A 57,671-nucleotide genomic window follows, 5' to 3' on the forward strand; every position below is an offset into this window, starting at 1 on the left:
CCAACTGAGCTAACGACCCACTTTTGCGCTGCTTTCACGTTGTTTGATATCCCGTGGCAACGGCGGCATATATTACTGATTTAAGAATTCTGCGCAACAAAAATTTCGATGAAGATCACTTAACTGCTTAGGAATCATGCTGCACGACCAGAAATAACGCGATTTCTGGTCATGCGGTAATCAACCCATCGAACTTAAACGTTTTTGCGCTTGTTTGGCGCCGTCGGTGCCCGGGAATTTAGCAACCACCTGCTGATAAACCGCTTTGGCTTTAGCCGTGTCGCCTTTGTCCTGCATGATCACGCCAACTTTAAACATCGCATCCGGCGCTTTCGGTGATTTCGGGTAATTTTTCACCACAGAGGCAAAATAAAACGCCGCATCATCCTTTTTACCCTTGTTGTAATTCAACTGACCCAGCCAGTAGTTCGCATTGGGCTGGTAAGTGGAATCAGGGTACTTCTTCACGAAGTTCTGAAACGCAACGATAGCATCGTCCTGGCGCGATTTGTCCTGCACAAGGGCAATGGCCGCGTTATAGTCCGTATTCGCGTCACCGCTCTGTACAGGCGCTCCAGACGACGCTGAGGCATCTTCCGCAGGTGCAGGCGTCGCCGCACCGCTTTGATCGCCTGCTGCGGGCTGTGCAGCCGCACCGCCGCTGCTCAGGCTATCCATCTGCGACAAAATTTGCTTCTGGCGCTCCACAACCTGATTAAGCTGATACTGACTCTCCTGGATCTGACCGCGAAGGGAATCGATATCGTTCTGGTTGTCGGAAAGTTGCTGCTGGAGTTGAGTTAAAAGCTGACTGTGAGCGTTAGAAATACGCTCGAGCTGAGTGACCCGGTCTTCTACCGAGCCTGAGCCGACACTACTGATTGGTGCCTGAGCAAAAGCGGCCCAGGGGGCCGCTATTCCAACCAGTAACGACAGACTCATCAGATGATGTCCGAAGTTACTGCTCATGCAATTCTCTTAGTAAACGAGTACGGCACGACGGTTTTTGGAGTAAGCCGCTTCGTCGTGACCCAGTACTGCTGGTTTTTCTTTACCGTAAGAAACGATGGAGATCTGGTCAGCAGAAACGCCTTTACCCTGGAGGTACATTTTAACAGCGTTTGCACGACGTTCACCCAGGGAGATGTTGTACTCTGGGGTACCACGTTCGTCCGCATGACCTTCTACGGTGACTTTGTAAGACGGGTTGCTACGCAGGAAGTTTGCGTGCGCATCCAGCATTGCAGCGAAGTCAGAACGGATGTCGTATTTATCCAGATCGAAGTAAACGATGTTGTTCTGCTGTAACTGCTGCATCTGAAGACGCGCTTGCTCTTCAGAAGACATATTGCCATTGCCGTTAGCGTCCATACCGGTGCCGGCACCCATCATGCCTTCGCCGCTCTGGTCATTGCTTGCGTTCTTGTTAGAAGAACACGCTGCGATTGCCATTACAGGCAGAGCGATCATCAGCCCCTTCAGCACTTTGTTCAGTTGCATTTCTAAGATTCCTTTAGTAATCAATTAATTATTATTACAGATACGGCGACCAGGCAGGTGATTTTACCTGTCCATCAGTTGCCGGAAGACGCGCTTTGAAACGCCCATCTGTAGAAACCAGATTCAGCACGGATCCCATCCCCTGAGAAGAGCTGTAGATTACCATGGTGCCGTTAGGTGCCAGACTTGGCGTTTCATCCAGGAACGTTGACGACAGTATTTGTACGCCTCCCGTTACCAGATCTTGTTTGGCAATGTGCTGCTGACCACCCGCAGTGCTGACCATTACCATTGTTTTACCATCGGCACTGACGTCAGCATCCTGGTTCTGAGAACCTTCCCAGGTAATGCGCTGCGCTGCTCCGCCGTTGATATTCATTTTATAAACTTGTGGACGACCGGCCTGGTCAGACGTAAAGGCCAGATTCTGGCTGTCCGGGAACCAGGTTGGCTCCGTGTTGTTGCTACGACCATCGGTTACCTGGCGGATCTGGCCAGAGCCAATGTCCATGACGTACAGGTTCAGGCTACCGGTTTTAGACAGGGCAAACGCCAGTTTAGTCCCGTCCGGAGAGAACGCAGGCGCACCGTTGTGACGCGGGAATGACGCAACCTGACGCACAGCGCCGTTAGACAGCGTCTGGATAACCAGCGCGGAACGGCCGCTCTCGAAGGTCACGTACGCCAGCTTGGAGCCGTCAGGAGACCATGCCGGAGACATCAGCGGCTGCGGAGAACGGTGCACGGTGAACTGGTTGTAACCATCGTAGTCAGAGACGCGCAGCTCATAAGGGAACTGGCCGCCGTTGGTCTGCACAACGTACGCGATACGGGTACGGAACGCACCTTTAATCCCGGTCAGCTTCTCAAACACTTCGTCACTCGCCGTGTGGCCTGCATAACGCAGCCACTGCTTGTTCACTTTATAAGTGTTTTGAGCCAGAACGGTACCCGGCGCACCGCCGGTATCCACCAGCTGATACGCAACGTTATAGCCGCCGTCTGGTGCAGGCGTAACCTGGCCGACAACTACCGCATCAATCCCCAGCGCAGACCACGCAGCAGGCTGAACGTCCTGCGCAGTACCCGGCTGCTGCGGCAGACGAGAACGATCTAACGGGTTAAATTTACCGCTGTTACGCAGGTCAGCTGCAACAATGCCGCCAATATCTTCAGGCGCAGCGCCCGGGCCTGCCCACTGGAACGGAACGACACCGATTGGACGCGCTGAGTCCACCCCCTGGGTGATCTCAATGCGTACTTCTGCGTGCAGTACAGCTGCCCACAGCATTAAAAAACTAACTGCTACACGTAATGCCTGCTTCATCATATCTCCCTTATCTGGGTAACCTTACCCACGATAATTTAGCAGAATGTTAACAAACCCAAATAGACAAAACTACTTATCCTGTTTACGACCATAGACTGTTTTTCAGACTTCCGTTAGAAGAGTTGATTACAGCTTAAAGTCCAGTTTGGCATCTTTTATCTTTTCATAAACAGCCTCGCTAGGCGGTTTAGGAATGTTCGCCGATCTGGCTGCGGCCAGTGCAGCCTGACAGAGCGCAGGATCGCCCCCTTCAGACGTCACGCTTTTCAACCTGCCGTCTGGCGCAAGATTGATGTGCAGTACGCACTGCTTGCCCTGATACAGGCCTGCATCAAAGAGTCGGCTCTGAATCGCAACCTGGATCTGCTTGGCATAAGCGCTGATATCTGCACCTGTTGCCCCACCGTTGGCTCCGGAGGTACCGCTGTCTTTTGACGGCTGTCCATTTCCTTTGGCCCCACCGCCCGTTTTCGGTGCATTCTTACCGGAGCTCAGGTCACCCAGCAGGTCGTCTACACCGGCGGCAGCGGCAGCTTTCTCAGCGGCTGCGGCCTTTTTAGCCGCGGCTTTTTCGGCAGCCGCTTTTTTATCGGCAGCGGCTTTCTCAGCGGCTGCTTTTTTATCAGCGGCAGCTTTTTCCGCAGCGGCGGCTTTTTCTGCCGCAGCTTTCTCGGCGGCGGCCGCTTTTTTCGCAGCATCAGCAGCCGCTTTCTTCTCGGCTTCCTGGGCAGCTTTCTTCGCGGCTTCCGCTTCGGCTTTCTTCTGTGCGTCGGCAGCCGCTTTTTTCGCCGCTTCCGCTTCCGCTTTCTTCTTCGCGTCAGCAGCCGCTTTCTTCGCCGCTTCCGCTTCCGCTTTCTTCTGAGCATCAGCAGCCGCTTTCTTCGCGGCTTCTGCGGCTAACTTAGCCTGAGCATCTGCCTTCGCCTTCGCGTCTGCTGCGGCTTTGGCTGCCGCCTCTTCCGCCTGCTTCTGCTGTTCCTGGGCTTGCTTCGCTGCGGCTTCAGCCTGTTTCTGCTGCTCCGCCTGCTCTTTCGCCGCTTCCTGCGCCTGCAAACGTTCTTTCTCAAGCTGCTTCAGACGTTCCTGCTCGGCGGCCTGCTTTTCACGCAACTCTTCCGCCTGCTGTTGCGCCTGTTTTTCACGCTGTTCTTCCGCGCGCTTTGCGCTCGCCTGCTGCTGTTGCTGACGATTATAGTTCTGCACTACCGCACCGGGATCTACCATGACGGCGTCGATGGATGAGCCTCCACCACCGCCCGATGCATCAATGTGCTCATCGAACGAACTCCAGATCAGCGCTGCAAAAAGAATCACGTGCAGCACTGCGGAGACGATTATCGCTCGCTTAAGCTTGTCGTTCTGTTCGGTTGCCTTTGACACTATCGGTTCCCAAAAACTACGCAGATGATCAAATAGGCTGAGTCATTAAGCCAACTGACTTAACGCCCGCGCTATGTAGCAAGTTCAGCGCTTTGATAATTTCATCATATGGTACGTCTTTCGCACCACCGATTAAGAAGACCGTCTTCGGATTTGACTCCAGGCGTCGTTGCGCTTCAGCAATAACCTGCTCTGGCGGGAGCTGATCCATACGATCTTTCTCCACCACCACGCTGTACTGCCCTACGCCGGAAACCTCAATGATGACCGGAGGATCGTCATTGGTGCTTACCGCCTGTGATTCTGTCGCATCCGGCAGATCAACTTCCACGCTCTGGGTGATGATGGGCGCTGTCGCCATAAAGATCAGCAGCAGCACCAGCAGCACGTCCAGTAACGGAACGATATTGATTTCGGACTTGAGCTCGCGACGACCTCGTCCACGCGATCTGGCCATGGTTTACCCCTTGTTGCTCTCGGTGCTGGTAAACGCCTGACGATGCAGAATCGCGGTGAACTCTTCCATAAAGTTGTCGTAGTTCAGTTCCAGTTTGTTCACGCGCTGGTTCAGACGGTTGTACGCCATCACCGCCGGAATTGCGGCGAACAGACCGATTGCGGTCGCGATCAGTGCTTCTGCGATACCCGGTGCAACCATCTGCAACGTCGCCTGCTTCACCGCGCCCAGCGCGATAAAGGCGTGCATGATCCCCCACACCGTACCAAACAGGCCGATATACGGGCTGATGGAACCCACAGTGCCGAGGAACGGAATATGCGTTTCAAGATTTTCCAGTTCGCGGTTCATGGAGATGCGCATCGCACGCGACGCACCTTCTACTACGGCTTCCGGCGCATGGCTGTTAGCACGGTGTAAGCGAGCGAACTCTTTGAAACCACTATAGAAAATTTGTTCGGAGCCTGAAAGGCTATCACGGCGTCCCTGGCTTTCCTGATACAGACGAGAAAGCTCGATACCCGACCAGAACCTATCTTCAAACGCTTCGGCTTCGCGGCCAGCGGCATTGAGGATACGCGTTCTCTGGATGATGATGGCCCAGGATGCGATTGAAAAACCAATCAAAATCAACATGATAAGTTTAACCAGAAGGCTTGCCTTCAGGAACAAATCAAGGATATTCATGTCAGTCACTGCTTAAACTCCGCGACAATAGACTTAGGAAGCGCACGAGGCTTCATTATGGTTGGATCAACACAGACAATCAGGACTTCAGCTGAGTTCAGTACCGTGTTCTCTGCATTGACTATCCGCTGCGTGAAAACCAGTGAAGTTCCGCGCATTGATGTAATTTCTGTTTGGACTTCGAGCATATCGTCGAGTCTGGCAGGCGCAAAATACTCAAGCGTCATCTTGCGTACCACAAAGGCAACTCGCTCAGCCAACAGCACCTGTTGACTAAAGTGATGATGGCGCAGCATCTCTGTGCGTGCCCGTTCATAAAAAGCAACGTAGCTGGCGTGGTAGACCACACCACCGGCATCGGTATCTTCGTAGTAGACACGTACCGGCCATCGAAACAGCGTTGTATTCACTTTACATCCCGGTAATACAAGAAAAGTTGGAGCTTTCAAACTTCGCTACTATACGCGCGGGAATGATGGTTTGGAATGGGGGAAAGTAAACGGAGAGTAAATTTTTATGGGCTCGGGTAAGCCCATATCGTTAACGGACATTTCTTATTCAGAAGAAGAAGAAAATCAAACCGGCGAGGAGTACCAGATCGGCAATCAGCGGGCAGAAGATGCCCTGCCAGTGAAGCGCTTTCGGACGAAAGCCAACGCCGTGAATGACCCCTGCACACACCGCCCACATAATCAGGAAGCCGTGCCAGATCTCAAGCTCGCTGGTTTTTGCCGCGAAGCGCGACGGGTCCCAGAAAATACAGCCCGCCAGCAGTAATGCCATAATGAGGGAAAGCGCCCTCAGGGGGCGCTTATCCATTACCGCATATAACGTTGCGATAATGTTCATTAGTGCTTTTCTTCACCTGCTTTGGACGCTTCAACATGCTCAAGCGCCAGGGCTGTGATGACACCAAATGCACAGGCAAGAAGCGTCCCTAAAATCCATGCGAAATACCACATATTCAGCTCCTTACTTAGTACATAGAGTGGGTGTTGCTTTCGATATGTTCTTTGGTAATACGACCGAACATTTTCCAGTAACACCAGCTGGTGTAGAGCAGGATAATCGGTACGAATACGCAAGCAACATACGTCATCAGGTTCAGCGTCAGCTGGCTGGAGGTTGCATCCCACATGGTCAGGCTAGCATTCATCATGGTGCTGGACGGCATCACGAATGGGAACATCGCAATACCCGCGGTCAGGATGATGCACGCCAGCGTCAGGGAGGAGAACACGAACGCCAGAGCGCCTTTCTCCAGACGAGACGTCAGCACGGTCAGCAGCGGCAGCAGCACACCCAGAGCCGGGATAGCCCACAGCGCAGGGGTAGTGTTGAAGTTCACCAGCCATGCACCAGCCTGACGCGCCACTTCTTTGGTCAGCGGGTTAGACGGTGCAGTATGGTTGATCGCGGAGGTCACCACGTAACCATCAATACCGTACACCACCCACACGCCTGCCAGAGCGAAGCAGACCAGCGTCACCAGCGCTGCAACCTGCGCGGTTGCGCGGGAACGCAGGTGCAGTTCACCCACGGTACGCATCTGAAGGTAGGTTGCGCCCTGGGTGATGATCATCGCCACGCTCACCACGCCCGCCAGCAGACCAAACGGATTCAGCAGCTGGAAGAAGTTACCGGTGTAGAACAGACGCATATATTCGTCGACGTGGAACGGTACGCCCTGCAACAGGTTACCGAACGCCACACCAATGACCAGCGGTGGAACGAAGCTACCAATGAAGATGCCCCAGTCCCACATGTTACGCCAGCGGGTGTCTTCAATCTTGGAACGGTAGTCAAAACCTACCGGACGGAAGAATAAAGAGGCCAGCACCAGAATCATCGCCACATAGAAGCCGGAGAACGCAGCCGCGTAGACCATCGGCCAGGCAGCGAACAGCGCGCCGCCTGCGGTGATCAGCCACACCTGGTTACCGTCCCAGTGCGGGGCGATGGAGTTAATCATGATTCGACGCTCGGTGTCATTACGACCGAGGAAACGGGTGAGCATGCCCACGCCCATGTCGAAACCATCGGTGACCGCAAATCCAATCAGCAGAACGCCGATCAGCAGCCACCAGACAAAACGCAATACTTCATAATCGATCATTTGATGACTCCTGTCTTAGCGTGCCGGCTGAGTCGTCACAGCAGACTGCTCGTAGTGGTAGCGACCGGTTTTCAGGCTGCTTGGGCCAAGGCGCGCGAACTTGAACATCAGGAACAGTTCAGCCACCAGGAACAGGGTGTACAGACCGCAAATGAGCAGCATGGAGAAGATCAGGTCGCCTGCGGTCAGGGAGGAGTTCGCTACCGCGGTTGGCAGCACCTCACCAATTGCCCACGGCTGACGGCCATACTCCGCGACAAACCAGCCGGACTCGATTGCAATCCATGGCAGCGGAATGCCGTACAGCGCCGTGCGCAGCAGCCATTTTTTCTCGCCGATGCGGTTACGAATGACGGACCAGAACGAGGCCGCGATGATCAGCAGCATAATAATGCCGCAACCGACCATGATGCGGAACGCAAAGTACAGCGGCGCAACGCGTGGAATGGAGTCTTTGGTTGCCATCTGAATCTGCTCTTCCGTCGCGTCGGAGACGTTCGGGGTATAGCGTTTCAGCAGCAGGCCGTAGCCCAGGTCTTTCTTCACGTCGTTAAAGCGATCGCGAACGGCCTGGTCGGTAGAACCGGCGCGCAGCTGTTCCAGCAGCGAGTAGGCTTTCATCCCGTTACGGATACGCTCTTCATGCTGCACCATCAGATCTTTCAGGCCAGTGACCTGTTTGTCGACGGAGCGCGTTGCGATAATACCCAGAGCGTAAGGAATTTGAATGGCGAAGCGGTTTTCCTGCGCATCCTGGTCAGGCACGCCGAACAGGGTAAACGCGGCAGGCGCCGGCTGGGTTTCCCATTCCGCTTCAATCGCGGCCAGCTTGGTTTTCTGCACGTCGCCCATTTCGTAACCGGATTCATCACCCAGAACAATAACGGACAGAATCGCCGCCATGCCGAAGCTTGCAGCGATAGCAAAGGAGCGTTTCGCAAAGGCGAAGTCACGACCGCGCAGCATATAGTAGGAGCTGATGCCCAGCACGAACATCGCGCCACAGACGTAGCCAGACGCCACGGTGTGGACGAATTTCACCTGAGCAACCGGGTTCAGGACGAGTTCAGCGAAGCTGACCATCTCCATACGCATGGTTTCGAAGTTGAAATCAGACGCGATGGGGTTTTGCATCCAGCCGTTCGCCACCAGGATCCACAGCGCGGACAGGTTGGAGCCTAATGCCACCAGCCAGGTTACCGCCATATGCTGGACTTTACCCAGACGGTCCCAACCGAAGAAGAACAGACCTACAAAGGTGGATTCGAGGAAGAAGGCCATCAGACCTTCAATGGCCAGCGGCGCACCAAAAATATCCCCAACGTAGTGGGAATAGTAAGACCAGTTAGTCCCGAACTGGAACTCCATGGTCAGACCGGTTGCCACGCCCAGCGCAAAGTTGATGCCAAACAACTTGCCCCAGAACTTGGTCATATCTTTATAAATCTGTTTGCCGGAGAGGACGTAAACCGTTTCCATGATCGCCAGCAGGAACGCCATACCCAGCGTCAGCGGCACAAACAGGAAGTGGTACATCGCGGTCAAGGCAAACTGTAAGCGCGACAGTTCGACTACGTCTAACATTATGACTCCTTGCTCATCGCATGAAGACTCCGAGAGTGAACCCCGTTAGATAAGGATCCACACGCATGCCCCAATACAAAGTTATCTGCGTCCCTTCTTCGTTGCTTATTCTCCGGAGGGGGAAAAAGCAACGATGAAAGGTTACAAATACGTTAAGAAAAAACCAAATTGATCCCGTAAATATAATACGCTGCAAAACCCTTACAATAAACAGGTTTTTATTCGAACAGATTTACGTTTTTCGACGGCGATCAATTTATAGCAAAATTACCACTTTTCGGCCATTTTGATCGGGAACAATTTAACGCCTTTTGGAGCCTTTTTCCAAGCATTAAACATTGATTTAAATCAAAAATGCCGACATCTGTTAACGATGTTTCTTTGTGGTATGCATAGTAAAGACCTTGTTAATGACATGTATATTTTTAGGCGCGCGGCGTTATAAAAGGCAGAAGAGAATATAAACAGTTGTGATTTTTATTAACGCGACAGGAAAATCGTATTTTGTGGACGACGAAACATATTCTGTTATCCGCTTCACAGTATTTTTTTATTACTTTGCCATCAGAATAAATGATTACATTTTATTCACCTTTAGCAGCATTAAAATTAACACCCCTGTGTGACTTTTTAATGAAAAAAAAGGCCGCACCCCCTGCGACCTTTTGTTAAGCCAGGTATTACCTCTCTATCCTGACGCTAAAGGTTCGGGACTGGCACGGACGGAACGGACCAGAAATGCCCGCACTCTCCTCCCCTGCCGCGTCGGGCATCTCATTCATGTCCGTTTCGCAACAGGCCAGCACCACGCGGTTCACTGACAGGGCAACGTCGCAGGATTGCGTCTCGGACGGGTTGTAGAGACGCACTATCATCTCGTCACGATCTTCTGCTTTCTTCAGCGCGCTGAGCACGCATCCGTTTGGCGAAAGCGTTAACAGACTGTAGCTGCCGGGCGTGGTGAAGGCGGTGCGGTTAAGCTTCATCGCATCCCAGGGGATTTTGTTGTAACAGTGCACCGGCGTTAACCACGACTTCGCCTGCTGCGCAACGCCGGCACTCACGGGCGTGCCGGTAAACGTGAACAGGCTGAAGCGACAGCGTAGCTGGCCCCGCACCTGCGAATCCGGCACCGGCATTTTGATCCCGGACGGCCTGCCCGGGCGCAAAAGTAAATCCTCTTTTCCAAGCAGCCCCACGCCGCGAAGCAACGTCAGGGCAAATGTTTTTTGACGCTCGCCGGTCACCTCAAATTCGCGCAACCCTTCGGTGAACAGCGCCATCCCGTTACGCCGTTCCTGGAGCACCGCGTAGTTGAGCAGGTTCCACACCGGCAGCGGCGCTTCCTTCCATCCTTCCTCCTGCCAGTTCGCCATCGCTTCATCCCGTACGGGGCGCGTCAGCGAACCGAACTGTGTATCGGCCAGTACTGCCTCCGTGGTGAACGGCGTCGGGATCAGCACCCGCACGCGATGGTCATCCGCGTGATTGCCGAGACGCGCCTCAACGTCGATACGCCGGCTGTTATGGCCGAGCGTGACCGTCAGTTCTGCCTCAAGCATCCCCGTCAGCTGACGCGCAGAACGTTCGGCGAGATTCGCCGGCACCGCCATGCGATGGCGGATCACCGCCCTGCTCTGCCAGGCCTCGTGGATCACCTCAACGTCGTGCTCGCCCTGCGCGGAAGTGAGCCGCCACTCTTCCCGAGAGGGCGAGTAGTCGTACTCATCGCCATCATCCGAGCTCTCTTCTATTTCCAGCGCGCGGTCATAAATCAGCCCGGACTCTTTGTCGCGCAGGCGCAGCGACCCGTCTTCATTTAACGTAATTTCCCAGAACGCATTTTCCAGCAGCGCCGCCGACGCATTTTCTGGTGCCAGCAGCTTGCCGGCCACGTGCGGCTCGATAAACAGCGTGCGATAACCCATTGATGGCAGGATCTGGTTGAGCTGGATGTCGAACTCCATAAAGGGCTCATAGTTGCCGTAATGCACAATCTGCCGATCAATCAGCCCGGGGTCGATCTCGCGCGCGCTGCGGAGGTAATAAGGAATGTCATTCCCCTTATCGTCCAGCAGGCGGAACTGGCTGGCGCGCAGACGTATCGTGGTGTTAATCACTTCCTCGCGCGGCCAGGGCGTCAGGTTAAACATCACCAGTTTGTCTTCATCGCTTTGCGGCATGTTGTCGACAATCTTGCGCATATAGAAGCACGTCAGGTTATCGGCCATGTCTTCCGCCAGCTCGAAGCGGGACATCACCTCGCGATGCACTTTGTCACTACAGCAGCAGCCGATACTGTCGTGGGCGTGATTCTTGAGGATCTCTTTCCACATTTTTTCCAGCAGGCCGTGGTGATACTCAAAGCCCAGCGTCCAGGCAAGCGTGGCCAGCGGCTCAAGAACGTTGACGATTTTGTTTTCTATCCGGGCGTGGGCAATTTTGATGTCCATCCGCGTGGAGCCGATGGTCCGGTGCACTCGCATGTATTTACCGTCAATAAACTCCCCTTTCAGGGTTGCCAGTTCATCGCGGTGCGCGTCGATGTGGTCAAATACCTCCTCGAAGCGGCTCATCACAAACTGACGCTGCGGATAGATTTCGCGAAGCTTATCCATCACCGCAAAAATGTTCTGCTGGAGCGGCATCTGGTCGTGGCCGTTAGGCAGCAAAATTTCTTTCGTCACGGAGGCTTTTTCGAGCACCTCTAACCAGGCGTCGAGCCGTTTCCGCAGCCCGTCTTCATCCTCCGGTAAGTACTTACCAATCGCGTAGCCCAAGGGCAGCACCTGTGCCGTCACTTCGCTGCCGTCCTGGCTTTGCCAGAGAAATTCGGTTTTATCGGTACCGTGCCGCTCGGAGCACCCGCGCCAGAACATGGTGCGCGTGATGCCAAAACCGTTATAAATGTGCGGCAGCTGGGAAGACATGCCGAAGGAGTCCGGCAGATAGCCAATTTTCATCGGCTCGCCAAAGGCCATGCAGTCGCGCATGCCGTACATCAGATTGCGGACAATCGACTCGCCGGAGACAAGGGTGGTATCCGTCTGGGTATACCACGGACCCACGATCAGCTTCCCGGCCTCCACCAGCGCTTTCACGCGTGGCCTGCTTTCCGGCTTCACGGCAAAATAATCTTCCAGCACCGCCGTCTGGCCGTCGAGGACGTAGTATTTGTACTCTGCATCCTGTTCAAGACGGGTGAGGATCTCTTCCATATTATTGACCAGAAGAATACGTGACGCTTCGGTGGTGAAGTACCACTCACGGTCCCAGTGCATATGTGGCGTGATATGAACGCGAGATACAGCTTTCATCTTCGTTTCCTGTCGGTGCGTGTTTAGGATGTAATGTCTTCAGTCACGTAGGTGCCGCTCTTCACGGCGTGACGTCGCCAGAGCAGTAACATGAGCGTAGAGATGGCGGCGCCAACCAGCGCGGCGCCAAACCAGCCCGCAGCGGCCATCACGCCACCCAGCCCGGCATCATGCAGTAAGAAGAGAGAGAAAATGCCCGCTCCCGGGGTGGAAAGCCCAATCCCCATCGCCCCGACAATCGCGCCGGTCGCCATTGATCCCAGAACGAATGAGCCGATGACCCGCAGCGGATCCTCGATAGCCATCGGAATTGCCCCCTCGGTGATGCCCGCCAGCCCCAGCAGCCAGGTGGATTTGCCGGTCTCAATTTCGAACTGTTTAAACAGGCTCGGAGCCAGCATCGTTGACGCCGTCACGGTAAAGGCCGATACCATTTTGACGGAGGCAAAGATCGCATAAGGACCGTAGACGCCGTTGGCCATCGCCCCCAGGCAGAACGCGTAAGAGGCTTTGTTGACCGGGCCGCCCAGATCGAACGAGCACATAAAGCCCAGAATCGCGCCCAGAAGCAGCGCGTTCGCGCCGGACAGCCCGTTAAGCCAGGCTGTCAGGGCGTTATTGATCCAGGCCACCGGTTCGCCAATTACAAACAGCATCAGGCTGCCTGCACCCAGCACGCCCATCACCGGATAGAGATAAAAGGTCAGAAAGCCGTTGTAGCGGCTGCTCAGCCGGATGTGGTTTTTCACCCAGCGCATCAGGTAACCCGCAATCAGCCCGCCGACGATGGCCCCCAGAAAACCGGAACCAATCATATTGGCGGCCAGACCCGCAGCAAAACCCGGCGTAAGCGCAGGTTTATCCGCCAGCGAGTAAGCGGTATAGGCCGCGAGAACAGGAACCATCAGAATACCGAGCATCCCGCCGCCCAGTTTGCGGTACATCCACAGCCACGAGTTTTCCTGATCGAACAGATGCTGCAAGCCCAGGATTTGCGCCAGCAGTACCGACACGGCCAGCACCGTGCCGCCAGCGACAATCAGCGGCACCGCAAAGGAGATGCCGCTGAGAAGCGCCTGCTTAAGTTCGGTTTTAACGCGCTTTTTGGTGTCTGTGTCGACATGCGCAGGGCGCGCATCGGATACTGGCTCTAGCGCCAGCGCGCGCTCAATAAGCGCTTCCGCATGACGTAAGGGTTCAGCTACGGGTACGGAAAGGGTGGGGATCCCCTGAAAGCGTTCGCTCTCTTTGATCGCCACTTCCGCCGCGAAGATACACGCTTTGGCTTCCCGCAGCTGCTGAGCGGTAATGCGCCCCTCAACGCCGTTCGCCCCCTGCTTCTCGACCACCACATTGACGCCGAGCTTACGTCCCGCTTTTTCGAGATATTCTGCGGCCATATAGGTATGGGCGATCCCGGCCGGACAGGCGGTTACGCAGACAACCGTCGGGGCGTCGGTCAAACGCGCGCTTTCCTCTGGCTGCGGCGCATCGTCCAGGGCAGCAAGCAGCGCGTCCGCGGTGGTGGCGCTCATGACGCGCGCGCGAAGCGCATCGTCCGCCAGACGGGTGGTGAGCGCGGTTAATAGCTGCATGTGCGTCGATCCCGCTTCGGCTGGCGGAATGGCGAGCAGAAAAATCAGCTCCACGCGTTCGGGGCCATCCACCCCCTCCCACTCCAGCGGATCGGCGAGCGTCGCCACGGCAAACGCAGCCCTGCTCACGGCCACGGATTTTCCGTGCGGAACGGCAAGCCCCTCTCCCAGCGCCGTCGGCCCCTGGGCCTCACGCTGGTGGACATCACGCAAAAAAAGCGCCAGATCGGAGACTGCGCCACACCGGGCCAGCCTGCCGGCCAGCGCGTCTATGGCCTCATCGCGACTGCGGAATCGCGCGTTCAGGCAGAGCGCATCTGGATGCGTTAACGCCGTCAGGTTCATCATTATGGTTACTCCCGTAAACAGACTGGCGAGAGTATCGCAGAGCAAATAAGACGATTATGTGATCATTTTCATGTTTAGCGATCATTTGTATTCAATTTGTATTATTTACAATTTCATCCGCCGAGGCATAATCGTCATCAATGGTATTAACGGAACAAGACAACGGGCGTGCATGAGCGGAAAACCGAAATATCGTCAGATCGCGGATACCCTGCGGGATCAGATCCAGCAGGGTGTGCTGGCCGCCGGGGACGCGCTGCCGACCGAATCCGCGCTCCAGGCCACCTACGGCGTGAGCCGCGTAACCGTTCGGCAGGCCCTGAAGTTGTTGACCGAGCAGGGCATCGTGGAGAGCGTTCAGGGCAGCGGCACCTACGTTAAAGAGGAACGGGTTAATTACGACATCTACCAGCTCACCAGCTTTTACGAAAAGCTGGCGGACAGACGCGTGGAAACCCACAGCGACGTGCGGGTGTTCGAAGTGATTAAAGCCGATGCGGCGCTGGCGGCAACGATGGCGCTCGCCGAAGGCGATAAGGTCTGGCACGTTAAGCGCGTCCGCTTTATCAAGCAAAAGCCAGTTACGCTGGAAGAGACGTGGATGCCGCTGGCGCTTTTCCCCGATCTCACCTGGGAAGTGATGGAAAACTCCAAGTACCACTACATTGAGCAGATAAAGAAGATGGTCATTGACCGGAGCGAGCAGGAGATCGTCGCGGTAAACCCTACGCCAGAAACCATCGAGGCACTGGGAATCGATCCTTCCCGCCCGATCCTTGAAAAAATCTCCCGCGGCTTTCTTAATGACGGGACGCTGTTTGAGTACAGCCGCAACAGCTTTAAAAGCGACGACTATCGCTTCACCTTAATTGCCCGGCGCCATCATTAAGAGGCGATGTCCTAATAGCTTCGCGTTAGGATATCGCTGACATTTAATTATTTGCCATTGCATTTCGTGGTTTATTGTAAAAATGCATTTTCCGGCTATTTATTTTATGAATAGAATTCTGTGCAGAGCATCACATTTATTTTTCGACGCGCGACACCATCAGCGCGCGCATCCCTTGTGGTGGCTGTTTCGCCAGCCTCATACAAATAATCAATAATTACCGTCACTTTTGTTTTTATTTCCGCCGATTTATAGTAGCTGCGGATATAATTTGTCTTTTCCGAATCTGCTATGCCGCACTCTTAGCGTGAGATTTATCACCTAAGGATGCAGGATATGAAACCGACTCTGATTGCAGTTAGTCTTTTCACGCTGTTCGCTTTTCAGGCCAGCGCGAGCGACAGCGCCCCCAGCCCTTCTGCCTATACGAAAGAGCGCAATGCCGCCGTCTATAAAACGCTGGACTTCACCGACCAGCAGGGTATCGCTGACGCGAAACGTGGATTTATCGCCACGCTCACCGCGCCGGTAATTAAAACCGACGGCGGCAAAACCGTAATGAATATTGACGGCTGGTCTTTCCTCAAGGGGGAAGCCCCGGCAACGGTTAACCCTTCTTTATGGCGCCACGCCCAGCTCAACAATATTTCCGGGTTATTTAAAGTCACCGATAAAATGTATCAGGTGCGCGGGCTGGATATTTCCAACATGACCATTGTTGAAGGCGACAGCGGCATTATTATTATCGATCCGCTGGTGGCGACCGATACCGCCCGTGCAGCGCTTGAGCTTTATTATCAGCACCGTCCGAAAAAGCCTGTTGTTGCCGTCATTTATACGCATAGCCATGTGGATCATTTCGGCGGCGTGAAGGGCGTCGTTTCCGAGAGCGACGTGAAGAGCGGCAAGGTGAAAATCTACGCGCCGGATGGATTCATGGAGGAAGCCACCAGCGAAAACCTGCTGGCGGGAAACGCGATGAGCCGCCGGGCGCTCTATATGTACGGCATGATGCTGAAACCCGGGCCAGAAGGCCATGTGGATAACGGCATGGGCAAATCGCTGGCAACCGGCAAAAACAGCTTAATCGCTCCGACGTATATCGTGAATAAATCCGGCGACCGGGTGAACATAGACGGTATTGATATAGAGTTCCTGCTGGTTCCCGGTACGGAGGCACCGTCCGAGATGATGATGTGGTTCCCGCAGTTCAACGTGCTGGACACCACGGAGTTGCTGAACCCCAGCATGCACAACCTCTATACCCTGCGGGGCGCCAAGGCGCGTAGCGCGGTGAACTGGTGGAAAGCGCTGGACAAAGCGCTCGTCACCTACGGCGATAAAGCGCAAATCACCATCAGCCAGCACCTCTGGCCTATGTGGGACAACGCCCGCATCAGGAAGTACATGGGCGACCAGCGCGACATGTATAAATACCTGAACGATCAGGTGCTTAATCTGATCAACAAGGGCTATACCATGGATGAAATCGCCGAGACCATCCGCCTGCCGGACAGCCTCGCGAAAAACTGGGCCAACCAGGGCTACTACGGCACGGTCAGCCACAATGCCAAAGGCATGTACATGTATTACATGGGCTGGTACGACAGTAACCCCGCTAACCTGAATCCTCTCCCCGAAAAAGAGGCCGCGCCTAAATACATTCACCTGATGGGCGGTGAGAAGCAGGTCTACCAGCAGGCGCAGCAGGCGGTGAACAGCGGAGACTATCGCTGGGCCGCACAGCTTCTTAACCATCTGATTTTCGCCAACCCGGAGAACAAGCAGGCTAAGGCGCTACAGGCGGACGTCTTCTCCCAGCTCGGCTGGCAGAGCGAGAACGCGCTCTGGCGCAATGAGTACCTGAGCGGCGCGAAAGAGCTGCGCGACGGCGTTCCGGTTATCCCGGCCGGGTCGACAATGGACAGCGATCTCACCGCCAGCATTGCCCCTGAAGCCCTGCTTGATTATATGGGCGTGGCGCTTAACGGGCCGAAGGCCAACGGCAAACAGCTGCGCTTCAACTGGACGCTGCCTGACGGCGACAAGTGGGGGATCGCGCTTAACAACAGCGTCATCATGTACCACAAGGATCTCCCCTTCAGCGACCCTGACTTCAGCGTGAAGACCAGCGTGGCCGGGATGTCCCATTTGATAAACCACCAGCAGCCGCTGGACAAGAGTATCGCTGATGGCGAGCTCAGCGTCGACGGCAGCACCCAGAAGCTGAAGGAGCTGCTGGACCTGCTGGATACCTTCCCGCAGATGTTCAACATCGTCACCCCCTGACCCTTGCCCGCCCCTGCCCGCGCGGTCGGGGCGTTTATTGCAAAAACATAACGGGACAATGTTATGCAAAAATCTGAACGTCATCTCGTGGTGGCCATTATCGTTCTGATCGCAGGCCTGCTGCTGGTTTTGTTGCCGCTGTACGTGCGGGCCGATAACGCCCGCGACTGGCAAAACCTGCCGAAGGACACCAATCTCATCTTCGGCTATTACAACAATGTTCATACCAATACCTCGCTCGATGGAAACCTTCCCGCCGATGGCGCCAGCGTGGACGCAGACGTGTACGTTTTACGCTACGCGCATTCGTTCGATATCGACGGACGCGTTTCAGCGATACAGGTCATCCAGCCCTACGCCAGCGTGACGGCCTCGCTGGATAATGCCAACTACCTTACCGGTTCGCTCAGTCATGAAAACCTCGGCGATACCCAGGTGGTCTTTGCCCATAACCTGTTCGGCGGCCCGGCGCTCAGCGTGGAGGAATTTAAGCGCTGGCAGCCGGAGATGTTCCTGACGGGCGCGCTCTGGCTCACCCTTCCCACGGGAGACTATGACAGCGATAACGCGATCAACATCGGCGCGAACCGCTGGGCCTTTAAGCCCGAGCTGGCGTTCGGCGTGCCGCTCGGCCCGACCTGGCTGGAGCTCAACAGCTGGGTCAGTTTCTTCACCGACAATAATGACTACCAGCAAAACAGCCGCCTGGAACAGCGCCCGCTCTACACCCTCGAAGGCCACTGGAGCTATACCCTCTCGCCCGCGCTCTGGCTCTCGCTGGACTCCAGCTGGACGAAAGGCGGCGAAACCCGCGTTGACGGAACGTTGCAGGACGACGAGCAGGAGAACGTGCTGCTTGGCGGCTCTCTTGGCTTCATGCTGAGCCCGCGTTTTGGGGGGATGATCGCCTACACCGACACCACGCATCAGCGGGATGGCTCGCCGGACGTCACCACCTGGTCATTCCGTCTGCAATATCTATGGTAAGGAGGACAACATGCGAAACCGTTTACTGTTACCCGGCCTGATGATGCTGATGCCGGCTCTCGGCCACGCCGCGGTAGAGGATGCCATTGAAAAAGCCACCAACCCGTTACACCTTTCGACCTCCGTTGCGCTTCAGGATTACTACACGCCTGAGCTTTACAACAGCGATCGGCATCTCAACGATACGCTCTTCCGCGCAACCGTTCCGTTAGCCGCCAACGACTGGGTACCCGTGCCGCAGATCCTTCGCTTAACCGTTCCGATGGCAACCCGCCCACAGCCGCAGGGCTATAAGACCGGGCCTGGCGATATCAACTTATTTGATATTTTCCTGCTCAAACAGGAGGGGGTAAAAATTGGCGTGGGGCCGCTCATCACGGCAGACTCCGCCAGCGATGACGCGCTGGGCAGCGGCAAATGGCAGGGCGGGCTCTCTGCCGTTGCGATCAAATCCACCCCCGGCTGGATGGCGGGCACGCTGGTGCAATGGCAGAAAAGCTTTGCCGGAGACGACGCGCGCGACGACGTAGAGACCGCGACGTTCCAGCCGATCTTTATCTATAAGTTTCAGGGCGGCTGGTACTTGCGCAGCTCGGGCATCTGGACCTGGGATCGGGAGTCGGATGATTATTACATTCCGGTTGGCATTGGCGGCGGGCGCGCCTGGGGAGTGGGAGGAAAAGTGGTCAGCGCCTTTATCGAGCCACAGTGGACGGTTGCGCACGACGGGGACAATCTGCCGAAATTCACCCTCTATGCCGGTTTAAGCGTCGTCATGTAAAAAAAAGGCCGCTATTCAGCGGCCAACCATGTCGAAACGGACATTTTTATACTTTAACGCTCCCCATCCGGGGAGCAGAGAGGATTTACTTAATGATGGATTTCAGCGCTTCGCCGATATCCGCCAGGCTGCGAACGGTCTTCACGCCTGCGGCTTCCAGCGCGGCAAACTTCTCATCCGCCGTACCTTTACCGCCAGCGATGATCGCGCCCGCGTGACCCATACGCTTGCCTTTCGGCGCGGTCACACCCGCGATGTAACCCACTACCGGCTTGGTGACGTGATCTTTGATGTAAGCCGCCGCTTCTTCTTCGGCGCTACCGCCGATCTCGCCGATCATCACGATCGCTTCGGTCTGCGGATCTTCCTGGAACAGCTTCAGGATGTCGATGAAGTTAGAGCCCGGGATCGGGTCACCGCCGATGCCTACACAGGTAGACTGGCCGAAACCGTAGTCGGTAGTCTGCTTAACCGCTTCATAGGTCAGGGTACCGGAACGGGACACGATGCCCACTTTACCCGGCTTGTGAATGTGGCCCGGCATGATGCCGATTTTGCATTCGCCCGGGGTGATCACGCCTGGGCAGTTCGGGCCGATCATGCGCACGCCCGCTTCATCCAGCTTCACCTTCACGGTCAGCATATCCAGCGTCGGGATACCTTCGGTGATGGTGATGATCAGTTTGATGCCTGCGTCGATCGCTTCCAGAATGGAGTCTTTGCAGAACGGCGCCGGAACGTAGATCACGGTCGCGGTTGCGCCGGTCGCTTCTACGGCTTCACGCACGGTGTTGAACACCGGCAGGCCCAGGTGCGTGGTGCCGCCTTTACCTGGCGTTACGCCGCCAACCATCTGCGTGCCGTAGGCAATCGCCTGTTCGGAGTGGAAAGTCCCCTGGCTACCGGTGAAGCCCTGGCAGATAACCTTGGTATCTTTATTAATTAAAACGGACATTATTTCCCCTCCACTGCGGCAACAACCTGCTGAGCTGCATCCGTCAGACTTTTCGCTGCAATAATATTCAGGCCGCTGTCAGCCAGTTTTTTCGCGCCGAGTTCAGCGTTGTTTCCTTCCAGACGGACAACAACCGGAACGTTAACGCCCACTTCTTCTACCGCACCGATGATACCGTCGGCGATCAGGTCGCAACGGACGATACCGCCGAAGATGTTAACCAGAACGGCTTTAACGTTGCTGTCAGAGAGAATGATTTTGAACGCTTCGGTTACGCGCTCTTTGGTTGCGCCACCGCCCACGTCGAGGAAGTTCGCCGGCTCGCCGCCGTGCAGCTTAACGATGTCCATGGTGCCCATCGCCAGGCCCGCACCGTTAACCATGCAGCCGATGTTGCCATCCAGCGCCACGTAGTTCAGTTCCCACTGTGCAGCCTGCGCTTCACGCGGATCTTCCTGAGACTGGTCGCGCATTTCGCGCAGATCGGACTGGCGGAACAGCGCGTTGCCGTCAGCGCCCAGCTTGCCGTCGAGGCAGATCAGGTCGCCCTGGGTGGTGATCACCAGCGGGTTGATCTCGATCAGCGCCAGATCGCGCTCCAGGAAGATGGTTGCCAGACCCATGAAGATCTTGGTGAACTGCTGAACCAGCTTACCTTCCAGACCCAGCTTGAACGCCAGCTCGCGACCCTGGTAAGGCATTGGGCCCGCCAGCGGATCGATAGCCACTTTGTGGATCAGGTGCGGGGTTTCTTCCGCCACTTTTTCAATTTCCACGCCGCCTTCGGTAGACGCCATGAACACCACGCGACGGGAGCTACGGTCTACAACTGCGCCCAGGTACAGCTCTTTCGCGATATCGGTCGCCGCTTCCACCAGGATCTGGTTAACCGGCTGGCCGTTCGCGTCTGTCTGGTAGGTTACCAGACGCTTGCCGAGCCAATGTTCAGCAAACGCACGGATCTCTTCTTTGCTCTTAACGACCTTCACACCGCCCGCTTTACCACGGCCACCAGCGTGAACCTGACATTTAACTACCCACGGGCCGGAACCGATTTTAGACGCGGCTTCTTCTGCTTCACGCGGGGTAGTACAGGCATAACCCACCGGAGCCGGTAAGCCATACCGGGCAAACAGCTGTTTGGCCTGATATTCATGTAAGTTCATGTGTTCTATCCATCCTTCAGGGTAATCGTTATCTTCAAACCTGTAGACCGGCGCGGTCTGTGCGCCGGATAGCGCTACGCTTATCCGGCCTACAGGGCAGGTGATGCTAAATAGTCACTAGACGTCCAGCAGCAGACGTGTTGGATCTTCCAGCAGCTCTTTAATCGCGACCAGGAAGCCCACGGACTCGCGGCCGTCGATCAGGCGGTGATCGTAAGAGAGTGCCAGGTACATCATCGGCAGGATCTCCACTTTACCGTCTACCGCCATCGGGCGATCTTTAATGGCGTGCATACCCAGGATCGCGCTCTGCGGCGGGTTGATGATCGGGGTAGACATCAGCGAGCCGAATACGCCGCCGTTGGTAATGGTGAAGTTACCGCCGGTCAGGTCTTCTACGGTCAGCTTGCCGTCGCGGCCTTTCACGGCCAGCTCTTTGATTTTCTTCTCGATGTCAGCCATGCCCAGGGTATCCACATCACGCAGAACTGGCGTTACCAGGCCGCGCGGGGTAGAAACCGCCATGCTGACGTCGAAGTAGTTGTGGTAAACCACGTCATCGCCGTCGATAGACGCGTTCACTTCCGGGTAGCGTTTCAGCGCTTCAACCACCGCCTTCACGTAGAAGGACATGAAGCCCAGACGGATACCGTGACGTTTTTCAAACGCGTCACCGTACTGCTTGCGCAGGTCCATGATAGGTTTCATGTTGACTTCGTTGAAGGTGGTCAGCATCGCGGTGGAGTTTTTCGCTTCCAGCAGGCGCTCGGCCACGCGCTTGCGCAGGCGGGTCATCGGCACGCGTTTTTCGCTACGTGCGCCAAGCTGAGGCTGTGCCGCTGGCGCTGCCGCAGGCGCTTTGGCTTCGGCTTTCGCCTCAGAAGGCGCTTTAGCCAGATGCTTGTCGATGTCTTCGCGCGTCAGACGGCCACCCACGCCGGTGCCTTTGATGGCTGCCGGGTCAAGGCTGTGTTCAGCCAGCAGACGACGGATCGCCGGGCTGAGGGCGTCGTTAGACTGTTCTTCCAGAGAAGCCTGCTGGCGCTGGGCCGGGGTAGACGCTTTCTCTTCAGATTTAGCGCTGGACTCTTTGCCCGCGCTATTGCCTTCACGCAGGCGACCCAGGATCTGACGAGAGGTGACGGTCGTACCTTCATCTTCCAGGACTGCATCCAGAATGCCATCCGCTGAAGCCGGTACTTCCAGTACCACTTTGTCAGTTTCGATTTCTACCAGCACTTCGTCGCGGGTTACCGCGTCGCCTGGTTTTTTGTGCCAGGTGGCGACGGTTGCATCTGCTACGGACTCAGGCAGGTCGGGAACAAGAATATCTACGCTACTCATTATGTATCCTTTAATTAATCGACGTTCAGCGCGTCATTGACCAGATCTTGTTGCTGCTTCTGGTGAACGGACATATACCCTACCGCCGGAGAGGCGGAGGCCGGGCGACCTGCATAACGCAGAGCAGACCCAAATGGAATCACTTCACGGAAATGATGCTGGCTGCAATACCATGCGCCCTGGTTAAGCGGCTCTTCCTGGCACCAGACAAAATCATGAACGTGAGCGTACTGTTTCAGCACTTCCTGCATCGCCTGATGCGGGAACGGATAAAGCTGTTCGATACGCACAATGGCGACATCTTTCTGATCGTTCTTACGGCGCTGTTCCAGCAGGTCGTAATAAACCTTACCAGAACACATTACGACACGCTTAACGGCCTGCGGATCCAGCTCGTCAATTTCAGCGATGGCCGGCAGGAAGGTGCCGTTTGCCAGCTCTTCCAGGCTGGAAACCGCCAGCGGATGGCGCAGCAGTGATTTTGGTGACATGACCACCAGCGGACGGCGCATACCGCGCAGCGCCTGACGACGCAGCATGTGGTAGACCTGAGCCGGGGTGGACGGCACGCAAACCTGCATGTTCTGCTCAGCGCAGAGTTGCAGGTAACGCTCCAGACGCGCGGAGGAGTGCTCCGGTCCTTGTCCTTCGTAACCGTGCGGCAACAGCATCACCAGGCCGCACATACGGCCCCACTTCTGCTCGCCGGAGGAGATGAACTGGTCGATAACAACCTGTGCGCCGTTGGCGAAGTCACCGAACTGCGCTTCCCAGATGGTCAGGGTGCGAGGTTCTGCGGTGGCATAGCCGTATTCAAAGGCCAGAACCGCTTCTTCTGACAGCACGGAGTCCCAGACCTTGAACTGGCCCTGACCGTTATGCACGTGCTGAAGCGGGGTATAGGTTGAACCGTTAGACTGATTGTGTACCACCGCGTGACGGTGGAAGAAGGTGCCGCGGCCCGCATCTTCACCGGACAGACGAACCGGAATGCCTTCGTCTACCAGCGTCGCATAAGCCAGCGTTTCCGCGCCGCCCCAGTCGAACAGCTTCTCGCCCGCCGCCATTGCCTGGCGGTCGCCGTAGATTTTGGCCACGCGAGACTGCATCTCGATCGCTTCCGGCACGGTGCTGATGCGTTTAGCCAGCTCCTGCAAACGCTTCATTTCGACCTTGTTCGGGTAGCTCTCATCCCACTCGTGGTTGAGGTACGGCGACCAGGTGAAGGAGTGCATGTTCATTGGGCGCAGCTCTTTCACTACGCATTCACCCGCATCCAGCGCGTCGCGGTAGAGGTTGACCATCTCGGTCGCATCTTCCAGCGTCGCCACTTTTTCGCTTTCCAGCTTGTCAGCGTAGATTTTACGCGGCGTCGGGTGTTTTTTGATTTTCTGGTACATCAGCGGCTGGGTTGCACTTGGCTCATCCGCTTCGTTGTGGCCGTGACGGCGATAGCAGAAGAGGTCAATGAACACATCGCGCTTGAAGGTGTTACGGAAGTCCAGCGCCAGACGGGTAACGAAAGCAACGGCTTCCGGGTCATCCGCGTTAACGTGGAAAATTGGCGCCTGAACCATTTTACCGATGTCGGTGCAGTACGGGGTAGAACGCGCATCCAGCGGGTTAGAGGTGGTGAAGCCCACCTGGTTGTTGATCACGATGCGAACGGTACCGCCCACTTCATAACCACGCGCTTTCGACATGTTCAGGGTTTCCTGAACCACGCCCTGCCCTGTGACCGCCGCATCACCGTGAATGGTGATTGGCAGCACTTTATTGCTGCTCGGCTCGTCCAGACGATCCAGACGCGCGCGAACGGAACCGATAACCACCGGGCTGACGATTTCCAGATGCGACGGGTTAAACGCCAACGCCAGGTGAACCTGACCGCCCTCGGTTTCGATATCCGAGGAGAAGCCCATGTGGTACTTCACGTCACCGGTGCCGAGGTGCTCTTTGTGTTTACCCGCGAACTCGTCGAACAGATCCTGCGGTTTTTTACCCAGCACGTTCACCAGCACGTTCAGACGACCACGGTGCGCCATGCCCAGCACCACTTCGCGCGTGCCGCTCTTGCCGGCATGACGAATCAGCTCTTTCAGCATCGGGACTAACGCATCGCCGCCTTCCAGTGAGAAGCGTTTCGCGCCCGGGAATTTCGCGCCCAGATAGCGCTCAAGGCCTTCCGCTGCGGTCAGTTCGTTCAGGAAACGTTTTTTCTCATCTGCTGAGAAATTCGCGTGGCCTGCCACGGATTCGATACGCTGCTGGATCCAGCGTTTCTCTTCGGTGGAGGTAATGTGCATATATTCCGCGCCGATGGAGCCGCAGTAGGTTTGCTTGAGCGCGTCAATCAGATCGCCCAGCTTCATCGTGTCTTTGCCGATAGCAAAAGAACCTACGTTAAAGCTTTCCTGGAAATCGGCCTCGGTCAGATCGTGATAGGCCGGATCGAGATCCGCCACACGTTCCTGCTGCCACAGTCCCAGCGGATCGAGATTCGCATGCTGGTGACCACGGAAGCGATAAGCGTTGATAAGTTGCAGGACTTTAACCTGCTTCGCATTGGTGTCAGGGTCGGAAATCGCAGAAGAGTAACGTGAGGCATCCTTCGCCAGACGACGGAAATAATCACGTGTTTTTGAATGGAATTGATCCGGTTTGACCCCTGTACCAGGCAACTGCTGGAACATGGAACGCCAGTTTGCGTCCACTGAGTCAGGATCGGTTAAGAAGTCTTCATAGAGCTGTTCTATCCAGCTCTGGTTTGAACCAGAGAGGTAAGAAGAGTCCAGCCAGGCTTTCATTGCGCCGTTCTGCATCGTGATCCCTTAAGCATTTTTATGCTTACTTTCGCCGTAGAAACTACCACGCACACACCGTGTACGTGCCGGGGTTCACCTGCGAGCTCTTTTCATTTGGCCCGCGAAGGAACCTTTAGAAACTGTCTAAACTTCAGGGCAGTTTTTAAAGGTTTCTGCAATCTGTCCGCTGGCGCTGCACTTACCGGGCCTACCGTCTCGTAGGCCGGATAAGCGCAGCGCCATCCGGCGTTGTTACTTACGCACTGCGTTGCAATAGCATCGACTTAATATGGCCGATAGCGCGCGTCGGGTTCAGCCCCTTAGGACACACACTGACGCAGTTCATGATGCTATGGCAGCGGAATACGCTGAAAGCGTCACTTAAACCTTCCAGACGGTTCTCGGTTTCGGTATCGCGGCTGTCGATCAGGAAGCGATAGGCAGCCAGCAGACCCGCAGGGCCGATAAATTTGTCCGGGTTCCACCAGAATGACGGACACGACGTTGAACAACATGCACAGAGAATACACTCATACAATCCATCAAGTTTTTCACGCTGCTCAGGAGACTGTAAATGCTCACGAGCGGGTGGATTTTGCCCATTATTCAATAAGTAAGGCTTAATCTTCTCATATTGTGCATAGAATTGTCCCATATCCACCACCAAATCACGCACGACCGGCAGGCCAGGCAGAGGACGGATAACAATTTTCTGGCCAGGACGGTTTAGCGCTGAAATTGGCGTGATGCAGGCCAGGCCGTTTTTGCCGTTCATGTTCACACCGTCAGAGCCACATACCCCTTCACGGCAGGAGCGGCGGAACGACAGCGTAGGATCTTGTTCTTTCAGCTGGATTAACGCATCCAGCAGCATCATGTCACGACCTTCTTCCGCTTCGAGGGTGTAATCCTGCATACGCGGAGCATCGTCTACATCCGGGTTATAACGATAAACTGAGAATTCGAGTTTCATTATCCTGTCTCCGCATTAGTAAGTACGAATCTTCGGCGGGAACGCCGGACGCAGTTTCGGTTCCATGTTAACGCTACGGCGCGTCATGGTTTCCGACTCTGGCAGATACAGGGAATGGCACAGCCAGTTTTCGTCATCACGATCCGGGAAGTCGAAGCGGCTATGCGCGCCACGGCTTTCGGTACGGAAGTTTGCCGACATGGCGGTTGCGAATGCGGTTTCCATCAGGTTATCCAGCTCCAGGCATTCGACGCGCTGGGTGTTGAACTCGCTGGAGGTGTCGTCCAGACGGGCATTCTTCAGACGCTCGCGAATCGCTTTCAGCTGCTCAAGCCCTTTGGCCATTGCATCACCTTCACGGAATACCGAGAAGTTGTGCTGCATACATTCCTGCAACGCCTTACGGATTTCCACCGGATCTTCGCCGTTACGGTTGCCGTTCCAGCGGTTGAGGCGTTCAAGAGAGGCGTCGATTTCGTCGTCGGTTGCATCACGCAGCGCGCCCTGCTCGGCGATGGACTCCTGAAGATGCAGACCCACCGCACGACCAAATACCACCAGGTCCAGCAGGGAGTTGCCGCCCAGACGGTTTGCGCCGTGAACGGATACGCAGGCGATTTCGCCTACCGCGAACAGGCCAGGAATGACCACGTCTTCGCCCTGCTCGTTCACGGTCAGCGCCTGACCGGTCACTTTGGTCGGGATACCGCCCATCATGTAGTGGCAGGTTGGGATAACCGGAATTGGCTCTTTCACCGGATCGACGTGGGCGAAGGTGCGGGACAGCTCCAGGATGCCCGGCAGGCGGGATTCCAGCACCTCTTTACCCAGATGGTCGAGCTTCAGCTTCGCGTGTGGACCCCATGGGCCATCGCAGCCGCGGCCTTCACGGATTTCGATCATGATGGAACGCGCCACCACGTCGCGACCCGCCAGGTCTTTCGCGTTTGGCGCATAACGCTCCATGAAGCGCTCGCCGTGTTTGTTCAGCAGATAGCCACCTTCACCGCGGCAGCCTTCGGTGACCAGCACGCCCGCGCCGGCAATACCGGTTGGGTGGAACTGCCACATCTCCATGTCCTGCACCGGCACGCCGGCGCGAATAGCCATACCGACGCCGTCACCGGTGTTGATGTGGGCGTTAGTGGTGGACTGATAAATACGGCCTGCGCCGCCGGTCGCCAGCACGGTCGCGCGGGCTTTGAAGTAAACCACTTCACCGGTTTCGATGCACAGTGCGGTACACCCCACCACGGCGCCATCGGCGTTTTTCACCAGATCCAGCGCATACCACTCGGAGAAGATGGTGGTATGGTTTTTCAGGTTCTGCTGGTACAGCGTGTGCAGCAACGCGTGACCGGTACGGTCAGCCGCCGCCGCGGTGCGTGCCGCCTGCTCGCCGCCGAAGTTTTTCGACTGGCCGCCAAACGGACGCTGATAGATGGTACCGTTTTCCAGACGGGAGAACGGCAGACCCATATGGTCCAGCTCCAGAATCGCTTCCGGGCCGGTTTTACACATATATTCGATGGCATCCTGGTCGCCGATGTAATCGGAACCTTTTACCGTGTCGTACATGTGCCATTCCCAGTTATCTTCATGGGAGTTACCCAGCGCTACGGTGATACCGCCTTGCGCAGACACAGTGTGGGAACGGGTCGGGAATACTTTAGAGAGCAGCGCACAGGTCTGGCCGCTCTGGGAAATTTGCAGTGCGGCGCGCATACCTGCGCCACCCGCACCAATCACAACAGCATCAAATTCTCTGACTGGCAGTTTCATTACACACCCCACACCACAACAAATCCATAAATGACGTAAACCAGCAGAGCAACAACAATAATCAGTTGCAGCGGAAGGCGAATCGCCAGCGGTTTAACGTAATCGGTCAACACCTGCCACATGCCGATCCAGGCATGAATAAGGATGGAGAACAGGGCCAGCAGGGTGAACACTTTGGTGAAGGCCGATCCGAAGAAACCACTCCAGATTTCCCACGTCAGCGTCCCGCTGGTCGCGAAGAAACCGATCATATAGATGATGTAAAGCGTGAGGACGATGGCGGTAGCGCGGACCAGAATGAAGTCATGTACGCCGTTGCGTCCTAATGCGGAGGCGTTGCTTACCATACGAGAACTCCTGCGAGAAGTGAAAGCACGACAGTGATCACAAATGAAATGTTCGCGGTACGTTTCCCGGCCTCGAACGTCTCTTCCAGATAGCCAAAGTCCATCAGCATGTGGCGTACGCCGCCAACAACGTGATAGGCCAGCGCGGTCAGAATGCCCCACATGATAAATTTCACGAAGAAGCTGTTCATGATGGCCGAGGCCTGGAGGAATCCTTCAGGAGAGGAGAGGCTGGTTCCCAGTAACCACAACAAAATACCGACCGCCACAAACGTAATCACACCAGAAACGCGGTGCAGAATGGACGCTATTGCTGTTACAGGGAATCGGATCGTTTTCAGATCCAGATTGACAGGTCTTTGTTTTTTCACATTTCTTATCATGAATAACGCCCACATGCTGTTCTTATTGTTTCCTTCCTCCGGACTGCGATGCGGGTCAGACAGCGTTCCTTTTCTATAACTGCGCGTCATGCAAAACATTGCTTCCAAATGCTAAAACGACACGTTACAACGCTGGGTGGCTCGGGATTGCAGGGTGTTCCGGAGACCTGGCGGCAGTATAGGCCGTTCACAAAATCATTACAATTAACCTACATACAGTTTGTTGGGTTTTCTCTGGAACAGTGATCGGGGTCACGATAACAACATCTTTTTAAATTTTAATCATCTGATTTGACAAATGTTAAACAATATTGTTACAAACGTCATCAGAAAAGGCATATAATGCGCAAAAGTTATGAGGTCTCTCTTTCACCTGACAAATAGTTATGTAACAGTGTGATGGTATTGACCGAAGTTATCAGGACAGTTATTAGTGATATACAGGTTTGAATAATTCGGACTGCAAAAACGCTGATTTGCTGTTGTTTCACTGATATTTCATTCGTTTACCTGCAAGGCGCCATAGCTCTGTACCCTGGTTTCTCCTCGTGAGCTGAGCGGTAAGCCAAATAACAATCTGGTAACGGTGATTAACAGCTGAAGGCAAATCCGGTGAAAAGCAGTCTTAAGCATAAGGCGCTAAGGAGACCGTAAATGGCTGATACAAAGGCAAAACTCACCCTAAATGGTGATGATGCTATTGAACTGGATGTGCTAAAAGGCACGCTCGGTCAGGATGTTATTGATATCCGTACGCTGGGTTCCAAAGGGGTATTCACCTTTGACCCTGGATTCACCTCCACCGCATCTTGCGAATCCAAAATCACCTACATTGACGGTGACGAAGGTATCCTGCTCCATCGCGGCTTCCCCATCGATCAGTTAGCCACCGAATCCAACTATCTGGAAGTGTGCTACATCCTGCTGAACGGCGAAAAACCGACGCAGGCGCAGTACGATGAATTCAAAACCACCGTGACCCGTCACACCATGATCCATGAGCAGATTACCCGTCTGTTCCATGCGTTCCGTCGTGACTCTCACCCGATGGCGGTCATGTGCGGTATCACCGGTGCGCTGGCGGCGTTCTATCACGATTCTCTGGACGTGAATAACCCACGTCATCGTGATATCGCGGCGTTCCGTCTGCTCTCCAAAATGCCGACCATGGCGGCGATGTGTTACAAATACTCCATCGGCCAGCCGTTTGTGTATCCGCGTAACGACCTCTCCTACGCCGGCAACTTCCTGCGCATGATGTTCTCCACGCCGTGCGAAGAGTATGAAGTGAACCCGGTGCTGGAACGCGCCATGGACCGTATTCTGATCCTGCACGCTGACCACGAGCAGAACGCGTCAACGTCTACCGTTCGTACCGCAGGCTCTTCGGGCGCGAACCCGTTCGCCTGTATCGCTGCGGGTATCGCCTCCCTGTGGGGACCGGCGCACGGCGGCGCGAACGAAGCGGCGCTGAAGATGCTGGAAGAGATCAGCTCTGTGGAGCACATTCCAGAGTTCGTACGTCGTGCGAAAGACAAGAATGACTCCTTCCGTCTGATGGGCTTCGGTCACCGTGTTTACAAAAACTACGACCCGCGCGCGACCGTTATGCGTGAGACCTGCCACGAAGTGCTGAAAGAGCTGGGCACCAAAGACGATCTGCTGGAAGTGGCGATGGAGCTGGAACACATCGCACTGAACGACCCGTACTTCATCGAGAAGAAACTCTACCCGAACGTCGATTTCTACTCTGGCATTATTCTGAAAGCGATGGGCATTCCGTCTTCCATGTTCACCGTGATCTTCGCCATGGCGCGTACCGTGGGCTGGATTGCGCACTGGAACGAAATGCACAGCGAAGGCATGAAAATCGCCCGTCCTCGTCAGCTGTACACTGGCTACGAGCAGCGTGATTTTAAGTCTGACATTAAGCGCTAATAAACACGCCCGGCGGCGCTTCGCTTGCCGGGCCTACAAGTGCGAAATGTAGGCCGGGTAAGGCGTAGCCGCCACCCGGCTTTTTTACATCTGGCACCGGGGACACCAGTAAAACGGTCTGGAAGAGATCGTAGCCTTCTCAATCACTCCGCCGCACCGCTCGCACTTTTTCCCCGCCCGATGGAACACCTTAAAGCGGAACAGCGCCCCGTGATGCTTGTTTTCATCTACGATGCCGCGCGTATTGTACGACAGCCGCGGAATGTCCAGCAGCGCGTGCGACAGCGCCTCCAGCTTTTCATCGCTCAGCTGCGACGCCTTGCGCTGCGGCGCCAGCCCCACTTCCCAGAGGATCTCCACCCGCAGGTAGTTTCCCAGACCGGCAAGAAACGCCTGATCGAGCAACAGCCCGGAAAACTGGCGGTTGCGGAACTGGGGAGATAATAGCCGGGCTTTAACATCGCTCGCCGTCAGGCGCATGTCCAGCACGTCCGGCCCGACGCGCTGTAAGAACGGATGCGTCAGCAGCTGCTCCGGCGTTAACATTTCGATATCAGAGGCGCTGTAGAGCAGGATCGCCTTATCCGCCGTTTGTAACCGGACGCGCAGCACGCGCGTCGTTTGCGGCTGCTCGTCCGCCTCCACCACGCGCCAGACGCCGTAAAGCTGATTATGGCTATATAACGTCAGGTTATGGGAAAAGTGCGTGAGCAACGCTTTGCCGCGCGTTTCAATGTGGGTCACCGTCTGTCCCACAAGCTCTGTTTCAAACGGTTTTAGTTGAGGAAAGGCAAACCAGACATCGGTCAGAGGTTTACCCTTTATCGCCGCCTCCAGGCTATCCGCCGCGCGGCGGATCTCCGGACCTTCAGGCATGTTATTGTCCTTTTATCATCAATCTGCGCTGACGAGAATGCCCTCTTCAGAGAACGCCGCCCGCAGGCGTCGCGCAAACTGGAGCGCATGCTCCCCGTCGCCGTGTAAACACACCGTATCGGCCTGAACATTTGCGGATGTTCCATCCACGGCGGTCACCCGCCCGGCGCGCACCATCTCCAGCGTCTGCGCCAGCGCTTTATTTTCGTCGGTAATCAGCGCACCGGCCTGCGTGCGCGGCACCAGGCTGCCGTCCGGCATGTATCCCCGATCGGCAAAGACTTCCTGCCGCGTCGACAGCCCCAGCCGCTCTCCGGCACGAATAAGCTCGCTACCCGCCAGGCCAACCAGAATCAGCTGCGGATTGCAGTCCCGCACCGCGCGGGCTATCGCCTCCGCCAGCGCCGGATCTTTCGCCGCCTGGTTATAGAGCATGCCGTGCGGCTTGACGTGACGCAGCACGCCATGCTCAGCGCCTACTATCGCCTCCAGCGCGCCGATCTGGTAGAGCACCTGAGCGTAGACCGTCTCCGGCGGGAGATCCATCGCCGTACGGCCAAAGTTCTCCCGGTCGGGAAAGCTGGGGTGAGCGCCAATCGCCACGCCGTTTTTCATAGCATTGCGTACGCTTTCCAGCATGGTCTGCGCATCGCCGGCATGAAAACCGCAGGCGATGTTGACCGAGGAGACCAGCGTCATCAGCGCCGTATCAGCGCTGCTGCCCTCCCCCAGATCGGCGTTTAAATCAATCTTTACCATCGAGCCTCCACGCCAGCTGTTCGAGATAGCGCTGCCGATCCTGCCGGGCCTTTAGCGCCTCCTCCAGCGTACACTGCACAAAATGAATCGGCTGGCCGAGAGGGATTTGCGCCAGATGGTAGCGATCCGCTTCGATAATGCAGGCAATACGCGGATAGCCGCCGGTGGTTTGCGCGTCGTTCATCAGTACGATGGGCTGCCCGTTGCCCGGCACCTGGATCACCCCCGGCAGCAGCCCATGAGACAGCAGCTCCCGGTCAGTCGTGCGGGTCAGCGGTTGCCCCTGAAGCCGATAACCCATACGGTTACTCTGCGGGCTGATCTTCCACGGCGAGCGCCAGAAAGACTCTTTTGAGGCTTCATCAAACTCCTGATATTCCGGTCCCGGCAAGGCGCGGATCACGTTCCCCCACAGCAACTGCTTGACGCCCTGCGTGGTGGTGAAATGGCGCGCTGAGGGCTTAATCGCCAGACGATCGCCGTCGCGCAGCAGCCGTCCTTCATGACCGCCCATTCCCGCTTTCTGGTCAGTGCTGGATGAGCCCAACACCTCCGGCACGTCGATGCCCCCCGCCACGGCAAGATAGCTACGCACGCCGTGCAGAGGACGCTTAAGCGTCAGACGCTGCCCGGCTTTCGCCCGCAATCGCCAGCCGGTCCACACCGCTTTGCCGTCCAGCGTTGCGTCACAGCCCGCGCCGGTTAAGGCAAACCAGGTTTCCTCACCAAACTCAATAACGCACTGGCCCAGCGTAATTTCTAACGCCGCCGTGCTGCCTGGGTTGCCTACCAGCAGGTTGGCAATCTCCAGCGAAGGACGATCGAGCGCGCCGCAGTAGCTCACGCCGGACTGACGCAGGCCAAAACGGCCAGCATCCTGTACTGAGGTGTAAAGTCCTGCACGAATAAGCGTTAACATACCCCCTCCTTCTGCGGGATAAAGCGCAGGGTGTCACCGGGACGCAGGAGTATGGGCGCGTCATGGCCGGGTTCAAATAACGGCGTGGACGTGTGCCCGATAAGCTGCCAGCCGCCCGGCGAAGCGAGCGGGTAAATTCCCGTTTGTTCGCCACCAATCGCCACGCTGCCCGCCGGTACGCTCAGGCGCGGCTCAGCCCGGCGCGGGGTGTGTAGCTGGGGCGATAACCCGCCAAGATAGGGGAAGCCCGGCTGGAAACCTAAAAACCAGACAACATAGTCGACTGAGCTGTGCAGCTCGACGACCTGCTTTTCCGTTAATCCACAGTGTTCCGCCACCACGCCAAGGTCAGGGCCACTTTTGCCGCCATAGACAACCGGGATCTCAATCGCCCGCGATTCCGGCTCCAGCGCCTCGCTCTCCTCCCACCAGCGTTGCAGACGCTCAATGGCATCCAGCGCCCCGGTGTGCGGATCGCGTAGCACCACGGTGATATTATTCATACCCGGAATAGCTTCAACCACGCCGGGTAGCTCGGGCAGTCGCTGAGCCAGGCGCCAGATACGCTTTTGCGTGGCAAGCGTCACCGGAGGCTCAAGCTCCAGAACTACCGCGGTTTCACCCAGAAGATAACAACGCGCTCGCTGCACTTAACTACCTCTCATCAGGCCGGATTAGGGATATCAATAAACGTCACATCCAGATCGGTATTTTCTGTCAGCCACTCGCTGAGGGCGCGGATGCCGCCGCGCTCGGTGGCATGATGGCCTGCCGCGTAAAAATGCAGGCCTTGTTCACGCGCAGAATGAATGGTCTGCTCGGAGACTTCGCCGGTAATAAACGCATCGACACCGAAGCGTGCCGCACTGTCAATAAAGCCCTGACCGCCGCCGGTGCACCATGCTACGCGCTTCACGGTGTTCGGCCCGGTGTCGCCGCACCACAGCGGACGACGCCCCAGGCGCGCTTCGATCCACGAGGCCAGCTCCAGCCCCGGTACCGGCATCGACAGCTCGCCCCACGGCACCAGGGGTTCAATTTCCCCCATCACGGTAATCCCCAACAGCTGCGCAAGCTGGACGTTATTACCCAGTTCAGGATGCGCGTCGAGCGGCAGGTGGTACCCGTACAGGTTGATGTCATTCGCCAGCAGCGTTTTGAGGCGGTTGCGCTTCATGCCGCGAATAATCGGCGATTCGTTTTTCCAGAAGTAACCGTGATGGACGATCACCGCATCGGCTTCCTGACGCACCGCCTCATCCAGCAGCGCCTGGCTTGCCGTCACGCCGGTGATGATTTTTTGCACCGTGTCGCGTCCCTCAACCTGCAAGCCATTCGGGCCGTAGTCGCTAAACGAGGCGGTGTTAAGTTTTTCGTTAATCAGGCGTTCCAGTTCACTGTTTTTCATCATCACTCTCTCAAGCTTTTCGGGCGGCTTCGTACGCCGCCAGCGTGGCGACGCGCGCCTGTTTATGGTCGACAATCGGACGGGGATAGTTCAGGGTAACGCGCTGTTTATCCGCCCATGTCCAGGGTTCATGAATGGCTTTGGCGGGGACATCCTTAAGCTCAGGTAGCCAGCGACGGATAAACTCGCCGTCAGCATCAAATCGTTGTCCCTGCGTGGTCGGATTAAAGATTCGAAAATAGGGAGCCGCATCCGTTCCGGTGGAGGCCGCCCACTGCCAGCCGCCGTTATTCGCCGCCAGATCGCCATCGATCAGCTGAGACATAAAATAACGCTCTCCGGTTCGCCAGTCGATAAGCAGATCCTTCACCAGGAAGCTGGCGGTAATCATTCGCAGACGGTTATGCATCCACCCGGTTTCATTGAGCTGCCGCATAGCCGCATCAACAATCGGGAAGCCGGTGAGTCCACGCTGCCATGCCTGAAGCAGCTTATCATTCGACTGCCACTGTACCTGTTCGGTCCAACGAATGAAGGGACGATGTTTACATAAATCAGGATGATACGTCATCAGGTGACGGTAAAACTCACGCCAAATCAGTTCGTTCAGCCACACAGCACCCGCGCCCCCGTCAAGCGCCTGAGGCTGTTCCGCCAGCAGCCGATGCAAACACTGGCGCGGAGAGAGCACGCCCAGCGCTAAACAGGCCGACAGGCGGCTGGTGCCTTCAATCGCTGGAAAATCCCGACGCGCCTCGTATTGTGCCGCCCCCTGCTTGCAGAACTGACGCAACTGGGCAATAGCCGCTTTCTCGCTGGCGGGGAATAACGCTTCATCGAACGACTGCTGAGGATAATTCACTGTGATTTCAGGCAGACCTGTTATCGTATCCCCTCTCACGGCTGGCGCGGAAACGCACTCGGGTAGCCCCTCTTTCAGGCGCTTGATAAACGCATTTTTAAACGGCGTGAAAACTTTATACATCTCGTGATTGCCGGTCATCACGCTGCCCGGCGCGAGCATCACGCTGTCATCAAAGCCTTCACAAACCACGCCCGTAAGGGTTTTCTCCAGCTGACGGTCGCGCTGCTGCTCGTTAAATTCGTACTGGTAGTTGTAAAAAAGACGCGTTACCGCGTGCTGCTTACAGATTGCCTGCACCGTCTGAAGCTGTGCGGCAAAATCGTTCACCTCTTCATAGATAAGCGGGATGCCTTTTTCGGCCAGTGAATGTTGCAGGTCATTCAAATACGCGCTGAGCAAAGACGCTTGCCGGGGCGCCATATCATGCTGCTGCCACTGCTCTGGCGTGGCGATAAACAGGGCCAGCACATTCGCGTCTTTGGCGCGGCAGGCCGCCGCGAGAGCGATGTTGTCGTGAATGCGTAAATCCGCGCGAAACCAAACCAGATGGGTGGGCATAAAACTCCTGGCAATTGTCCATTATGTCCGTAAGGGCATGCCGTAAAAGGAAAAAGGCATGCATTGAACTACTTTGCCATGAAGTGTAGACGGGATGAAATAAAAAAGGCCGCCCGAGGCGGCCTTAACGCTACTTGTCCTGCGCTATCGAGGTAAAGGCAACAAACACATCTGGTTTATCACTCTTTACAACGAGTACGCTGGCGACAATGAACGCAATACATAAATAGCGTTTCACTATGCGGTCCCTGCTGCTAACCGCTCCACCTATCACCACCGGTGATAAATCGGTGGACACAAGCCCGGGTAGGCGGGCTGCTTTACGGCTATGGATACACCTTTCCCAGGACCGATGCCCATTTGCGAGATGGCGGAAAGGGACGTGGCATCATAATTAACACCAACGCCAAAAGTAAGTTATTTAAATAAAATTAGGAATTTATAAAGGTGAAGTGGATTGCGAATTTTTCAAAGAAGGGTATGATAAAAATCCCGGGTAGGGGCTGCAAGATTACCCAACGGACCGCGAATCCCGAGGGACAAAAAAACCGCCACATTGTCGTTGGCGGTTTTTTTATGGCTACGATGTCGCGTCGTATCAGTAGAAATCGCAGGTTGCTTTCTCGGCCTGATCCATCCACACCGGCTTTTCGCTGGTTTTCGCCCAGACGCGGTGCAGGTAGCTGTAAAAACGTGCGCGATCTTTCCAGAACAGCATCACCGGCAGGGCCAGCACGCCAGCCACTACGGCGAAAGTGCGACGCATGAACACGATATGAGCCGGATACTCTTTATAAAGATCCATATTTTCTCCCCTATAGTTGGCCGGAAACGTCATCCGGAAAATTCGAAATTTGTGAGCTGGATAAAATAATATCGCTTTGCGTGTAATTTTACTACTCATCCGACCACTTATTTTCATCCATTTAGTGAATATTTACACTCACGCCGTAATTAAGTTACAAAAAAGCTAACGATTTACTTATCAATAGTTAAATTGTGGACTTTCCATTTTTATACTTTTTTTACACCCCTCCCCCCGATTTTTGCGAAATCTTTGCGCCGTAAATCCTACCGTTAGCACCATTACAAATGTCACCCGGAGGTGGAGTGTGAGTGCAGGTCTGATTGCCGGCATCGTGCTGGTGTTCCTGTTAATGGCTTATCTGATTTATGCCCTGATTAATGCGGAGGCATTCTGATGGCTGCTCAGGCGTTTTTGCTTATTGCCAGCTTTTTACTGGTGCTGTTTGTGCTCTCCAGGCCGCTGGGAACCGCGCTGGCGCGGCTGATCGGCAACGCGCCATTGCCGGGCACGAGAACGATTGAAAATGTGCTCTGGCGCGTTTCAGGTATAAACGATCAGGAAATGAACTGGCGTCAGTATCTGATGGCGATACTGCTGCTGAATATCGTGGGGCTTATTGCCCTTTTTGCGATGCTCATGCTCCAGGGGAGCCTGCCGTTAAACCCGCAACGGCTACCCGGTTTATCCTGGCACCTGGCGCTGAACACGGCGGTCAGTTTTGTGACCAACACTAACTGGCAGTCTTACGCCGGTGAAACAACGCTCAGCTACTTCAGCCAGATGGTAGGGTTAACCGTGCAAAACTTTCTGTCTGCGGCCAGCGGTATCGCGGTGATCTTCGCCCTGACGCGCGCCTTTGCCCGCCAGAATGTCAGCACGCTCGGCAACGCGTGGGTTGATGTCACGCGCATTACCCTTTGGGTCCTGGTTCCTGTTGCGCTGCTTATTGCCCTGTTCTTTATTCAGCAAGGCACCCTGCAAAACCTGCTGCCTTATACCCCTTACACCTCGCTTGAAGGAACCGGGGGACTTCTGCCGATGGGGCCAGTTGCATCGCAGGAAGCGATCAAGATGCTGGGGACCAACGGCGGCGGCTTCTTCAACGCCAATTCATCCCATCCGTTTGAAAACCCAACGGCATTGACCAATTTTGTGCAGATGCTGGCGATCTTCCTGATCCCCACCGCGCTCTGTTTCGCCTTTGGTGATGTGGTTAACGATCGCCGCCAGGGCCGCACGCTGCTGTGGGCGATGACGCTCATCTTCGTGGTCTGCGTAGCCCTGGTGATGTGGGCCGAATGGAACGGCAACAGCCACTTCATGCCGCTGGGGGCCAACAGCAATATTAACCTGGAAGGCAAAGAGAGCCGCTTCGGCGTTCTTGCCAGCAGCCTTTATGCGGTGGTCACCACGGCGGCCTCCTGCGGGGCGGTGAACGCCATGCACGACTCTTTCACCGCGCTCGGCGGCATGATTCCGATGTGGCTGATGCAGATTGGCGAGGTGGTCTTCGGTGGGGTCGGCTCGGGGCTGTACGGCATGCTGCTATTCGTTCTGCTGGCGGTGTTTATCGCCGGGCTGATGATTGGCCGCACGCCGGAGTATCTCGGTAAAAAAATCGACGTTCGCGAGATGAAGTTAACCGCGCTGGCGATCCTGGTCACCCCCGCCCTTGTGCTGCTCGGCACCGCCCTGGCGCTGATGACCGAGGCAGGCCGCAGCGGCATCTTTAACCCGGGCATCCACGGCTTTAGCGAAGTGCTGTATGCCGTGTCTTCCGCCGCCAACAACAACGGCAGCGCCTTTGCCGGGCTAAGCGCCAACTCGCCGTTCTGGAACTGTCTGCTGGCGTTCTGCATGTTCGTTGGGCGTTTCGGTGTGATTATTCCCGTCATGGCAATCGCTGGAGCACTGGTGAATAAGAAAATCCAGCCGACCACCGCCGGTACGTTACCGACTCACGGCGCGCTGTTCGTCGGCCTGCTGATTGGCACCGTCCTGCTGGTGGGCGCCCTGACCTTTATCCCCGCCCTCGCGTTAGGCCCGGTTGCGGAAACTCTCTCTTTACGCTGATTTTGCGGAGAATTTGTCATGAGTCGTAAACAACTGGCCCTGCTCGAACCGTCCTTAGTTCGTCAGGCCCTTATGGATGCGGTAAAAAAACTGAGCCCGCGCGTGCAGTGGCACAACCCGGTGATGTTTATCGTCTGGATGGGGAGCTTACTCACCACCGCGCTGGCGATTGCCATGGGAACGGGCCACCTGGCGGGCAATGCAGCCTTTACCGGCGCCATCAGCCTGTGGCTGTGGTTTACCGTGCTGTTCGCCAACTTCGCCGAAGCGCTGGCAGAAGGCCGCAGTAAAGCACAGGCTAACAGCCTGAAAGGGGTAAAAAAGACCGCCTTTGCGCGCAAATTACGTGAACCGAAATATGGCGCGGAAATGGATCACGTTCCGGCGGATGAACTGCGTAAAGGTGACGTGGTGCTGGTGGAAGCCGGCGACATCATCCCCTGCGACGGGGAGGTCATTGAAGGCGGCGCATCGGTGGACGAAAGCGCCATCACCGGGGAATCCGCCCCGGTGATCCGCGAGTCCGGCGGCGACTTCGCCTCCGTAACGGGCGGGACCCGCATTCTTTCCGACTGGCTGGTGATCCAGTGCAGCGTTAACCCGGGCGAAACTTTCCTCGACCGGATGATCGCTATGGTCGAAGGCGCACAGCGTCGTAAAACACCGAACGAAATTGCCCTGACCATTCTGCTGGTGGCGCTTACCCTCGTCTTCCTGCTGGCAACGGCGACCCTGTGGCCGTTCTCCGCCTACGGCGGCACGGCGGTCAGCGTTACCGTGCTGGTGGCCCTGCTGGTGTGCCTTATCCCCACGACGATCGGCGGCCTGCTTTCCGCAATTGGCGTGGCGGGGATGAGCCGCATGCTGGGCGCGAACGTTATCGCCACCAGCGGACGCGCCGTGGAAGCGGCGGGCGACGTAGACGTGCTGTTGCTGGATAAAACCGGGACCATCACCCTGGGGAATCGTCAGGCATCTGAATTTTTACCCGCCCCCGGCGTGGATGAAAAAACGCTGGCGGATGCGGCGCAACTCTCCTCTCTGGCCGATGAAACGCCGGAAGGCCGCAGCATCGTGATCCTGGCCAAGCAGCGCTTCAACCTGCGCCAGCGCGACGTGCAGAGCCTGCACGCCACCTTCGTGCCGTTCACCGCGCAAACCCGGATGAGTGGGATCAATATTCAGGACCGGATGATCCGTAAAGGGTCGGTTGACGCCATTCGTCGTCATATTGAGGCAAACAATGGCCACTTCCCGCCTGAGGTGGACAAGCTGGTTGAAAACGTGGCGCGTCAGGGGGCGACACCTCTGGTGGTGGCGGAAGGAGCAAGCGTGCTGGGCGTGATAGCCCTGAAGGATATCGTTAAAGGCGGTATCAAGGAGCGTTTCGCCCAGATGCGCAAGATGGGCATCAAAACGGTGATGATCACCGGGGATAACCGCCTCACCGCGGCCGCCATTGCTGCCGAAGCGGGCGTGGATGATTTTCTCTCCGAAGCGACGCCGGAAGCCAAGCTGGCACTCATTCGCCAGTATCAGGCGGAAGGCCGTCTGGTGGCGATGACGGGCGATGGCACTAACGATGCCCCGGCGCTGGCGCAGGCCGACGTGGCGGTGGCGATGAACTCCGGTACGCAGGCAGCAAAAGAGGCGGGCAACATGGTCGACCTCGATTCGAACCCGACCAAGCTGATCGAAGTGGTGCATATCGGCAAACAGATGCTGATGACGCGCGGCTCGCTGACCACGTTTAGCATCGCCAACGACGTGGCGAAGTATTTCGCCATTATCCCGGCGGCGTTTGCGGCGACCTATCCGCAGCTGAACGCCCTGAACGTGATGCACCTGCACTCCCCGGCGTCGGCCATCATGAGCGCGGTGATTTTCAACGCCCTGATCATTGTCTTCCTCATCCCGCTGGCGCTGAAAGGGGTGAGCTATAAGCCGCTGACGGCCGCCGCCATGCTGCGCCGCAACCTGTGGATTTACGGCCTGGGTGGGCTGGTGGTGCCCTTTATCGGGATCAAGGTTATCGACGTGCTGTTAACGCTGTTTGGGCTGGTTTAAAGGTGAATCAAATGACGATGTTACGTCCCGCTATACTGTTGTTTATTCTGCTGTCTCTGATTACCGGCGGACTTTACCCGCTGGTGACCACGGCGCTCGGCCAGTGGTGGTTTAAGGACCAGGCCAACGGCTCGCTGATTATCCAGAAGGGTGAAAACCGGGGCTCGCGCCTGATTGGGCAGAACTTCACGGGCGCAGGCTACTTCCAGGGACGCCCTTCCGCCACTGCGGAAAGCCCGTATAATCCAATGGCGTCCGGCGGCAGCAATCTGGCAGGCAGCAATCCCGCGCTGGATAAAGCCATCGCTGAACGCGTTGCCGCCCTGCGCGCCGCCAATCCGCAGGCCAGCCGTGATGTGCCGGTTGAGCTGGTCACCGCGTCGGCAAGCGGGCTGGACTACAGCCTGACGCCGGACGCGGCGGCATGGCAAATTCCACGCGTGGCCGCCGCCCGCCAGCTGCCCTTCGAACAGGTGAGCAAGCTGGTCGCAGAGCACACGCAAAAGCCGCTGGTCAGCTTCATCGGCATGCCGGTAGTGAACATTGTTGAGCTGAATCTGGCGCTGGACGCGCTAAGGAAAAACTAAATGACCGACGAGCCCATGCGCCCGGATCCGGACAGGCTGCTTGAACAGACGGCGGAAGCCCATCGCGGCAAGCTGAAAATTTTTTTCGGTGCCTGTGCGGGCGTCGGGAAAACCTTCGCCATGCTGACGGAAGCCCAGCGGCTGCGGGCGCAGGGGCTTGATATTCTCATCGGCGTGGTGGAAACCCACGGTCGCAAAGAGACGGCGGCGCTGCTGACGGGGCTGGCGACGCAGCCGCCCCAGCGCATTAACCATCGCGGGCGGCTGGTCGCGGAGTTCGATCTGGATGCCGCCCTCGCCCGCCGACCTGCGCTCATTCTGATGGACGAACTGGCGCACAGCAACGCGCCGGGCTCGCGTCATCCGAAGCGCTGGCAGGATGTTGAGGAGCTGCTTGAAGCCGGTATCGACGTCTTCACCACGGTGAATGTTCAGCATCTGGAAAGTCTGAACGACGTGGTGAGCGGCGTCACCGGCATTCAGGTGCGGGAGACCGTCCCCGATCCGTTTTTTGATTCTGCCGATGAGGTTGTTCTGGTTGACCTGCCGCCGGACGATCTGCGCCAGCGCCTGCACGAAGGCAAGGTGTATATTGCCGGCCAGGCCGAACGCGCCATCGAACATTTCTTCCGCAAGGGAAACCTGATTGCCCTGCGCGAGCTGGCCCTGCGCCGCACTGCCGATCGCGTTGATGATCAGATGCGCGCCTGGCGAGACCTACAGGGGCGAGAGCGCGTCTGGCACACGCGGGACGCCATTCTGTTATGCATTGGCCACGGCAGCGGCAATGAAAAGCTGGTCCGCACCGCCGCCCGGCTTGCGGCAAAGTTTGGCAGCGTCTGGCACGCGGTATACGTCGAAACGCCGCAGCTTCACGCTCTGCCTGAGAATCAGCGCCGCGCCATTCTGAGCGCGCTGCGGCTGGCTCAGGAGCTGGGCGCGGAAACCGCAACCCTTTCCGATCCGCAGGAAGATAAAGCCATTCTGCGCTACGCGCGCGAGCACAACCTGGGCAAGATTGTCATTGGGCGTCGCCAGCATCGCCGCTGGTTTAGCCGGGAATCTTTCGCCGACAGGCTGGCACGCCGCGCGCCGGATCTCGATTTAGTCATCGTCGCGCTGGATGACAGACCCGCTCCCCTGCCCAACCGCGCGCCGGACGCCCGCGCCTTTGGCGATAAATGGCGCATGCAGATCCGCGGCTGCCTGGTGGCCGTGGTGCTCTGCGCCCTGATTACGGTGATTGCCAGCCAGTGGCTCATCGCCTTCGACGCCGCCAATCTGGTCATGATTTATCTGCTGGGCGTCGTCGTGGTCGCCCTCTTTTACGGCCGCTGGCCGTCGGTGCTGGCAACGGTGATCAACGTCGTCAGCTTCGATCTGTTCTTTATTGCGCCACGCGGGACGCTTGCCGTCTCGGACGTGCAGTACATTCTGACTTTTGCCGTGATGCTTACCGTCGGGCTGGTGATCGGGAACCTGACGGCGGGCGTGCGCTACCAGGCGCGCATTGCCCGCTACCGCGAGCAGCGCACGCGACATCTTTACGAAATGTCAAAATCGCTGGCGGTCGGCCGCACGCAGCAGGATATCGTCCAGACCAGCGAGCAGTATATCCGCTCAACGTTTCATGCCAGCAACCTGATTTTACTCCCCGACGAGCACGGACATCTTCGCCCGCTTACCTCGCCTTCGGGCATGACACCGTGGGATGAAGCGATTGCCCGCTGGAGCTTCGACAAAGGGTTACCCGCCGGTGCCGGAACCGACACCCTGCCCGGCGTGCCTTACCAGATCCTGCCGCTGCGCAGCGCGGATAAAAACCACGGGCTGGTCATCGTGGAGCCGTCTAACCAACGCCAGCTGATGATCCCCGAGCAGCAGCGCCTGCTGGAAACCTTCACCCTGCTGGTCGCCAGCGCCCTTGAGCGGCTGGCGCTTACCGCCAGCGAAGAGCAGGCGCGGCTGGCAAGCGAGCGTGAAAGTATCCGCAACTCGCTGCTGGCGGCGCTTTCCCACGATCTGCGCACCCCGCTCACCGTGCTGTTTGGTCAGTCCGAAATTCTCACGCTGGATCTGGCGGCGGAAGGGTCGAAGCATGCGGTACAGGCCAGCGAAATTCGCCAGCACGTGCTGAATACCACGCGCCTGGTGAATAACCTGCTGGACATGGCGCGCATTCAGTCCGGCGGTTTTAACCTCAAAAAAGAGTGGCTTACGCTTGAAGAGGTTGTCGGCAGCGCGCTGAAGATGCTGGAGCCGGGTCTGGGTGGACGCCATATTGCGCTGAACATGCCGGAACCCCTGACGCTCATACATGTTGATGGCCCGCTGTTTGAGCGCGTCCTGATTAATCTTCTGGAAAACGCGGCTAAATACGCAGGAGCAAAAGCGCAGATTGGGATCGCCGCCGGGGTCGATACGCAGACGCTGCGGCTTGAGATCTGGGATACCGGGCCGGGTATTCCGGCGGGTCAGGAGCGCGCCATTTTCGAAAAATTTGCGCGCGGCAATAAGGAATCCGCCATTCCGGGCGTTGGGCTGGGACTCGCGATCTGCCAGGCGATTGTCGACGTGCATGGCGGCACCATTTCAGCCGAGAACCGCCCGGAAGGTGGCGCGCGCTTTTGTGTTACACTTCCTCTTGAAACTCCACCAGAACTTGATGATTTACCAGAGGATATGTGATTAACGTTCTGATTGTTGAAGATGAGCTCGCTATCAGCCGATTTCTGCGTACCGCGCTGGAAGGCGACGGTTTGCGCGTTCATGAAGCCGGTACGCTTCAACGGGGGTTAATCGAAGCCGCGACCCGCAAGCCGGACCTGGTGATTCTGGATCTGGGGCTCCCGGATGGCGACGGCATTGATTTTATTCGCGAAGTGCGTCAGTGGAGCCAGATGCCGATTCTGGTCCTTTCAGCCCGCACCGAAGAGGCGGATAAAATCGCCGCGCTGGATGCCGGAGCGGATGATTATCTGATTAAACCGTTTGGCATTGGCGAGCTACAGGCCCGGCTTCGTGTGGCGCTGCGTCGTCACAGTGCCACAACCCCTTCTGATCCGGTGTACGCCTTTGGCGATATCCGCGTCGATCTTGCTGCCCGCCGCATTGTGCGAGGAGAAGAAGAGGTTCACCTCACGCCCATCGAATTTCGTCTGCTGGCCGTGCTGCTCAACAACCATGGAAAAGTGCTAACGCAGCGACAGCTCTTAAGCCAGGTCTGGGGGCCGAATGCTGTTGAGCATAGTCACTATTTACGCATTTATATGGGACACCTTCGCCAGAAACTTGAAGCCGATCCCGCGCGTCCGCGTCATTTATTAACAGAAACCGGTATTGGCTATCGGTTTATGATCTGAATAAGTATTCAAATCAATCTTAAATAAAGAAAGTCATCACCCTGAATATGCCATGAAAATAATGCAGAGGTTATTTTCATGGCTATATTCGTCCTTCCCAAACACAATTCAAACACCAATTTAACATCAAGCCAACAAAACAGCATTTTGATCTGCATTATTCATCAAAAACGACTAATTATTTCTGAAATGATCGGTTAATGGTGATCTGATTCACAGTTAATCCCTTTTTCCTGGATAAAATGACCATGCTTTCAATTACTGAAAGGAAACTGAACATGGAAAACAATAATCGTTTAATGCCCCATATAAGGCGGACAACACATATCATGATGTTTGCCCACCGTAACTGTTTTGACTTTCATCTCTTCAACGCCCGGTAGTCCTTCGACTTCTGGCGCATCTGCTTACAGGTCTTCCTGAAACTTGCTATTTTACAGGCGCTTGCCTGCGAACACCTGCGCTCACTTTCTGCAATTCAGATTCTCCGCAACCGGGCGGACTGAATTCTACTCAGCAAAAAGCAATTAACTGATTTCGTATCAGCGGCCACGCTTTGCTTTTTTTTCCCGGAAATAATCGATTTCTTTATTGCAAGAAGTCGAGGGCCCCATATTGCCTGAAATAAAGAGAAAAAGATGAAAACGTTAAAAATTGCCGTCAGCCGTGCCTGTCCTGAATGCTTTACCACGTCGCGTGAAATTGTGGATGTCAGCGCATCGGACTATATTGATGTGGCAGCCGTGGTGCTGGCCGTCAGCGATATTTTCACCGGCGCCATAGAAGAAATAGACGCCACAGGATTTGGTATTCCGGTGTTTATTGCCACCCATAAAGAAGAAAGGGTTCCGGCTGAATATTTGTCCCGTATTCACGGCGTTTTTGAGTACTCTGATACCAGCAATGAATTCTACGGACGCCAGCTTGAAGCGGCGGCGCAGAAGTACGAAACCCAGCTTCGCCCGCCGTTCTTCCGCGCGCTGGTCGATTACGTCCAGCAGGGGAACAGCGCGTTTGACTGCCCGGGGCACCAGGGAGGCCAGTTCTTCCGCCGCCATCCGGCGGGGAATCAGTTTGTCGATTTCTTTGGCGAAACACTATTCCGCGCCGATCTGTGCAACGCCGATGTGGCAATGGGCGATCTGCTGATCCACGAGGGCGCGCCCTGCATCGCCCAGCAGCATGCGGCAAAGGTCTTTAATGCCGATAAAACCTACTTCGTGCTGAACGGCACCTCCTCATCCAACAAGGTGGTGCTCAATGCGCTGCTCACGCCGGGCGATCTGGTGCTGTTCGATCGCAATAACCATAAATCTAATCACCACGGCGCGCTGTTACAGGCAGGAGCGACGCCGGTTTATCTCGAAACGGCGCGCAACCCGTACGGGTTTATCGGCGGTATCGACGCGCACTGTTTTGAAGAGAGCTACCTGCGGGAGCTGGTGTCAGAAGTCGCGCCTGGCCGCGCGCGGGATGAACGTCCGTTCCGCCTGGCGGTGATCCAGCTGGGCACCTACGACGGCACCATCTATAACGCCCGTCAGGTGGTGGATAAGATTGGTCACCTCTGTGACTACATTCTGTTTGACTCCGCCTGGGTCGGCTACGAGCAGTTTATCCCGATGATGGCCGACTGCTCGCCGCTGCTGCTGGAGCTGAACGAAAACGATCCGGGCATTCTGGTTACCCAGTCGGTGCATAAGCAGCAGGCGGGTTTCTCGCAAACCTCGCAAATCCATAAGAAGGACAGCCATATCAAAGGCCAGCCGCGCTATGTCCCGCATAAGCGACTCAACAACGCCTTCATGATGCACGCCTCCACCAGCCCCTTTTATCCGCTGTTTGCCGCCCTGGATATCAACGCCCGCATGCATGAGGGGCAAAGTGGGCGCAACATGTGGATGGACTGCGTCGTGACGGGTATCGACGCGCGAAAACTGATCCTTCAGAACTGTCAGTTTATTCGCCCATTTGTGCCGGAGACGGTGGACGGCCGTCCGTGGGAAAGCTGGGATACGGCGGAAATCGCCACCGATCTGCGCTTCTTCCATTTCGTCCCGGGCGAACGCTGGCACGCATTCGAGGGATATGCCGAGCATCAGTATTTTATCGATCCGTGCAAGCTGCTGCTGACCACGCCGGGCATCAACGCCCGTACCGGTGAGTACGATGATTTCGGCGTGCCCGCCACCATCCTTGCCAACTTCCTGCGTGAAAACGGCATCGTGCCGGAAAAATGCGACCTCAACTCCATTCTCTTCCTGCTCACCCCGGCGGAGGACATGGGCAAATTGCAGCAGCTCGTCGCCCAGCTGGTGCGCTTCGAAAAACTGCTCCAGAGCGATGTGCCGCTAAAAGAGGTTCTGCCCTCTCTTTGTAAGCAACATCCGGATCGTTACGCGGATTACACCCTGCGCCAGATTTGTCAGGAGATGCATGACCTTTATGCCCGCCACAATGTGAAACAACTGCAAAAAGAGATGTTCCGTAAGTCTCACTTCCCGCGCGTCATGATGAACCCGCAGGAGGCGAACTACGCGTACCTGCGCGGTGAGGTCGAACTGGTCTCCCTGCGCGATGCACAAGGCCGTATCGCCGCCGAAGGTGCGCTGCCTTACCCACCGGGGGTGCTGTGCGTGGTGCCGGGTGAAGTCTGGGGCGGTTCCGTGCTGCGCTACTTTGCCGCACTGGAAGACGGAATCAACCTGCTGCCGGGCTTTGCGCCGGAGTTACAGGGGGTTTACATCGAGGAGCGTGACGGGCGCAAAGAGGTGCGCTGCTACGTCATCAAACAACCTGCCGCTCAGCCAGCGCTGCTGAAAGGAGAAAAATTATGAGTAAAGCTAACAAGATGGGCGTAGTGCAACTCACTATTCTCACCATGGTGAACATGATGGGTTCCGGGATCATCATGCTGCCTACCAAGCTTGCTGAGGTGGGGACCATTTCGATTATCTCCTGGCTCGTGACCGCCGTGGGCTCGATGGCGCTGGCGTGGGCGTTTGCCAAGTGCGGAATGTTCAGCCGCAAGTCAGGCGGGATGGGGGGCTATGCCGAATATGCGTTCGGTAAGTCCGGTAACTTTATGGCGAACTACACCTACGGCGTGTCGCTGCTGATCGCTAACGTGGCGATTGCCATTTCCGCTGTCGGTTACGGCACGGAGCTGTTTGGCGCGACGCTGACCCCGGTGCAGATTGGGCTGGCAACCATCGGCGTGCTGTGGATCTGTACCGTCGCCAACTTTGGCGGCGCGCGCATCACCGGACAACTCAGCAGCATTACCGTCTGGGGCGTGATCATCCCGGTGGTCGGTCTGTGCATCATCGGCTGGTTCTGGTTCAGCCCGACGCTGTACGCCAACTCCTGGAACCCGCACCACGTGCCGTTCTTCACCGCCGTGGGCTCGTCCATCGCCATGACGCTGTGGGCTTTCCTCGGTCTGGAATCGGCCTGTGCGAATGCTGAAGTGGTGGAAAACCCGGAGAAGAACGTGCCCATCGCGGTTCTCGGCGGAACGCTGGGCGCGGCGGTGATCTACATCATTTCGACCAACGTGATTGCGGGGATTGTGCCCAACATGGATCTGGCTAACTCCACGGCACCGTTCGGGCTGGCGTTTGCGCAGATGTTTACGCCGGAGGTGGGGAAAGTCATCATGGGGCTGATGGTGATGTCCTGCTGCGGCTCGCTGCTAGGCTGGCAGTTCACCATCGCTCAGGTGTTTAAATCTTCAGCTGACGAAGGGTATTTCCCGAAAATCTTCTCCCGCGTCACCAAAGCGGATGCGCCGGTACAGGGCATGCTGGCGATTGTGATTTTCCAGAGCGGTTTGTCACTCATGACCATCAGCCCGTCGCTGAACAGCCAGTTTAACGTGCTGGTAAACCTGGCGGTGGTGACGAACATCATTCCGTACATTCTGTCGATGGCGGCGCTGGTGATTATTCAGAAGGTGGCGAAGGTGGATCCGCGCAAAGCCCGTGCGGCCAATATCGTGGCGCTGATTGGCGCGATCTATAGCTTCTACGCGCTCTACTCGTCCGGCCAGGAAGCAATGCTGTATGGCGCGATGGTGACCTTTATGGGCTGGACGCTGTATGGTCTGGTCTCACCACGGTTTGAACTGAAGAACAAGCATAGTTAAAAAAAAGCCCGGTGGCGCTATCGCTTACCGGGCCTACGATCGCTGTTGTAGGCCGGGCAAACGCAGTGCCGCCCGGCACACAAACCGCACTTACGCGTTTTTCAGCACTTCGCTGACAATCTCTACCGCTTCTTTCTCAATCTGCTGACGGTGCTCAGCGCCGAGGAAGCTTTCGCAATAGATTTTGTACGCATCTTCCGTACCGGATGGACGCGCCGCGAACCAGCCGTTTTCGGTCATCACCTTCAGGCCGCCGATGGCCGCGCCGTTGCCCGGAGCCGCCGTCAGACGCGCGGTGATCGGGTCACCTGCCAGCGTGCTGGCGCTGACCATTTCCGGAGACAGTTTTGACAGGGCTGCTTTTTGCGCAGACGTGGCGCCCGCCTGAATACGGTTATAGCTTGGCGCGCCAAAACGTTCCGCCAGCTCGTTGTAATGTTCCTGCGGGTTCTTACCGGTAACTGCGGTGATTTCCGCCGCCAGCAGGCACATGATGATGCCGTCTTTATCGGTTGACCATGGGGTGCCGTCAAAGCGCAGGAAGGATGCACCCGCGCTCTCTTCACCACCAAAGCCAAAGCTGCCGTCGTGCAGGCCGTCAACAAACCACTTGAAGCCCACCGGCACTTCCACCAGCTTACGGCCCAGTGCGTCGACCACGCGGTCAATCATGGCGGAAGAGACCAGCGTTTTACCAACCGCCACCTCTTTGCCCCACTGCGGACGGTGCTGGAACAGGTAGTTGATGGCAACGGCCAGATAGTGGTTCGGGTTCATCAGCCCTGCCGGGGTAACGATACCGTGACGGTCGTAGTCCGGGTCGTTGGCAAAGGCCAGGTCGAACTTGTCACGCAGCGCCAGCAGGCCAGCCATTGCGCATTCGGAGGAGCAGTCCATACGGATCGCGCCGTCTTTATCCAGGTGCATAAAGCGGAACGTCTGATCGACGTGATCGTTCACGATGGTCAGATCCAGCTTGTAATGCTCGGCAATGCGTTTCCAGTATTCGATACCGGAACCGCCCAGCGGATCCACGCCCAGCTTCAGGCCAGCTTTCTGGATCGCGGCCATATCGACGATATCCGCCAGCCCTTCCACAAACGGCTGCACCAAATCCTGCTCTTTCACATGACCGGAGGCCATGGCTTCATCCAGCGAGATACGCTTCACGCCGTTCAGGCCATTTGCCAGCAATGCGTTGGCGCGATCTTCCACCACTTTCGTGACGTTGGTATCTGCCGGGCCACCGTTAGGTGGGTTGTACTTGATGCCGCCATCTTCCGGTGGGTTGTGGGACGGGGTGATCACAATGCCGTCAGCCTGCGCGCCCCCTTTTTTGTTGTGTACCAGAATAGCGTTAGACACCGCAGGCGTTGGCGTGAAACCGTTGTTCTCCTGAACAATCACGTCTACGCCGTTTGCCGCCAGCACTTCCAGCACGGAGATAAAAGCAGGTTCAGACAGGGCGTGGGTATCTTTCCCAACATAGCACGGACCGGTGACGCCATTTTTCGCGCGCTCTTCCGCGATGGCCTGAGCAATGGCCAGAATGTGCGGTTCGTTAAAGCTGTGGCGCGCCGCGCTGCCGCGGTGGCCAGATGTACCAAACTTCACTGCGTGTTCTGCGTTGCCCACGACCGGCTTCAGCACGTAGTACTGCGCGGTCAGTTGAGCGACGTTAATCAAATCGCGTTGTTGTGCAGGTTGTCCTGCACGGCTGTGATTTGCCATTGCCTGGTCCTTCTGATGCAAGGGTTAAATTGTACCGCAAACCTTTTCGATCAATTCCGCCGGGAACTGCATGGATTGCATGATATGTTCGATCATGCTGCACTTGCGGCCCGTATTGGTATTCGTGATCACCCAGTATGGCGTACCGGGAACATGTTTGGGCTTGGTTTGATTGCCATTTTGCAGCAGCGTCTGCTCGTCACCTGCGAAGTAAACGCGGGTGCGGCCGTGCAGCGACTCTGTCGCTTCAGCAAAGGCATTGTGATCCAGTGAGTAAAGTGTAGACAGCACCAGCATAAAGCGGTTAACCGCCTTTTTCTGCTCGGCATATTCGTCGGACAGCAGCAGTTCACGCATCGCGCGCACTTTGTCTTTTGCCGGCATGACGGCAGGTTTTACCTGTGCAACAACGCTCGGCTGAGACACGACATCTTTAGTGACGGGAGTGGGCTGTGAGGCGGCGGAAATTTTAAGCATGCGCCGTAAAATGTCGGACGCGCTCTCCCCAATATGCCGCGTCTGGCTGGCAATATACTGATAGAGTTCGTCATCAACTTCGATTGTTTTCATCTTAATCCAGTGCGATATCTTATCTGAATACAAGTCGTTGAGATTATAGGTTCAAATCCCAACAGCGGATAGCGTCAAACCAGGTTGGCGGCAAAAGTCAGATTAAACTGGATCCTTGCCCCCGGGCGGCAGAATGGTCAACATGATACCCTAACCTGACAAACCTAAAAAAAGAACTTTGCCATGAAATTGAATACCCGAGCGCAAACTGCACAATCGCCGAACAATAATTCTCCCATCGTACTGGTTCACGGCCTGTTTGGTAGCCTGGATAACCTGGGCGTGCTGGCGCGCGATTTAGTGACCGATCATGAGATCCTTCAGGTTGACATGCGAAATCACGGTCTTTCCGGGCGCTCGGAAACGATGACCTACGCGGCCATGGCGCAGGATCTGCTGGACACCCTCGATGCGAATAATATTCAGAAAGCGACGCTCATCGGGCATTCAATGGGCGGTAAAGCGGTGATGGCGCTCACCGCCCTGGCCCCCGAGCGGATTTCCGGGCTGGTGGTCATTGACGTTGCGCCCGTCAATTACGACGTTCGCCGTCACGATGAGATTTTCGCTGCCATCAACGCCGTGACGGCGTCAGGCGTCTCCACACGCCAGCAGGCGGCTGCCGTTATGCGCGAGCATCTCGATGAAGAAGGCGTGGTGCAGTTTCTGCTGAAATCATTTGTCGACGGACAATGGCGCTTTAACGTTCCGGTCCTGTGGGATCAGTATTCGCATATTGTGGGCTGGGAAACCGTCCCCGCCTGGCCGCGCCCTACCCTCTTCATTCGTGGCGGCAACTCTCCTTACGTTACTGATGCGTACCGTGACGCGCTGCTGGCGCAATTCCCGCAGGCACGCGCTCACGTCATTGCCGGTGCCGGGCACTGGGTACATGCAGAAAAACCTGACGCCGTCCTGCGCGCCATTCGCCGCTATCTCACTGATACCGCGAATTGATTAAAAAGCCAGCGACCGGAAGACGACGGGCTTCCAGTCGTTGGCGTGTGGATTTGGGTGATGTATGATGGCGCGCTTATCGCCCGGGCATTAGCAGGGCGGCGTGTATCCCCCGAAGTCTCAGAATCATGGCCAAAGAACAAACGGACCGTACGACACTAGATCTGTTCGCGAATGAGCGTCGACCGGGACGACCGAAAACGAATCCGCTTTCACGCGATGAACAGCTGCGTATCAATAAACGCAACCAGCTTAAACGCGATAAAAATCGTGGGCTTAAGCGTGTCGAACTGAAGCTGAATGCCGATGCCGTCGATGCGCTTAACGCGTTAGCTGACGCGCGCAACATCAGCCGCAGCGAACTGATCGAAGAGATGCTGATCGCCCAGCTTGAGACGTTACGCGGCAAGGCGTGAGTCAGAAAATCCTCAATATTACCTTTTTCATGTAGCACAGAGTGCAGTCCTGCGTGATAGCTGTTTCCGCAGGGTTGTCTGTTCTGCTATTATTGCCCTTATCCGTGGACAATTTGCGCCACCATACCATTAAGTTTCAAGAGGTTATTTTACTCATGGCAATCATCGGCATTTTCTTTGGCAGTGATACCGGCAATACTGAAAATATCGCAAAAAACATTCAAAAACAGCTCGGTAAAGACGTTGCTGATGTGCATGACATCGCCAAGAGCAGCAAAGAAGATCTCGAGGGCTATGACATCCTGCTGCTGGGCATCCCGACCTGGTACTACGGTGAAGCCCAGTGTGACTGGGACGATTTCTTCCCGACGCTGGAAGAGGTTGACTTCAACGGCAAGCTGGTTGCCCTGTTCGGCTGCGGCGATCAGGAAGATTATGCTGAGTATTTCTGTGATGCGCTGGGCACCATTCGCGACATCATTGAGCCACGCGGCGCGGCGATCGTCGGTCACTGGCCAACGGCGGGTTACCACTTCGAGGCTTCTAAAGGTCTGGCAGATGACGATCACTTCGTTGGCCTGGCCATTGACGAAGACCGCCAGCCAGAGCTGACCGCTGAGCGCGTAGAAAAATGGGTTAAGCAGGTTCGCGAAGAGCTGAACCTGGACGATATCCTTAACGCCTGATATCCCTGCGGCGCAACTCCGGTTGCGCCCGTTTTCCAGGTAAAACCGATTAAATTAATTGCTACAAACTTTTAACTTTTTCGCTCAGACCTGTACAATATCCCCCTGGTAAAAAGTGGGTGCCATCGAACAAGTTTGTTGGTGATACCACGTTTTTATAAGCATACTTTGCTTGAGACTTGCAGTTTTCATTTAGGCATGGCAGTTCTATAATGAGACGCATTATCCCAAGTGCATTTTCTGTCACTTCTTCTTTTGAAGTGAATCGTTTAGCAACAGGACAGATTCCGCATGACTGACAACAATACCGCATTAAAGAAAGCTGGCCTGAAAGTAACGCTTCCTCGGTTAAAAATCCTTGAAGTGCTTCAGGGGCCAGACAATCACCATGTCAGTGCGGAAGACCTTTACAAGCGTCTTATCGATATGGGTGAAGAGATTGGGCTGGCAACCGTCTATCGTGTGCTGAACCAGTTTGACGACGCGGGCATTGTTACTCGTCATAATTTCGAAGGCGGCAAGTCCGTGTTCGAACTGACTCAGCAGCACCACCACGATCACCTGATCTGCCTCGACTGTGGCAAGGTCATTGAATTTAGCGATGATTCCATTGAATCACGCCAGCGTGAAATCGCCGCCCGTCATGGCATCCGCCTGACTAACCACAGCCTGTACCTGTATGGTCACTGCGCTGAAGGGGATTGCCGCGAAAATGAACATGCGCACGACGCAAAATAAGTGAGTGTTCATACTCTGAGCCAGCCGTGAGGTTGGCTTTTTTTTGCCTGAAAAAAGCCCGGTAAGCGCAGCGCTACCGGGCGTAAAGCAACTTATTTATTGTTATTGCGTATCTCGTTCCAGATCTTATCGCAACGCTTCGCCACTTCCTGATCGTTACCGGTTTTACGCGCCTGAATGCAGGCCTGGTAATCCATCACGCGAACGTTTTCCTGCGTGGCGAATTGCTCATGGGCTTTGTCTTTTTTCAGCACGTTCAGCACGCTTTGACAGGCCTCAATCTTCTCAGGTGAACCCTGTGCGGTATTGATGCACGCGCTGTAGGCCTCTTTCAGACGGGAGTCCTCTTTCGGTGCCTGATCCTGCGCACATGCCACCAGCCCGAATGCCAGCAACGCAACGATTATCCTTTTATTCATCATGTTCAGTCTCCATAACGGCGGGACACCGCCCGCCGCAGCATTCATCAGAAGATGGTAAATGGCGCAATGACCATGAATTTCACGTCACGTTCATCCTGGAAGATGTTGCCGTAGCCGCCCGCGTAGCTCGGGATATCGGAGTGGTTGTCATACTGGGTGAAGTGCAGTTTGAACATCGTGCCTTTCGCACGGCCCTCCTGAAGGGTGTAGATCGCATCCAGGCTGTATGAAGACTCTTTCAGACGGTAGTTTGGATCGTAGTACGCGTCTGGCGTTGCCATATCCCCGGGCTTCGCATCCCAGGCGTACGCATAAGACGCCCCTACTGCCCAGCCGGGCAGGTTCCAGTTTTTCAGGTCATACATTGCGCCGAAGAAGACCGCCTTTTCGCCGTCGGCGTTAAAGTCAGAGCGGTTATCCCACCAGATATCCAGACGACCGTTAGAGGAGGCATAGGTAGGCGTCATACGTTGCAGGAAGTAACCCTGCTGCCCTTCAGCCTTAACCCACGTCCCTTCCAGGCGTAAATCAACCTGGCCGACCTTGTAGCCGAAGGTCAGCGCCTGTAACCATGCGGTACCGTCATAGATATCATTTACGCTGCCATCGCTGACCTTATCGCGCGTGCCGTAGAACTGATAGCTGGTGCTCAGCGGGCTACCTGCGATATCAAATTTATAGCTGGCCTTAGCAAAGTACTGATCGATATAGCCTTCAGCCTGACCGAACGCCGCTTCCAGCACCAAATCGTTTTTAAAGTCATACTTCGCGCCAAGAGAGTGGAGATACTCAACTTTGGTTTTTTTATCGTTCTGGTAGAACTTGTCCATCTCAATGTGCCACGGCGCTTTGTACTCGTTGGTCCACATATAGGAGAAGCTCAACGCCCCCGCATCGCCGTAGTCAAAATTAGCGCCGGCTTCCGCCCCCTGATAGGTACCTGGCATAAAGCTCCAGTGCGGCGCTAACAGCGTTTGTCCTGTTGGCTGGATATACCCCCCGCGCGCCCAGACCGGACCATATTTGAATTTTGCCGCCGCTTTATAAAGGCTGATACCGCTTTTATCGCCGGACCAGTCTTCGTCGTAGGCTTTGTTGCTGGAGGAGAATGCAATTTCGTTCGGGTGACCGCTGTCGCCATTTTCGGCCATTTCAATTGCGGTGAAAGCAGCAATATCAATCCCGAACATATCGGCGGCATATCCCGACTGGAAATCCAGGTTGGCGTTCCAGGTCGAGTGAGAAAGGTTGGTTTTGTATTTATTTTCAGTGACGTCTTTACGGTCACGCTCACGCTGCCAGTAATAAATACCGCCCGTGAGGGTGGAATCTTCAATGAAGCCTGCTGCTTTAGCCTCTGGCGCAATCACCAGGCCTGACATTGCTGTCACACCGGCGATAGCCAGCGCCAGCGCACTACGTTTGCCACTGAACGTACGCATAGATTATTCCTCTTTGACGAATTAAAACGCCTTAAACGGCGAAAAACAGAAAAGACCAAAAGGTCAGGGGTAGTCAGAAATACCCTCGAATTAACTACCGTCTTTAGGTTATTTTTCGCGACGCGAATTATCAATGCTTTTAATCAGGCAAAAGTCAGGATTATGACGAAGAGCACATATTTCGTAGTGCTTTGTAACAATTAGCAGGAGCCGAGTGCTGGCGGGGAACCGGTGGATTTTCAGCAAGTAACGCCATTACTATTTATCTATTTTTATCCCTTTTCGTTTTTCGTAAATAAACAAACTTTTTTTAGAAAAATAAGTAGCACCTCATTGACCCGTTCTGCTGGCTTATAATAATTTCGCCTGCGCTTAACGATATGATCATTAAATAAAAAAACGCCGCATTACGCGGCGTTTGTTTCTCATTGACCAGAGCAGCGTTATTATTCGCCGATCTTAGTCCAGGTATCACGCAGACCCACGGTACGATTAAATACTGGTTTTTCTGCCGTGCTGTAGCGGCTGTCCAGGCAGAAGTAACCTTCACGCTCAAACTGGAACGCCTTGCCGGCCTCAGCGGCCTTCAGGGACGGCTCAGCATAGCCTTGCTTAATGACCAGCGATTCCGGGTTGATGGTTGCGAGGAAGTCTTCCGCCGCACCTGGATTCGGCACGCTGAACAGGCGATCGTACAGGCGGATCTCAACCGGCAGCGCGTGCTGGGCGCTCACCCAGTGGATTACGCCTTTCACTTTACGGCCATCCGCCGGATCTTTGCTCAGCGTCTCTGCGTCGTACGTACAGAAGATGGTCGTGATGTTACCTTCCGCATCTTTTTCTACGCGCTCGGCTTTGATGACATAGGCGTTACGCAGACGCACTTCTTTACCCATCACCAGACGCTTGTACTGCTTGTTCGCTTCTTCACGGAAGTCAGCACGATCGATCCAGATTTCACCGCTGAACGGCACGTCGCGGGTGCCCATTTCCGGTTTGTTCGGATGGTTAGGCATAGAGACCAGCTCGCTTTCGCCCTGCGGATAGTTTTCGATAACCAGCTTAACCGGGTCGATCACCGCCATCGCGCGCGGCGCGTTTTCGTTCAGATCTTCACGGATGCAGGATTCCAGTGAGGCCATCTCAATGGTGTTGTCCTGCTTGGTGACGCCGATACGTTTGCAGAACTCACGAATGGACGCGGAGGTGTAGCCACGACGACGCAGGCCAGAAATGGTCGGCATGCGCGGGTCGTCCCAGCCTTCAACGTGCTTGTCGGTGACCAGCAGGTTAAGCTTACGCTTGGACATCACGGTGTATTCCAGGTT

51 protein-coding genes (1 of these 51 running past the window's edge) are annotated in these 57,671 nt (G+C 55.9%); 18 read left to right on the forward strand and 33 right to left on the reverse strand.

Annotation, left to right across the window (positions count from 1 at the left end; all coding sequences use genetic code 11):
* Positions 1–180: 180 nt before the first annotated feature.
* The 13 genes from cpoB to mngA form a co-directional block, all read right to left on the reverse strand.
* On the reverse strand, positions 181–969 hold the full coding sequence (gene cpoB / locus IM267_RS06115; protein WP_063866122.1) for a cell division protein CpoB: 789 nt from the start codon (positions 967–969) through the stop codon (positions 181–183).
* A 9-nt stretch (positions 970–978) separates the two neighbouring features.
* On the reverse strand, positions 979–1,500 hold the full coding sequence (gene pal / locus IM267_RS06120; RefSeq protein ID WP_003858578.1) for a peptidoglycan-associated lipoprotein Pal: 522 nt from the start codon (positions 1,498–1,500) through the stop codon (positions 979–981).
* Between the two features lie 34 nt (positions 1,501–1,534).
* Entirely contained in the window at positions 1,535–2,827 is a 1,293-nt protein-coding gene (tolB, locus tag IM267_RS06125) for a Tol-Pal system beta propeller repeat protein TolB (protein ID WP_063866121.1), read from the reverse strand.
* Positions 2,828–2,956: 129 nt separating this feature from the next.
* Positions 2,957–4,210 (reverse strand): cell envelope integrity protein TolA, encoded by a 1,254-nt coding sequence (gene tolA / locus IM267_RS06130; protein WP_193033013.1) that lies wholly within the window; start codon positions 4,208–4,210, stop codon positions 2,957–2,959.
* A gap of 28 nt (positions 4,211–4,238) precedes the next feature.
* Positions 4,239–4,667 carry a colicin uptake protein TolR gene (tolR, locus tag IM267_RS06135; protein WP_003858589.1) on the reverse strand — a complete coding sequence of 143 codons (429 nt, stop codon included), beginning with the start codon at positions 4,665–4,667 and terminating at the stop codon, positions 4,239–4,241.
* A 3-nt stretch (positions 4,668–4,670) separates the two neighbouring features.
* Positions 4,671–5,363, reverse strand: coding sequence for a Tol-Pal system protein TolQ (tolQ, locus tag IM267_RS06140; protein WP_193033014.1), 693 nt, complete (start codon positions 5,361–5,363; stop codon positions 4,671–4,673).
* A complete protein-coding gene (gene ybgC, locus IM267_RS06145) occupies positions 5,360–5,764 on the reverse strand; it encodes a tol-pal system-associated acyl-CoA thioesterase (RefSeq protein ID WP_003858593.1) in 405 nt (134 codons plus the stop codon). The genes tolQ and ybgC overlap by 4 nt, the downstream gene beginning before the upstream one ends.
* A gap of 148 nt (positions 5,765–5,912) precedes the next feature.
* Positions 5,913–6,203 (reverse strand): cyd operon protein YbgE, encoded by a 291-nt coding sequence (ybgE, locus tag IM267_RS06150; RefSeq protein WP_003858596.1) that lies wholly within the window; start codon positions 6,201–6,203, stop codon positions 5,913–5,915.
* On the reverse strand, positions 6,203–6,316 hold the full coding sequence (gene cydX, locus IM267_RS06155) for a cytochrome bd-I oxidase subunit CydX (protein WP_006177208.1): 114 nt from the start codon (positions 6,314–6,316) through the stop codon (positions 6,203–6,205). Before cydX ends, ybgE begins: the two co-directional genes overlap by 1 nt.
* Positions 6,317–6,330: 14 nt before the next feature.
* Complete coding sequence (gene cydB / locus IM267_RS06160) at positions 6,331–7,470, reverse strand: cytochrome d ubiquinol oxidase subunit II (protein WP_063449337.1); 1,140 nt, start codon at positions 7,468–7,470, stop codon at positions 6,331–6,333.
* Positions 7,471–7,485: 15 nt separating this feature from the next.
* The gene (gene cydA, locus IM267_RS06165; RefSeq protein WP_063449338.1) at positions 7,486–9,054 is read right to left on the reverse strand and encodes a cytochrome ubiquinol oxidase subunit I; all 1,569 of its coding nucleotides are present in this window, start codon (positions 9,052–9,054) and stop codon (positions 7,486–7,488) included.
* Positions 9,055–9,734: 680 nt separating this feature from the next.
* Positions 9,735–12,371 (reverse strand): mannosylglycerate hydrolase, encoded by a 2,637-nt coding sequence (gene mngB / locus IM267_RS06170; RefSeq protein WP_193033015.1) that lies wholly within the window; start codon positions 12,369–12,371, stop codon positions 9,735–9,737.
* Between the two features lie 23 nt (positions 12,372–12,394).
* Positions 12,395–14,311 (reverse strand): PTS 2-O-a-mannosyl-D-glycerate transporter subunit IIABC, encoded by a 1,917-nt coding sequence (mngA, locus tag IM267_RS06175; RefSeq protein WP_193033026.1) that lies wholly within the window; start codon positions 14,309–14,311, stop codon positions 12,395–12,397.
* Positions 14,312–14,486: 175 nt separating this feature from the next.
* Between mngA and IM267_RS06180 the strand changes: the two genes are divergently transcribed.
* From IM267_RS06180 to IM267_RS06195, 4 genes are all read left to right on the forward strand, one after another.
* Entirely contained in the window at positions 14,487–15,203 is a 717-nt protein-coding gene (locus IM267_RS06180) for a GntR family transcriptional regulator (RefSeq protein ID WP_063866117.1), read from the forward strand.
* A gap of 336 nt (positions 15,204–15,539) precedes the next feature.
* A complete protein-coding gene (locus IM267_RS06185; protein ID WP_193033016.1) occupies positions 15,540–17,492 on the forward strand; it encodes an alkyl/aryl-sulfatase in 1,953 nt (650 codons plus the stop codon).
* Between the two features lie 63 nt (positions 17,493–17,555).
* Positions 17,556–18,479, forward strand: coding sequence for a transporter (locus tag IM267_RS06190; protein WP_193033017.1), 924 nt, complete (start codon positions 17,556–17,558; stop codon positions 18,477–18,479).
* 10 nt (positions 18,480–18,489) lie between these two features.
* The gene (locus IM267_RS06195; RefSeq protein WP_193033018.1) at positions 18,490–19,260 is read left to right on the forward strand and encodes a hypothetical protein; all 771 of its coding nucleotides are present in this window, start codon (positions 18,490–18,492) and stop codon (positions 19,258–19,260) included.
* A gap of 85 nt (positions 19,261–19,345) precedes the next feature.
* Here IM267_RS06195 and sucD read toward each other — a convergent pair whose 3' ends face one another.
* From sucD to sdhC, 8 genes are all read right to left on the reverse strand, one after another.
* The gene (sucD, locus tag IM267_RS06200) at positions 19,346–20,215 is read right to left on the reverse strand and encodes a succinate--CoA ligase subunit alpha (protein WP_006809578.1); all 870 of its coding nucleotides are present in this window, start codon (positions 20,213–20,215) and stop codon (positions 19,346–19,348) included.
* Positions 20,215–21,381: an ADP-forming succinate--CoA ligase subunit beta gene (gene sucC, locus IM267_RS06205; protein WP_017384968.1), complete on the reverse strand. Its 1,167-nt coding sequence runs from the start codon at positions 21,379–21,381 to the stop codon at positions 20,215–20,217. Before sucC ends, sucD begins: the two co-directional genes overlap by 1 nt.
* Before the next feature lie 117 nt (positions 21,382–21,498).
* Positions 21,499–22,725, reverse strand: a complete 1,227-nt coding sequence (gene odhB, locus IM267_RS06210; RefSeq protein WP_063866113.1) for a 2-oxoglutarate dehydrogenase complex dihydrolipoyllysine-residue succinyltransferase — start codon at positions 22,723–22,725, stop codon at positions 21,499–21,501.
* 14 nt (positions 22,726–22,739) lie between these two features.
* A complete protein-coding gene (gene sucA, locus IM267_RS06215; protein WP_193033019.1) occupies positions 22,740–25,547 on the reverse strand; it encodes a 2-oxoglutarate dehydrogenase E1 component in 2,808 nt (935 codons plus the stop codon).
* 238 nt (positions 25,548–25,785) lie between these two features.
* Positions 25,786–26,502 (reverse strand): succinate dehydrogenase iron-sulfur subunit SdhB, encoded by a 717-nt coding sequence (gene sdhB, locus IM267_RS06220; protein ID WP_063866112.1) that lies wholly within the window; start codon positions 26,500–26,502, stop codon positions 25,786–25,788.
* A 15-nt stretch (positions 26,503–26,517) separates the two neighbouring features.
* A complete protein-coding gene (gene sdhA / locus IM267_RS06225; protein WP_003858619.1) occupies positions 26,518–28,284 on the reverse strand; it encodes a succinate dehydrogenase flavoprotein subunit in 1,767 nt (588 codons plus the stop codon).
* On the reverse strand, positions 28,284–28,631 hold the full coding sequence (gene sdhD, locus IM267_RS06230) for a succinate dehydrogenase membrane anchor subunit (protein ID WP_003858621.1): 348 nt from the start codon (positions 28,629–28,631) through the stop codon (positions 28,284–28,286). Before sdhD ends, sdhA begins: the two co-directional genes overlap by 1 nt.
* Positions 28,625–29,029, reverse strand: coding sequence for a succinate dehydrogenase cytochrome b556 subunit (gene sdhC / locus IM267_RS06235; RefSeq protein WP_026080740.1), 405 nt, complete (start codon positions 29,027–29,029; stop codon positions 28,625–28,627). The genes sdhD and sdhC overlap by 7 nt, the downstream gene beginning before the upstream one ends.
* A 639-nt stretch (positions 29,030–29,668) precedes the next feature.
* Here sdhC and IM267_RS06240 point away from each other — a divergent pair.
* Positions 29,669–30,952: a citrate synthase gene (locus tag IM267_RS06240; protein WP_006809584.1), complete on the forward strand. Its 1,284-nt coding sequence runs from the start codon at positions 29,669–29,671 to the stop codon at positions 30,950–30,952.
* An 84-nt stretch (positions 30,953–31,036) separates the two neighbouring features.
* On the opposite strand, the gene nei is transcribed toward IM267_RS06240, so the two are convergent.
* The 7 genes from nei to IM267_RS06275 form a co-directional block, all read right to left on the reverse strand.
* Positions 31,037–31,828 (reverse strand): endonuclease VIII, encoded by a 792-nt coding sequence (nei, locus tag IM267_RS06245; RefSeq protein ID WP_107534935.1) that lies wholly within the window; start codon positions 31,826–31,828, stop codon positions 31,037–31,039.
* A gap of 18 nt (positions 31,829–31,846) precedes the next feature.
* Complete coding sequence (gene pxpA, locus IM267_RS06250; protein WP_112792598.1) at positions 31,847–32,587, reverse strand: 5-oxoprolinase subunit PxpA; 741 nt, start codon at positions 32,585–32,587, stop codon at positions 31,847–31,849.
* Positions 32,574–33,506: a 5-oxoprolinase subunit PxpC gene (gene pxpC, locus IM267_RS06255; RefSeq protein ID WP_112792599.1), complete on the reverse strand. Its 933-nt coding sequence runs from the start codon at positions 33,504–33,506 to the stop codon at positions 32,574–32,576. Before pxpC ends, pxpA begins: the two co-directional genes overlap by 14 nt.
* Positions 33,500–34,156: a 5-oxoprolinase subunit PxpB gene (gene pxpB / locus IM267_RS06260; RefSeq protein WP_064910817.1), complete on the reverse strand. Its 657-nt coding sequence runs from the start codon at positions 34,154–34,156 to the stop codon at positions 33,500–33,502. Before pxpB ends, pxpC begins: the two co-directional genes overlap by 7 nt.
* A gap of 14 nt (positions 34,157–34,170) precedes the next feature.
* Positions 34,171–34,914, reverse strand: a complete 744-nt coding sequence (locus IM267_RS06265; RefSeq protein WP_193033027.1) for a type 2 GTP cyclohydrolase I — start codon at positions 34,912–34,914, stop codon at positions 34,171–34,173.
* A gap of 10 nt (positions 34,915–34,924) precedes the next feature.
* Positions 34,925–36,337 (reverse strand): deoxyribodipyrimidine photo-lyase, encoded by a 1,413-nt coding sequence (phrB, locus tag IM267_RS06270; protein WP_193033020.1) that lies wholly within the window; start codon positions 36,335–36,337, stop codon positions 34,925–34,927.
* Positions 36,338–36,935: 598 nt separating this feature from the next.
* Complete coding sequence (locus tag IM267_RS06275; RefSeq protein WP_014069366.1) at positions 36,936–37,142, reverse strand: YbfA family protein; 207 nt, start codon at positions 37,140–37,142, stop codon at positions 36,936–36,938.
* A 307-nt stretch (positions 37,143–37,449) separates the two neighbouring features.
* On the opposite strand from IM267_RS06275, the gene kdpF reads away from it, so the two are divergent.
* The 9 genes from kdpF (at position 37,450) to potE (ending at position 49,381) form a co-directional block, all read left to right on the forward strand.
* On the forward strand, positions 37,450–37,539 hold the full coding sequence (gene kdpF / locus IM267_RS21515; RefSeq protein WP_080473261.1) for a K(+)-transporting ATPase subunit F: 90 nt from the start codon (positions 37,450–37,452) through the stop codon (positions 37,537–37,539).
* Positions 37,539–39,218, forward strand: coding sequence for a potassium-transporting ATPase subunit KdpA (gene kdpA / locus IM267_RS06285; RefSeq protein ID WP_193033021.1), 1,680 nt, complete (start codon positions 37,539–37,541; stop codon positions 39,216–39,218). Before kdpF ends, kdpA begins: the two co-directional genes overlap by 1 nt.
* A gap of 18 nt (positions 39,219–39,236) precedes the next feature.
* A complete protein-coding gene (gene kdpB / locus IM267_RS06290; RefSeq protein ID WP_131636184.1) occupies positions 39,237–41,285 on the forward strand; it encodes a potassium-transporting ATPase subunit KdpB in 2,049 nt (682 codons plus the stop codon).
* Positions 41,286–41,296: 11 nt separating this feature from the next.
* Positions 41,297–41,872 (forward strand): potassium-transporting ATPase subunit KdpC, encoded by a 576-nt coding sequence (gene kdpC, locus IM267_RS06295; protein WP_193033022.1) that lies wholly within the window; start codon positions 41,297–41,299, stop codon positions 41,870–41,872.
* A complete protein-coding gene (gene kdpD, locus IM267_RS06300; protein ID WP_193033023.1) occupies positions 41,873–44,560 on the forward strand; it encodes a two-component system sensor histidine kinase KdpD in 2,688 nt (895 codons plus the stop codon). It begins immediately after the preceding gene.
* A complete protein-coding gene (gene kdpE, locus IM267_RS06305; protein ID WP_063866098.1) occupies positions 44,557–45,234 on the forward strand; it encodes a two-component system response regulator KdpE in 678 nt (225 codons plus the stop codon). The genes kdpD and kdpE overlap by 4 nt, the downstream gene beginning before the upstream one ends.
* A 278-nt stretch (positions 45,235–45,512) precedes the next feature.
* Positions 45,513–45,617, forward strand: a complete 105-nt coding sequence (gene speFL, locus IM267_RS06310) for a leader peptide SpeFL (protein WP_003858645.1) — start codon at positions 45,513–45,515, stop codon at positions 45,615–45,617.
* Positions 45,618–45,872: 255 nt separating this feature from the next.
* Positions 45,873–48,071 (forward strand): ornithine decarboxylase SpeF, encoded by a 2,199-nt coding sequence (speF, locus tag IM267_RS06315; protein ID WP_193033024.1) that lies wholly within the window; start codon positions 45,873–45,875, stop codon positions 48,069–48,071.
* Positions 48,068–49,381, forward strand: a complete 1,314-nt coding sequence (gene potE, locus IM267_RS06320) for a putrescine-ornithine antiporter (protein ID WP_006809601.1) — start codon at positions 48,068–48,070, stop codon at positions 49,379–49,381. Before speF ends, potE begins: the two co-directional genes overlap by 4 nt.
* 90 nt (positions 49,382–49,471) lie before the next feature.
* Here potE and pgm read toward each other — a convergent pair whose 3' ends face one another.
* Together pgm and seqA are read right to left on the reverse strand one after the other, a co-directional pair.
* Positions 49,472–51,112 carry a phosphoglucomutase (alpha-D-glucose-1,6-bisphosphate-dependent) gene (gene pgm / locus IM267_RS06325; RefSeq protein ID WP_063449358.1) on the reverse strand — a complete coding sequence of 547 codons (1,641 nt, stop codon included), beginning with the start codon at positions 51,110–51,112 and terminating at the stop codon, positions 49,472–49,474.
* A gap of 24 nt (positions 51,113–51,136) precedes the next feature.
* On the reverse strand, positions 51,137–51,682 hold the full coding sequence (seqA, locus tag IM267_RS06330; protein ID WP_063449359.1) for a replication initiation negative regulator SeqA: 546 nt from the start codon (positions 51,680–51,682) through the stop codon (positions 51,137–51,139).
* 183 nt (positions 51,683–51,865) lie between these two features.
* Between seqA and ybfF the strand changes: the two genes are divergently transcribed.
* The 4 genes from ybfF to fur all read left to right on the forward strand — a co-directional run bounded on the left by ybfF (position 51,866) and on the right by fur (position 54,479).
* Entirely contained in the window at positions 51,866–52,639 is a 774-nt protein-coding gene (gene ybfF / locus IM267_RS06335; protein ID WP_193033025.1) for an esterase, read from the forward strand.
* A 128-nt stretch (positions 52,640–52,767) separates the two neighbouring features.
* A complete protein-coding gene (gene ybfE / locus IM267_RS06340; RefSeq protein WP_063866095.1) occupies positions 52,768–53,055 on the forward strand; it encodes a LexA regulated protein in 288 nt (95 codons plus the stop codon).
* A 155-nt stretch (positions 53,056–53,210) separates the two neighbouring features.
* On the forward strand, positions 53,211–53,741 hold the full coding sequence (gene fldA, locus IM267_RS06345; protein WP_003858653.1) for a flavodoxin FldA: 531 nt from the start codon (positions 53,211–53,213) through the stop codon (positions 53,739–53,741).
* Between the two features lie 291 nt (positions 53,742–54,032).
* The gene (gene fur / locus IM267_RS06350; protein WP_003858655.1) at positions 54,033–54,479 is read left to right on the forward strand and encodes a ferric iron uptake transcriptional regulator; all 447 of its coding nucleotides are present in this window, start codon (positions 54,033–54,035) and stop codon (positions 54,477–54,479) included.
* Between the two features lie 92 nt (positions 54,480–54,571).
* Here fur and chiQ read toward each other — a convergent pair whose 3' ends face one another.
* The 3 genes from chiQ to glnS form a co-directional block, all read right to left on the reverse strand.
* Positions 54,572–54,898, reverse strand: a complete 327-nt coding sequence (gene chiQ, locus IM267_RS06355; protein WP_193033028.1) for a ChiQ/YbfN family lipoprotein — start codon at positions 54,896–54,898, stop codon at positions 54,572–54,574.
* A 47-nt stretch (positions 54,899–54,945) separates the two neighbouring features.
* Positions 54,946–56,343, reverse strand: a complete 1,398-nt coding sequence (gene chiP, locus IM267_RS06360) for a chitoporin (RefSeq protein ID WP_107534927.1) — start codon at positions 56,341–56,343, stop codon at positions 54,946–54,948.
* 446 nt (positions 56,344–56,789) lie between these two features.
* Positions 56,790–57,671 carry the 3' portion of a glutamine--tRNA ligase gene (gene glnS, locus IM267_RS06365; RefSeq protein WP_063866092.1) on the reverse strand. The gene runs 786 nt beyond the window's last position, so 882 of the gene's 1,668 nt are visible here — the last part of the coding sequence; its start codon lies beyond the right edge, outside the window; it ends in the stop codon at positions 56,790–56,792.

This window comes from Enterobacter cloacae complex sp. P15RS (assembly GCF_014895905.1).
In the GTDB taxonomy this organism is placed as follows: Bacteria; Pseudomonadota; Gammaproteobacteria; order Enterobacterales; family Enterobacteriaceae; genus Enterobacter; species Enterobacter quasihormaechei.

Coding starts and splice junctions, on each gene's coding strand:
- cpoB (WP_063866122.1), bottom strand. CDS start 969: ATGAGCAGTAACTTCGGACATCATCTGATGAGTCTGTCGTTACTGGTT.
- pal (WP_003858578.1), bottom strand. CDS start 1,500: ATGCAACTGAACAAAGTGCTGAAGGGGCTGATGATCGCTCTGCCTGTA.
- tolB (WP_063866121.1), bottom strand. CDS start 2,827: ATGAAGCAGGCATTACGTGTAGCAGTTAGTTTTTTAATGCTGTGGGCA.
- tolR (WP_003858589.1), bottom strand. CDS start 4,667: ATGGCCAGATCGCGTGGACGAGGTCGTCGCGAGCTCAAGTCCGAAATC.
- ybgE (WP_003858596.1), bottom strand. CDS start 6,203: ATGAACATTATCGCAACGTTATATGCGGTAATGGATAAGCGCCCCCTG.
- cydX (WP_006177208.1), bottom strand. CDS start 6,316: ATGTGGTATTTCGCATGGATTTTAGGGACGCTTCTTGCCTGTGCATTT.
- cydB (WP_063449337.1), bottom strand. CDS start 7,470: ATGATCGATTATGAAGTATTGCGTTTTGTCTGGTGGCTGCTGATCGGC.
- cydA (WP_063449338.1), bottom strand. CDS start 9,054: ATGTTAGACGTAGTCGAACTGTCGCGCTTACAGTTTGCCTTGACCGCG.
- mngB (WP_193033015.1), bottom strand. CDS start 12,371: ATGAAAGCTGTATCTCGCGTTCATATCACGCCACATATGCACTGGGAC.
- mngA (WP_193033026.1), bottom strand. CDS start 14,311: ATGAACCTGACGGCGTTAACGCATCCAGATGCGCTCTGCCTGAACGCG.
- IM267_RS06180 (WP_063866117.1), top strand. CDS start 14,487: ATGAGCGGAAAACCGAAATATCGTCAGATCGCGGATACCCTGCGGGAT.
- IM267_RS06185 (WP_193033016.1), top strand. CDS start 15,540: ATGAAACCGACTCTGATTGCAGTTAGTCTTTTCACGCTGTTCGCTTTT.
- IM267_RS06190 (WP_193033017.1), top strand. CDS start 17,556: ATGCAAAAATCTGAACGTCATCTCGTGGTGGCCATTATCGTTCTGATC.
- IM267_RS06195 (WP_193033018.1), top strand. CDS start 18,490: ATGCGAAACCGTTTACTGTTACCCGGCCTGATGATGCTGATGCCGGCT.
- sucD (WP_006809578.1), bottom strand. CDS start 20,215: ATGTCCGTTTTAATTAATAAAGATACCAAGGTTATCTGCCAGGGCTTC.
- sucC (WP_017384968.1), bottom strand. CDS start 21,381: ATGAACTTACATGAATATCAGGCCAAACAGCTGTTTGCCCGGTATGGC.
- odhB (WP_063866113.1), bottom strand. CDS start 22,725: ATGAGTAGCGTAGATATTCTTGTTCCCGACCTGCCTGAGTCCGTAGCA.
- sucA (WP_193033019.1), bottom strand. CDS start 25,547: ATGCAGAACGGCGCAATGAAAGCCTGGCTGGACTCTTCTTACCTCTCT.
- sdhB (WP_063866112.1), bottom strand. CDS start 26,502: ATGAAACTCGAATTCTCAGTTTATCGTTATAACCCGGATGTAGACGAT.
- sdhA (WP_003858619.1), bottom strand. CDS start 28,284: ATGAAACTGCCAGTCAGAGAATTTGATGCTGTTGTGATTGGTGCGGGT.
- sdhD (WP_003858621.1), bottom strand. CDS start 28,631: ATGGTAAGCAACGCCTCCGCATTAGGACGCAACGGCGTACATGACTTC.
- sdhC (WP_026080740.1), bottom strand. CDS start 29,029: ATGTGGGCGTTATTCATGATAAGAAATGTGAAAAAACAAAGACCTGTC.
- IM267_RS06240 (WP_006809584.1), top strand. CDS start 29,669: ATGGCTGATACAAAGGCAAAACTCACCCTAAATGGTGATGATGCTATT.
- nei (WP_107534935.1), bottom strand. CDS start 31,828: ATGCCTGAAGGTCCGGAGATCCGCCGCGCGGCGGATAGCCTGGAGGCG.
- pxpA (WP_112792598.1), bottom strand. CDS start 32,587: ATGGTAAAGATTGATTTAAACGCCGATCTGGGGGAGGGCAGCAGCGCT.
- pxpC (WP_112792599.1), bottom strand. CDS start 33,506: ATGTTAACGCTTATTCGTGCAGGACTTTACACCTCAGTACAGGATGCT.
- IM267_RS06265 (WP_193033027.1), bottom strand. CDS start 34,914: ATGAAAAACAGTGAACTGGAACGCCTGATTAACGAAAAACTTAACACC.
- phrB (WP_193033020.1), bottom strand. CDS start 36,337: ATGCCCACCCATCTGGTTTGGTTTCGCGCGGATTTACGCATTCACGAC.
- IM267_RS06275 (WP_014069366.1), bottom strand. CDS start 37,142: ATGGATCTTTATAAAGAGTATCCGGCTCATATCGTGTTCATGCGTCGC.
- kdpA (WP_193033021.1), top strand. CDS start 37,539: ATGGCTGCTCAGGCGTTTTTGCTTATTGCCAGCTTTTTACTGGTGCTG.
- kdpB (WP_131636184.1), top strand. CDS start 39,237: ATGAGTCGTAAACAACTGGCCCTGCTCGAACCGTCCTTAGTTCGTCAG.
- kdpC (WP_193033022.1), top strand. CDS start 41,297: ATGACGATGTTACGTCCCGCTATACTGTTGTTTATTCTGCTGTCTCTG.
- kdpD (WP_193033023.1), top strand. CDS start 41,873: ATGACCGACGAGCCCATGCGCCCGGATCCGGACAGGCTGCTTGAACAG.
- speFL (WP_003858645.1), top strand. CDS start 45,513: ATGGAAAACAATAATCGTTTAATGCCCCATATAAGGCGGACAACACAT.
- speF (WP_193033024.1), top strand. CDS start 45,873: ATGAAAACGTTAAAAATTGCCGTCAGCCGTGCCTGTCCTGAATGCTTT.
- potE (WP_006809601.1), top strand. CDS start 48,068: ATGAGTAAAGCTAACAAGATGGGCGTAGTGCAACTCACTATTCTCACC.
- pgm (WP_063449358.1), bottom strand. CDS start 51,112: ATGGCAAATCACAGCCGTGCAGGACAACCTGCACAACAACGCGATTTG.
- seqA (WP_063449359.1), bottom strand. CDS start 51,682: ATGAAAACAATCGAAGTTGATGACGAACTCTATCAGTATATTGCCAGC.
- ybfF (WP_193033025.1), top strand. CDS start 51,866: ATGAAATTGAATACCCGAGCGCAAACTGCACAATCGCCGAACAATAAT.
- ybfE (WP_063866095.1), top strand. CDS start 52,768: ATGGCCAAAGAACAAACGGACCGTACGACACTAGATCTGTTCGCGAAT.
- fldA (WP_003858653.1), top strand. CDS start 53,211: ATGGCAATCATCGGCATTTTCTTTGGCAGTGATACCGGCAATACTGAA.
- fur (WP_003858655.1), top strand. CDS start 54,033: ATGACTGACAACAATACCGCATTAAAGAAAGCTGGCCTGAAAGTAACG.
- chiQ (WP_193033028.1), bottom strand. CDS start 54,898: ATGAATAAAAGGATAATCGTTGCGTTGCTGGCATTCGGGCTGGTGGCA.
- chiP (WP_107534927.1), bottom strand. CDS start 56,343: ATGCGTACGTTCAGTGGCAAACGTAGTGCGCTGGCGCTGGCTATCGCC.